Origin of the sequence: Solidesulfovibrio carbinoliphilus subsp. oakridgensis, from assembly GCF_000177215.2 — a bacterium.
GTDB classification, from domain to species: Bacteria; Desulfobacterota; Desulfovibrionia; order Desulfovibrionales; family Desulfovibrionaceae; genus Solidesulfovibrio; species Solidesulfovibrio carbinoliphilus.
This window is the reverse complement of record NZ_CM001368.1, coordinates 1,759,072-1,816,742: the sequence shown is the minus strand read 5'-3', so window position 1 is coordinate 1,816,742 and position 57,671 is coordinate 1,759,072. Positions and strand designations below refer to the sequence as shown.

The 57,671-nt window shown below is 67.6% G+C and carries 42 protein-coding genes and 1 tRNA gene (2 of these 43 only partly in view); 20 read left to right on the top strand and 23 right to left on the bottom strand.

What is annotated here, in order from left to right; translation table 11 throughout:
* From DFW101_RS07905 to DFW101_RS07875, 7 genes are all read right to left on the bottom strand, one after another.
* A protein-coding gene (locus DFW101_RS07905; RefSeq protein WP_009180987.1) for a HEAT repeat domain-containing protein crosses the window boundary here: on the bottom strand, positions 1-425 show its 5' portion. Its footprint begins 103 nt before the window's first position; the window shows 425 of its 528 coding nt (coding positions 1-425); it begins with the start codon at positions 423-425; its stop codon lies off the left edge, out of view.
* Positions 426-647: 222 nt separating this feature from the next.
* Positions 648-1,844: an SGNH/GDSL hydrolase family protein gene (locus DFW101_RS07900; protein ID WP_232286231.1), complete on the bottom strand. Its 1,197-nt coding sequence runs from the start codon at positions 1,842-1,844 to the stop codon at positions 648-650.
* Between the two features lie 187 nt (positions 1,845-2,031).
* Positions 2,032-3,534 (bottom strand): oligosaccharide flippase family protein, encoded by a 1,503-nt coding sequence (locus DFW101_RS07895; protein WP_009180985.1) that lies wholly within the window; start codon positions 3,532-3,534, stop codon positions 2,032-2,034.
* On the bottom strand, positions 3,534-5,219 hold the full coding sequence (locus DFW101_RS07890) for an alkaline phosphatase family protein (RefSeq protein ID WP_009180984.1): 1,686 nt from the start codon (positions 5,217-5,219) through the stop codon (positions 3,534-3,536). The genes DFW101_RS07895 and DFW101_RS07890 overlap by 1 nt, the downstream gene beginning before the upstream one ends.
* Positions 5,220-5,455: 236 nt before the next feature.
* A complete protein-coding gene (locus tag DFW101_RS07885; RefSeq protein WP_009180983.1) occupies positions 5,456-6,415 on the bottom strand; it encodes a lysophospholipid acyltransferase family protein in 960 nt (319 codons plus the stop codon).
* Positions 6,416-6,498: 83 nt separating this feature from the next.
* Positions 6,499-7,857, bottom strand: coding sequence for a B12-binding domain-containing radical SAM protein (locus tag DFW101_RS07880; RefSeq protein ID WP_009180982.1), 1,359 nt, complete (start codon positions 7,855-7,857; stop codon positions 6,499-6,501).
* Positions 7,857-8,669: a polysaccharide biosynthesis/export family protein gene (locus tag DFW101_RS07875; protein WP_009180981.1), complete on the bottom strand. Its 813-nt coding sequence runs from the start codon at positions 8,667-8,669 to the stop codon at positions 7,857-7,859. Before DFW101_RS07875 ends, DFW101_RS07880 begins: the two co-directional genes overlap by 1 nt.
* Positions 8,670-9,656: 987 nt before the next feature.
* Between DFW101_RS07875 and DFW101_RS07865 the strand changes: the two genes are divergently transcribed.
* From DFW101_RS07865 to DFW101_RS19920, 6 genes are all read left to right on the top strand, one after another.
* Entirely contained in the window at positions 9,657-9,965 is a 309-nt protein-coding gene (locus DFW101_RS07865) for a Dabb family protein (RefSeq protein WP_009180979.1), read from the top strand.
* Between the two features lie 162 nt (positions 9,966-10,127).
* Positions 10,128-11,852 carry a DNA polymerase/3'-5' exonuclease PolX gene (polX, locus tag DFW101_RS07860; RefSeq protein ID WP_009180978.1) on the top strand — a complete coding sequence of 575 codons (1,725 nt, stop codon included), beginning with the start codon at positions 10,128-10,130 and terminating at the stop codon, positions 11,850-11,852.
* Positions 11,853-12,048: 196 nt separating this feature from the next.
* Positions 12,049-15,744 carry a response regulator gene (locus tag DFW101_RS07855; protein WP_009180977.1) on the top strand — a complete coding sequence of 1,232 codons (3,696 nt, stop codon included), beginning with the start codon at positions 12,049-12,051 and terminating at the stop codon, positions 15,742-15,744.
* A 130-nt stretch (positions 15,745-15,874) separates the two neighbouring features.
* Complete coding sequence (locus tag DFW101_RS07850; protein WP_009180976.1) at positions 15,875-16,705, top strand: CheR family methyltransferase; 831 nt, start codon at positions 15,875-15,877, stop codon at positions 16,703-16,705.
* A 71-nt stretch (positions 16,706-16,776) separates the two neighbouring features.
* Entirely contained in the window at positions 16,777-18,999 is a 2,223-nt protein-coding gene (locus DFW101_RS07845; protein ID WP_009180975.1) for a response regulator, read from the top strand.
* 176 nt (positions 19,000-19,175) lie between these two features.
* The gene (locus DFW101_RS19920; protein WP_009180974.1) at positions 19,176-19,670 is read left to right on the top strand and encodes a hypothetical protein; all 495 of its coding nucleotides are present in this window, start codon (positions 19,176-19,178) and stop codon (positions 19,668-19,670) included.
* 38 nt (positions 19,671-19,708) lie between these two features.
* Here the strand turns inward: DFW101_RS19920 and cyoE are convergent, their stop codons facing one another.
* The 5 genes from cyoE to cyoA form a co-directional block, all read right to left on the bottom strand.
* On the bottom strand, positions 19,709-20,587 hold the full coding sequence (gene cyoE, locus DFW101_RS07835) for a heme o synthase (RefSeq protein ID WP_009180973.1): 879 nt from the start codon (positions 20,585-20,587) through the stop codon (positions 19,709-19,711).
* A gap of 14 nt (positions 20,588-20,601) precedes the next feature.
* A complete protein-coding gene (cyoD, locus tag DFW101_RS07830; protein WP_009180972.1) occupies positions 20,602-20,925 on the bottom strand; it encodes a cytochrome o ubiquinol oxidase subunit IV in 324 nt (107 codons plus the stop codon).
* Positions 20,922-21,539, bottom strand: coding sequence for a cytochrome o ubiquinol oxidase subunit III (gene cyoC, locus DFW101_RS07825; protein WP_009180971.1), 618 nt, complete (start codon positions 21,537-21,539; stop codon positions 20,922-20,924). Before cyoC ends, cyoD begins: the two co-directional genes overlap by 4 nt.
* A gap of 147 nt (positions 21,540-21,686) precedes the next feature.
* Positions 21,687-23,672, bottom strand: coding sequence for a cytochrome o ubiquinol oxidase subunit I (gene cyoB, locus DFW101_RS07820; protein WP_009180970.1), 1,986 nt, complete (start codon positions 23,670-23,672; stop codon positions 21,687-21,689).
* A gap of 23 nt (positions 23,673-23,695) precedes the next feature.
* The gene (cyoA, locus tag DFW101_RS07815; protein ID WP_043642766.1) at positions 23,696-24,595 is read right to left on the bottom strand and encodes a ubiquinol oxidase subunit II; all 900 of its coding nucleotides are present in this window, start codon (positions 24,593-24,595) and stop codon (positions 23,696-23,698) included.
* Between the two features lie 471 nt (positions 24,596-25,066).
* Between cyoA and DFW101_RS07810 the strand changes: the two genes are divergently transcribed.
* The 8 genes from DFW101_RS07810 to DFW101_RS07775 all read left to right on the top strand — a co-directional run bounded on the left by DFW101_RS07810 (position 25,067) and on the right by DFW101_RS07775 (position 36,458).
* Positions 25,067-25,516: a response regulator gene (locus DFW101_RS07810; protein WP_009180968.1), complete on the top strand. Its 450-nt coding sequence runs from the start codon at positions 25,067-25,069 to the stop codon at positions 25,514-25,516.
* Between the two features lie 62 nt (positions 25,517-25,578).
* Positions 25,579-28,179, top strand: coding sequence for a PAS domain S-box protein (locus DFW101_RS19775; RefSeq protein ID WP_009180967.1), 2,601 nt, complete (start codon positions 25,579-25,581; stop codon positions 28,177-28,179).
* A 12-nt stretch (positions 28,180-28,191) separates the two neighbouring features.
* Positions 28,192-29,964, top strand: coding sequence for an ATP-binding protein (locus tag DFW101_RS07800; protein WP_009180966.1), 1,773 nt, complete (start codon positions 28,192-28,194; stop codon positions 29,962-29,964).
* Position 29,965: 1 nt separating this feature from the next.
* Entirely contained in the window at positions 29,966-31,576 is a 1,611-nt protein-coding gene (locus DFW101_RS07795) for a response regulator (RefSeq protein ID WP_009180965.1), read from the top strand.
* Between the two features lie 107 nt (positions 31,577-31,683).
* On the top strand, positions 31,684-32,781 hold the full coding sequence (locus DFW101_RS07790) for a glycerol dehydrogenase (protein WP_009180964.1): 1,098 nt from the start codon (positions 31,684-31,686) through the stop codon (positions 32,779-32,781).
* Between the two features lie 62 nt (positions 32,782-32,843).
* Positions 32,844-34,157, top strand: a complete 1,314-nt coding sequence (locus DFW101_RS07785; RefSeq protein WP_009180963.1) for a hypothetical protein — start codon at positions 32,844-32,846, stop codon at positions 34,155-34,157.
* Positions 34,141-35,250, top strand: a complete 1,110-nt coding sequence (locus DFW101_RS07780) for a pyridoxal phosphate-dependent aminotransferase (protein ID WP_009180962.1) — start codon at positions 34,141-34,143, stop codon at positions 35,248-35,250. Before DFW101_RS07785 ends, DFW101_RS07780 begins: the two co-directional genes overlap by 17 nt.
* Positions 35,247-36,458 (top strand): MFS transporter, encoded by a 1,212-nt coding sequence (locus DFW101_RS07775; protein WP_009180961.1) that lies wholly within the window; start codon positions 35,247-35,249, stop codon positions 36,456-36,458. The genes DFW101_RS07780 and DFW101_RS07775 overlap by 4 nt, the downstream gene beginning before the upstream one ends.
* A gap of 108 nt (positions 36,459-36,566) precedes the next feature.
* Here the strand turns inward: DFW101_RS07775 and DFW101_RS07770 are convergent, their stop codons facing one another.
* The 6 genes from DFW101_RS07770 to DFW101_RS07745 all read right to left on the bottom strand — a co-directional run bounded on the left by DFW101_RS07770 (position 36,567) and on the right by DFW101_RS07745 (position 44,471).
* Positions 36,567-37,400 (bottom strand): FAD binding domain-containing protein, encoded by an 834-nt coding sequence (locus tag DFW101_RS07770; protein WP_009180960.1) that lies wholly within the window; start codon positions 37,398-37,400, stop codon positions 36,567-36,569.
* On the bottom strand, positions 37,397-37,870 hold the full coding sequence (locus DFW101_RS07765) for a (2Fe-2S)-binding protein (RefSeq protein WP_043642764.1): 474 nt from the start codon (positions 37,868-37,870) through the stop codon (positions 37,397-37,399). Before DFW101_RS07765 ends, DFW101_RS07770 begins: the two co-directional genes overlap by 4 nt.
* Before the next feature lie 8 nt (positions 37,871-37,878).
* Positions 37,879-40,164 (bottom strand): xanthine dehydrogenase family protein molybdopterin-binding subunit, encoded by a 2,286-nt coding sequence (locus DFW101_RS07760; RefSeq protein ID WP_009180958.1) that lies wholly within the window; start codon positions 40,162-40,164, stop codon positions 37,879-37,881.
* Entirely contained in the window at positions 40,154-41,461 is a 1,308-nt protein-coding gene (locus tag DFW101_RS07755) for a GNAT family N-acetyltransferase (protein WP_009180957.1), read from the bottom strand. Before DFW101_RS07755 ends, DFW101_RS07760 begins: the two co-directional genes overlap by 11 nt.
* 1 nt (position 41,462) lies before the next feature.
* Positions 41,463-43,607: a Tex family protein gene (locus DFW101_RS07750; protein ID WP_009180956.1), complete on the bottom strand. Its 2,145-nt coding sequence runs from the start codon at positions 43,605-43,607 to the stop codon at positions 41,463-41,465.
* A 156-nt stretch (positions 43,608-43,763) separates the two neighbouring features.
* Positions 43,764-44,471: an acid phosphatase gene (locus tag DFW101_RS07745; protein WP_009180955.1), complete on the bottom strand. Its 708-nt coding sequence runs from the start codon at positions 44,469-44,471 to the stop codon at positions 43,764-43,766.
* 192 nt (positions 44,472-44,663) lie between these two features.
* On the opposite strand from DFW101_RS07745, the gene DFW101_RS07740 reads away from it, so the two are divergent.
* A complete protein-coding gene (locus DFW101_RS07740) occupies positions 44,664-46,523 on the top strand; it encodes a YgiQ family radical SAM protein (protein ID WP_009180954.1) in 1,860 nt (619 codons plus the stop codon).
* Between the two features lie 58 nt (positions 46,524-46,581).
* On the opposite strand, the gene DFW101_RS07735 is transcribed toward DFW101_RS07740, so the two are convergent.
* A complete protein-coding gene (locus tag DFW101_RS07735; protein WP_009180953.1) occupies positions 46,582-47,379 on the bottom strand; it encodes an SDR family NAD(P)-dependent oxidoreductase in 798 nt (265 codons plus the stop codon).
* A 1,886-nt stretch (positions 47,380-49,265) separates the two neighbouring features.
* On the opposite strand from DFW101_RS07735, the gene DFW101_RS07725 reads away from it, so the two are divergent.
* Genes DFW101_RS07725 through DFW101_RS18655 form a run of 4 tightly spaced genes read left to right on the top strand, consistent with a single transcriptional unit; the run spans position 49,266 to position 53,692 of the window.
* Positions 49,266-49,946 carry a cobalamin B12-binding domain-containing protein gene (locus tag DFW101_RS07725; protein ID WP_009180951.1) on the top strand — a complete coding sequence of 227 codons (681 nt, stop codon included), beginning with the start codon at positions 49,266-49,268 and terminating at the stop codon, positions 49,944-49,946.
* Positions 49,943-50,968, top strand: a complete 1,026-nt coding sequence (locus DFW101_RS07720) for a uroporphyrinogen decarboxylase family protein (RefSeq protein WP_009180950.1) — start codon at positions 49,943-49,945, stop codon at positions 50,966-50,968. The genes DFW101_RS07725 and DFW101_RS07720 overlap by 4 nt, the downstream gene beginning before the upstream one ends.
* Before the next feature lie 29 nt (positions 50,969-50,997).
* Positions 50,998-51,561 carry a DUF1638 domain-containing protein gene (locus DFW101_RS07715; RefSeq protein ID WP_157137628.1) on the top strand — a complete coding sequence of 188 codons (564 nt, stop codon included), beginning with the start codon at positions 50,998-51,000 and terminating at the stop codon, positions 51,559-51,561.
* Positions 51,554-53,692, top strand: coding sequence for a hybrid sensor histidine kinase/response regulator (locus tag DFW101_RS18655; RefSeq protein ID WP_009180948.1), 2,139 nt, complete (start codon positions 51,554-51,556; stop codon positions 53,690-53,692). The genes DFW101_RS07715 and DFW101_RS18655 overlap by 8 nt, the downstream gene beginning before the upstream one ends.
* Before the next feature lie 217 nt (positions 53,693-53,909).
* On the opposite strand, the gene DFW101_RS07705 is transcribed toward DFW101_RS18655, so the two are convergent.
* The 3 genes from DFW101_RS07705 to DFW101_RS07695 form a co-directional block, all read right to left on the bottom strand.
* Positions 53,910-53,986 (bottom strand) — tRNA-Pro (locus tag DFW101_RS07705).
* Between the two features lie 57 nt (positions 53,987-54,043).
* A complete protein-coding gene (amrS, locus tag DFW101_RS07700; RefSeq protein WP_009180947.1) occupies positions 54,044-55,060 on the bottom strand; it encodes an AmmeMemoRadiSam system radical SAM enzyme in 1,017 nt (338 codons plus the stop codon).
* Between the two features lie 60 nt (positions 55,061-55,120).
* Complete coding sequence (locus DFW101_RS07695; protein WP_043642761.1) at positions 55,121-55,861, bottom strand: hypothetical protein; 741 nt, start codon at positions 55,859-55,861, stop codon at positions 55,121-55,123.
* A gap of 26 nt (positions 55,862-55,887) precedes the next feature.
* Between DFW101_RS07695 and purM the strand changes: the two genes are divergently transcribed.
* On the top strand, positions 55,888-56,949 hold the full coding sequence (gene purM, locus DFW101_RS07690) for a phosphoribosylformylglycinamidine cyclo-ligase (protein WP_009180945.1): 1,062 nt from the start codon (positions 55,888-55,890) through the stop codon (positions 56,947-56,949).
* A gap of 365 nt (positions 56,950-57,314) precedes the next feature.
* On the opposite strand, the gene DFW101_RS07685 is transcribed toward purM, so the two are convergent.
* Positions 57,315-57,671 carry the final stretch of a radical SAM family protein gene (locus DFW101_RS07685; RefSeq protein WP_009180944.1) on the bottom strand. Its footprint extends 939 nt past the window's final position, so only the last 357 of its 1,296 coding nucleotides appear in the window; the start codon falls outside the window, past its right edge; the stop codon is at positions 57,315-57,317.

Sequence of the window (57,671 nt, the reverse complement as noted above, 5' to 3'; positions counted from 1 at the left end):
TCTCCGATTTCGCCCAGGGCCCACAGCGCCGTGAGCTGGACCGGCTTGGCCGCAAGGGCCTTGCACAGCGGTTCGGTGGCCACGGCACTGCCGATGCGGCCGAGGGCCACGGCCGCCTGGGACGCCACGTCCCGGTCCGGGTCCTCGAGGACCGGCACCAGGACCGAGGCCGACTCGGTCCGGCCGATGGCCCCCAGGGCCTCGATGGCCGCCAGGCGGACCGCTTTGTCCGTGTCCTTGCCGACCAGCTGCTCGAGCCGGCTGACCGCGCCGCCGTATTTCTTGTAGGCGATGGTGCGCACGGCCTCGGTGGCCACCACCACGTTCTTGCCTTCGGCCTTGGAGAGAAGCGCGCGCTGCTTCCACCAGGAAACGCCCTTCCAGGCGACCAGCAGGCACAGGAAGACCACGCATCCGAGCACCATGGATCGTGTGAAGCCTGATCCTTGCACGTTTAGGGATCGCATCCGCCGCATTGCCGTTGCCTTCATATCCTCACGCTCGTTTCGGGCATCCGTTGGTATCGCCTTGGGTCAGGCCGTTTCGGCGCAAGCCGTCATCCGACAAAAAGGGGTCCGCCGCGCCCGGGCCTTCCGCCGCGGGGCGGGAGAGGGGCGGGAACGCCGCGTCCGGCCCGGCGTCCGGCCTCAAGGGGAAACACCCTGTACCCCAGGTTTCGCCGGTTGCAAAAGGGTTTCGGTCCCGGCTCCGGGGCCCGCCGCCGGCCCCTGGGCCAGTCCTTCCGGCGCCGGGGAAAGGTCCACGGCCATCCGGGCGGCCAGGGCCCGGGCCACGGCCTCCTGGCCGGCGTAGTTCCAGTGCTGCCAGTGGTAGTCCGCGCCACCGGCGGCGTAGAGGTCGCGAAAAAGGCTTTGCAGGCCGAGAAACCCGTAGCCGTCCCGGGCGGCCGCGCGCTGCAGGTCCTTTTCGAACCACAGGGGATCGAAGGAAGGGGCCAGGGCCGTCAGTTTCGCGGCCGCCTCGGGCGAGACGCCGTCGTAGTCCACCAGCACCAGAGTGAAGGGGATGCCCCGGTCCCGGCACAGGGCGGCGGCCTGGCGGAAAAGGGCCTTGGCCGTGGCGTAGTTGGCGAGAAAGGCCGGATCGGGCCGGTCGGTGGCCAGGGTCAGGTAGGGCGGCAGGCCGCCTTCGGGGTGGAACCGCCGCTGGTAGCCCCGGGTCAGGGCCGGGGAGAGGCGTTCGTAGAGGAGATTGGCCAGGGCGCTTTGGCGGCGAAGGGCGGTGACGGCCGCCTTGGCCTGGTAGCGTGAGCCCCTGGCAAAGGAGAAATCGAAGGCCACCGTCCCCTCCGGGCCAAGGGCGGCAAAGGGCTTGTTGCGCGACATGGCCGTGGTTGCGGCCATGTCCTCGATGTCGTTTGTCGGGAAGAAAAAGAGGTAGACCGCGTCGGGCTTGGCGGCCAGGACCTCGTCTTTGAGCAGCAGGAACTCCTGGACCGGCGAATAGCCCGAGACGCCGCAATTGAGGACCTCGACCGGCCGGGAGTGGGCGGCGTTCCACCGGGCCTCGGCCAGGCGGGGAAAGGTCCGGTCCTCCTCCACGGCCTCGGAGGCCACGAAACTGTCGCCGAGGACCGCCACCCGAAGCAGGCCCGGCTGCGGCTGCGGGGCGAAGTCCGGGCCGCGAAAGCCCCGGCTGTTGAAGGTCGAGCGGACCGGGTGGTCGTTTTCCTGGGCATAGGCGAGCGTCATGCCCGGGGCCCGGCGGTAGCCGAGGACCGGGTCCGCGACCACGGGCAGGGGCAGGAAAAAAAGGCGGGTTGCGGCTTCCAGGCCCAAAAGGACCAAAACCAGGGAGGCCGTGAGAAGGAGCAGGTTTTTCATCCGTGGCACGGGCAGTCCTTCCGGGCGGACCTGGGGCCGGGGGCCCGGGATGCGGCAAGCGGCCGGCCCGGGCCGCGCCGCCCGCCCGCGCCACCCCGGCGCGGACGGCCAGGGCCGGACGTTTTTCCGGTTTGCGGCACCCTACAAAACACCGGCCGTGAAAACAAGATTCGTGCCGTGGCCCCGGTCATGGCTTGCCCTCGGCCCGGGTGGCGGGCACGGCCTGTTCCAGGGGCGGCCGGGGGCCCCGTTTGCGGACCAGATCGGCCAGAAACCGCAGCTCCTCCCGGCCGAGGATGCCAAGCCGCCACAGGGCGGCCAGATAGAGGCCCCCGAGCGGCGCGTACCACAACGGGTGGAGGTGCGGGAGGAAGAGGCCCGGCAGGCCAAGCACCACCCCGGCGCACAGGACCGGCCCCAGGGCCGCCCGCAGGGTCCGGGCCGGGGCGAAGGCGGCCCGGGCGAACACGCCGTTGGCCAGGCAGATGCCAAGGCCCGAGGCGAGGTAGGCCAGGGAGGCGCCCACGGCCCCGAGGCGCGGGATGGCGGCCAGACCGACCGCCCCGCCAAGGGCCAGGGCCAGGACGTTGCCGTAGACCAGGGTGCGCTGCCTGCCCATGGAAATGAGCGCCGTCTCCAGGAGGCGGTTCAAAAAGAGCAGCGGCGGCATCCAGGCGATGACCATGAGGGCGGGGGCGCCGTCGCCGTAGAGCGGGCCGTAGAGCAGCGTCAGGACCGGCTCGGCCTTGGCGGCCAGGAAGAAGCCGACGGGCACGGTCAGGACCAGGATGTATTTGATGAAGGTGGCCACCAGCCGGCGAAAGGCGTCCGGGTCGCCGCCCGGTCCGGCCAGCCGGGCCATGGCCGGGGCGGCGGCGGTCATGAACGAGCGGATGGCGGTCATAAGCGAGGTGATAAGCCGCTGGCCGGCCTGAAAGAGGGCCAGCTGCACCATGGAGTGGGCCCAGTTGAGCACGAACACGGCCACGAAGGTGTAGCCGAGGGTGAGGAGCGTGGCCATGCCCACGGAGAAGCTCTCGCGGAACAGGGCCCGGATCCGGCCGATGTCCAGGGTGAGCGGCAGGCGCACGATGCGACGGTGGCAGTAGACCACGGCCAGGACCACGGCCACGGCGCTGGCCGCCACCTGGGCCCAGAAGAGCATGACGTGGGGCAGGCCGGCCAGGGCCACGGCCAGGCACAGGGCGACCTGCAGGATGCGGCCGGCGGCGATGGCCACGGTCTGGGCCAGGACCCGGTTTTCGGCCACGAAGATGGCGGCCAGGGACCCCTCGAAGGCCAGGATGGCCTGGGACCCGAGCCCGACCAGGAAGTCCGGCCGCCACTCCGGGGAGACAAATCCCAGGAGGGACACGCCGGCCAGGCTCGCGGCCATGACCAGGACCGCGCCGATGAGGTTCAGGGTCAGGCTGGCCATGAGCAGGGCCCCGGCCTGGTCCCGGTCCCGGGCCGCGTCGCGGATGAGCACGCTCCAGGTGCCCCAGGCGATGAGCGGACTGGCCATCAGGCCGTAGACCCGGATGAAGGCGAATTCGCCAAAGCCTTCCGGCCCGAGGTAGCGGGCGGCCACCATGGCCACGCCGAGGCTCGAAAGGGCGTCGATGCCGCTCGAGAGCAGCAGAAGGACGGTGTTGCGGGCCACGGCCCGGGTTTCGCGCGGGCCGTGCATCACATGTAGCCGAGGTTTTTGAGGCGCTCGGCGATCTCCTCGGCCTCCTCGTCGGAAAAGGCCTGCTCGCCGCCGGGACCGGGGGCCACGTCGGTCGGAACCGGCCCGTCCGCGGCCAGGCTGGCCGGCCTGAAGACTTCCGTGAGCATCCGGCCGTCCATGGCGTCGGGCGCGGCCAGGCCGAGGAGGCCAAGGATGGTCGGGGCCAGGTCGATGATCCGGGCCCCGGCCACGGCCGTGCCCGGCCGGACAGTGTTGCCGATGGCCCCGAAGATGCCGTAGCGGGAGTGCTCGCCGCTGGCCAGGGGCAGGAGCTTTTGGCGGTCCATGGGAAAGCAGAAGTCCGTGGACCCGGGCGGGGTGCGGCGCGGGTGGGGGGAATAGCCCTCTTTCCACTGGACGATCAGGTCCGGGGCCAGGTTGGCGTACTCGGCCGTGAAAAGCTCCTCGCGGCGGTGGACGGCCTCGGTCATGGGGGCCCCGGTCATGGGGTCGGTCTGGGCCAGGAGCTTCGCGCGCAGGTCCTCGCGCAGGGCGTGGTAGGCCTCGCCTGGTTCGACGATGCCCTCGGGTTCGCGGCCCTTCAAGTTGATCCAGACGCTGCTTAAGGCATCGAGTTCGTCGTCGCTGTAGGCCAGGGTGCCGGCCCAGTCGATGTTGCCGTAGCGCTCGTAGCTGTTCATGTGGCGGATCACGCCCTCGAAGCGAAAGCGCAGGGCCATGAAAAGGTGTTCCGGCAGCATCCGGCGCAGCCGGTGCTTCATGCCCCGCAGCAGTCCGTGGGTCCGGCCGGCCCGGCCGCCGGCAAAGGCGAGGAGCCCCTGGCCGTGGAGCCAGCTCTCCATGCTGATGCCCTTGTCCGCGATGGACCGGAAGCCGTGGTCCGAGACCACGAGGAGCGTGGCCCCGTCGTCGACAAGCGGCAGCATCCGGCCGACGAAGTCGTCGGCCAGGCGGAAGACGTCGATGCATTTGTCCCGGATGCGGTCGAATCCCGGCGCGCCCCGGCCCGGGCTTTTCGGGTCCAGGTACCACATGAACCGGTGCATGAGCCGGTCGGTGGCTGTCGTGACCGCGACCAGCACGTCCACGTCCCGGGTCCGGGCCAGATAGTCGAAGTGGGCGAAACGCTTTTTTTCGATGGCCGCGATGGTGTCGATGAATTCCTCGCGCTCCTTGTCGGTGCGAAGGACCACCCGGGTGGCGATGTCCGGCTCAACCACGTAGGGGCCGACGGCCTGCTCCAGTTCCTGAAAGAGGGACTGGGGGCGCATGCACTTGGGCCCGGCGCTCGGCGGCGCATCCATGCCCGAGATCATATAGCCCTCGATGTCGTCGGGCGGGTAGGTCAGCGGCACGTTGGCCACGCCGCAGGTCAGCCCCTTGGCCGAGGCCAGGCTCCAGAACGGCGGAGCCTTGCGGTAGGAGGCGTTGTGAAAGACCCGGCCCTCCCGGCTGTGGCCCAGGCGGAAAAAGCCGAAGATGCCGTGCTTGTCGGGCCTGACCCCCGTGGCGAACGACGTCCAGGACGGGGCGCTGTTGATGGGGATGGTGGCCTCGAGGGGGCCCTTGGCGCCCTCGGTGAAGACGCGGCAGAGGTTCGGCAAAAGCCCCTGGTCCATCCAGGGGTCGAGCAGATCGAAAGAGGCACCGTCGATGCCGATGACGATTACGCGGGGGGGCATGGTCCTTCTCTCCGGGTCGCAGGGTTTATAATGGTCGCATCGAGCCAGTCCACGTTTCGCATCGCATCACATCGGGCCACGGAAAACACGGGAGGCACGGGGAGGGACGGCGGTCCGGCCGGGGGAGCCATCCGTCGTGTCGCCGGCAAGCGGCGGGCGGATACGCCGGCAGCGGCGCACGGCGCAGGCCGGGAAGCGGTGCTCCGGCCGCAGGCTTGCGCAGCGCGGCGGGCGGGTCACGGTTCCTGGCCGAAAATCGGGGTTTTGACGATGCCGAGCCGGATGTCGCGGTCCATGTTCAAAAGCGTGGTCACGAAGTGGTCGGGCCGGGCGGCCACGCGCTTTTCGAACAGGGTCGCGAAGGCCTGGGTGGCGGCCCGGGCGTCGAGGCCGCCGGCGGCGTCCCGGGGCAGGGGCAGGGCCGGACCGATGACCACCCGGGACCGGCCGCCCGTTTCCCGGTAGGAGAAAAGGGGCAGGACCGGGGCCTGGACCCGGTCGGCCAGCCGGAAGGGGCCGGAGGAGAAGTGGGCCTTGCGTCCGAGAAAGTCCACCGGCTCGAAATCCTTGCTCTCCCGGCCGTCAAAGGCCACGACCACGATGGAATTCTGCTTGAGGAGCCGGAAGATCGTCTTCAAGTGCCCGCCCAGTTCCTGGAAGGACAGGGGCAGGGCGTCGAGCCGGCGGTTTCGGGCCGCGGCCACCCGGGCCTGGATCGGGGTCAGCCGGTCGGCGCGCCTCGGCCCGGTCAGCTGGGTGACGGGAAAGCCGAGCACGCCAAGGGCCATGGGGCCGAGGAGAAAGGGGCCGAAGTGGGCGGTCACGGCCACCACGCCGCGCCCGAGGGCCAGGGCGGCGCGCAGGTGGTCCAGGCCCTCGAAGGTGACGAGGTCGGCCACGTAGGCCGCGTTGAGCCGCTGGCAGCAGAGGATTTCGAGCTGGCGCTTGGAAAAAAGGCGAAGCCCCTGGCGGGCCACGTCCCGGGCCCGCCGGTCGGCCTGCGGTCCCTGGCCGGGCGCCAGGAGCCGGGCGAAGCGGACGAGCGCCTCGCGCTCCCCGGTCTTCAGGCGGAAAAGCGCCTCCCCGCAGACGTCGCCGATGGCGTCGAGCGCCGGCACGGGCAGGCGGCACAAGAGTCCGCGCAGGGGGAACGAGAGGGTCCAGAGGCCAAGGTCGAGCAGGGCGGCTCTAAGCAAGGGGCGTCTCCGGCCGGACCGGCGCCGGCGAACGGCCGGCCCGGTCGTCCGCCCGGACCCGGCCCGGGGCCGGTCCGGCGCGATCAGACACTTTTCCCCCGCCGGAAAAGGAGGACGTGCAAGCGCCTGACCAGGTCCTTGAGCGGCATGTACACGGCGTTGAAGGCGCGCAGATGCCTGTTGATGTAAAAGGTCTTGCGGAAATCGTCCAGGGTCTCCGGCAACATCTCGGTGTCCGGGCCGATGACGCCTTCCTCCCGGGCCACGGCCTCGATGCGGGTGCCGGGCTCGATGCGGATGTAGTTGGCCTTGATGAGCCGCAGCAGGCTGTACTGGCGGCCGAGCCGCAGCTTGGCCCACAGGCCGAAGCGGAGGATGGCGAAGAGGGTGCCGTAGGTGTAGGTCGGCCCGTTGACGAAGAAATTGGCCCCGAATTCGGCCGGCGGATGCCGCCGGATCACTTCCACCGCCCGCTCGATGTCGGCCACGCCCATGTTCTTGCCCATGGCGGCCAGCGCCGCGTCGCCGTAGGTGTCGGGCGAGCAGCCGAAGACGGAGAGGCCCATGGACAGGGCCAGTTCCACGAATTCGTCGGTGATGCCTTCCGGGCTCAGGTAGGCGTTCCACCGCATGCCCGGCACCTCCTCGCGCATCCGGCCCAGGATGGCCATGGCGTGGGGGGTGGGGACGTTGAAGACCGAGTCCGTGAAATGGATGTCCTTGAAGCCGCGTTTGGCCAGTTCCTTGATCTCCGCGACCACCCGGTCCGGGGACTTCAGGCGGTAGCGGCGGCCGTTTAAGATGTAGTAGCAGCAGTAGACGCAGCGGTAGGCGCAGCCGCGCTTGGTTTCGACGCCCATGGAATAGGGGATGCGCTTGTAGGGCTCGAGGTCGAAGATGTCCCAGGCCGGAAACGGCCAGTCGTCGCAAAAGGGATCGTGCCCGGATGCGCCGGAAAAGACCGGCACCCCGTCCCGGCGGTAGTAGATGCCGGGCACGGCGGCCGGGTCGTCGAGGTGGTCCAGGAGCTGTTCCAGGCGGATGTCGCCTTCGAGGTAGAGGCCGAGGTCGATTTCCGGCAGCCGGCGCATGATCTCTTCGGGGAAAAGCGAGTACCCGGACCCGCCGGCCACGAGGGTGGCTCCCGGCGCCTGGCGGCGGACGGTGCGGACGGTTTCGGCAAAAGGCGGAAAGAAGAGATAGGGGTCGAAATAGTTGGTGGAGTCGATGTTGCGCAGCGACAGGCCGACGATGTCCGGCTTGAATTCCGCCACCAGCCGGGCCAGCTCCCCCATGGGATCGGCCGCCACGTTGGGGTCGAAACCCTTGACATCGTGGGCGCCGACCAGCCGGGCGGCCACGGCGGCCAGGCCGATGGGAAAGGGATAAAAGCGTTGCTCACGGCCAAGCCAGGCTTGGACGAAAAGGATTTTCTTCCGCATTATTGGGCCGGTATGATGGCTTGGGCGCTGTTGGCGGTGGAGCTTCGGACCTGGGTCTGGACGGGCTGGAAGGCCGTGCCGTTTAAGACGTTGACCACGTCGGGCGCCATGACCAGGCCACGGGCGACATTGACCAGCGGATTGACCAGGGTGGTGATGTGCTGCATGAACGTTTCGACACTCGCGATGCCGGACCGGGGCACATAGACGATGTCGCCGCCGTGCAGCACCATGGCCGGCTGGCCCTTGGCGCGCAGGCCGAGGGGGGCGGCGATGCCCATGAGGACGTCCTTTTGGGGATCGCGCCGCAGGATGACGGCGAAATCGTTGCGGGCGGACTCGGAGTAGCCGCCGGCCGCAGCAATGGCCTCCTGGGGCGTGATGTAGCGTTGCAGGGAGACCGCGCCGGGCGTGCGCACCTCGCCGAGCACGAAGACGTTCAGGCTCTTGAACTCGGTCAGGCTGATGTCGACCCTGGGTTCGACGATGTATTTGGCGAGCCTGCCTTCGAGCTGGCCCCGCAGCTGGTCCACGGTCAGGCCGAAGGTCTTGACCTGGCCGACCAGGGGATAGTCGATGGCCCCGCTGGGGTCGATCTTGACCTTGCGTTGCAAGTCCGTGTTGGTCCACACCGAAATGGTCATCTCGTCGCCCACTCCGAGCACGTAAGGCCCGTCCATGGGGTGGAAGGTTTCCACCTGGGCGGCCGGCGTGAGGACGGCGGTATTGTGTTCCAGGACTTTGACGTCGGAACAGGCGGTCAGGAAAAGAGCCAGGAGAAGGGCGAGCAGGACAGTTGTCGGGGCTTTCATCCGTGGGGCCGTATTCTTTCCATCATTGCGCAGTATCCGAATCGTTCCGGTTTTCACTCGTTTCCGTAGTTGTCGCTGCTGGTTGTCGTGACAATGAAAGAGACGTTCGGGGCGCCGCAACGATGCCGCTACGCAAAATGGCATGGAAATGGCAAGCAACAAGCCGAGTCGAACGTAGTCGTTAGCCGTGGGTCGTTCGCCTGTCAAGGTCTTTTCCCCAGGCGCTTAAGTTCCCGGGCGGGACGGTTCCTGTCGGAACGGCCGGAGGCGGTGGCTGGTCCCTGGCGGCAACACCGCGTCGCCTTTCGCAAACCTGTTCCGGCCGCGCCGTGGCCGGCCAAGGACGCGGTTTCCGGAAAAATCGTGACAGCCGGGGCGGGGGCGCCGTCGTCCCTGCCGCTCCCGTGGACAGGCGGCCAGGCGCTTCGGACTCCCGGAGCCGAGGGATCGCCGTCCGGGCGCCGGGGCGGCAGGCGGGCCGATCCGCCCCGGCCCCCGGAACGGCCCGGTTTACTGGCCCTGGGTCGTGCCCGGGCCGCTATTGGGTTGGGTCGGCGTGGCCGGCGGAGTCGGCTGTTTTTGCGGCGTGGACTGTGAGGGTTGGGCCGGCTGGGCCGGCTGTGTGGGTTTTTCCTGGTTGTCCTTGCATCCGGCAACCAACGCCACCGCTACCAAGAGGGGAAGAATAAAGGCTTTCATTGCAATATAACCTCCTTTGGATGCTCTACCCTTATTCCTGTCGGCCTGCGGAGGCAAGCACCTTCTGCCAGTCGTGCACGCGCCCGGTCTTCCTTGCCGCTTGGCGGCCATCGGGCCACGACCTGGCGGTTTTGCAGGCAAAAGGCCTGGCTTCCTTAGAATACTTTCATTTTTTGCGGAACAGGCCCGGGCCCGGGCAAGGCGTTTTGGCCGGGCCCGGGCCGGGGACCGGCAGTGGTTTCCCGGCCCGGTTTGAGGTAGAACCCGCCAAACACGAAGGAGCACCCTATGATCAGGCATATCGTCATGTGGACCCTGAAGGAGGAGGCCGGCGGCCGGGACAAGGCCGCCAACGCGGCGGAGATGCAGGCGCGGCTCTTGGCCCTTCGCGGCAAGATCCCCCTGGCCGTGGAACTGGAAGTGGCCATCGGCGACGCGATCTTCGCGTCCGTGCCGCCGACGGACATCGTCCTGGCCACGACCTTTCGCACCAAGGAGGATTTGCAGGCCTACGCCGTGCACCCGCTGCACATGGAAGTGGTGGAATTCATTAAAAGCGTGGTGGCCGAGCGCCGCGTGGTGGATTTCGAAGTCTAGGCCGTCCGGCCGGCAGAGGCGGGAACCGTCCCCTGGGGCCGGTTCCCGCCCCCTCGCCGGGGTTTTCGCCCCGGCGTATCGGTTGCCGCTTTACACCGGCGGCCGGGCTTCCCTACAACGAGGATACGAAGACCGGCCCCGGGCGGCCGGGAGGGGGAAGCCATGGCCGCGAGCAACAGCGACATCGCCAGGATCTTCGACGAGGTCGCGGACCTGCTGGAAATCGAGGGCGCCAATCCGTTTCGCGTCCGGGCCTACCGCAACGCGGCCCAGACCGTGGCCTCCCTGGGGGAGGCCGTGGCCGGCATGGTGGCGGCCGGGCGCGACCTGACGGAGATCCCGGGCGTGGGCCAGGATTTGGCCGGCAAGATGGTTGCGATCGTCGAGACCGGGAAGCTGCCGCTTCTGGCGGAACTGGCCGGCCGCACGCCCCGGACCCTGGAAGGGTTGCTGGCGGTGCCGGGCCTTGGCCCCAAACGGGTGGCCGCCCTGCACAAGGCCCTTGGCATCACCGACCTGGAGGGGCTCCGGCAGGCGGCTGCGGCCGGCAAGCTCCAGACGCTCCCGGGTTTCGGGGCCAAGGCCGAGGCCAACATTCTGGCCGCCCTGGACCGCAAGTCCAAGTCCGGCGATACGGGCCGCTTCACCCTGGCCCAGGCCGAGCCCCAGGCCGAGGCCCTTTGCGCCCATCTGGCCCGGTCGGCCGGCGTGGAGCGGGTCGTGGTGGCCGGCAGCTACCGCCGTCGCCGGGAGACCGTGGGGGATCTCGACCTCCTGGTCACGGGCGCGGCCGATTCGCCGGTGCTTCAGGATTTTACCCGCTTTCCCGACGTGCGCCAGGTGACGGCCAAGGGGCCGACCCGGGCCGCCGTCATCCTGCGCACAGGGCTCCAGGTGGACGCGCGGCTCGTGCCCCGGGAGAGCTGCGGCGCGGCGCTCCACTACTTCACCGGCTCCAAGGCCCACAATCTGGCCGTGCGCAACCTCGGCATCGCCAAGGGGTTCAAGGTCAACGAATACGGGGTGTTTCGGGGCGAGGACCGGATCGCCGGCCGCACCGAGGAGGAGATCTACGCGTGCATGGGCCTTGGCTACGTCGAACCCGAGCTGCGCGAGAACCGGGGCGAGATCGAGGCGGCCCGGGCGGGAACCCTGCCGGCCCTGGTCCGGGTGGCGGACATCCGGGGGGACCTGCACGCCCACACCAACTACACCGACGGCCGGGACTCCCCCCGGGAAATGGGGCTGGCCGCCCGGGCGCGCGGCTACGAATACCTGGCCATAACCGACCACTCCAGGCGCCTGGCCGTGGCCCGGGGCCTGACCGAGGAAAGGCTCCTCGCCCAGCTCGACGACATCGACGCGGCCAATGACGGCCTGGACGGCGTGACGCTTTTAAAGGGCATCGAGTGCGACATCCTGGAGGACGGCTCCCTGGACCTGCCGGACGCGGTGCTCGCCCGCCTGGACATCCGCGTCTGCTCCATCCATTCCCACTTCGGGCTTTCCCGGGACAGGCAGACCGAACGCCTGCTGCGGGCCATGGACAATCCGCTGGTGAACATCCTGGCCCACCCCACCGGCCGGCTGATCGGCAAGCGGGAGCCCTACGACGTGGATCTGGACCGGGTCATGGAAGGAGCCCGGGAACGCGGCTGCTTTCTGGAAATAAACGCCCAGCCCGACCGGCTGGACCTGGACGACGTGCGGGCCAGGCGGGCCAAGGAGCTTGGGCTTCGCCTGGCCATCTCCACCGACGCCCACGCCGCCGGCCAGCTCGGCCTCCTCCGGTTCGGCGTGGACCAGGCCCGGCGCGGCTGGCTCGAGGCGTCCGACGTGGTCAACACCCTGGGGCTCGCCGCCCTGCGCCGGCTGCTGCGCCGGTAGCGGCTCCCCCCTCCCTCGGGCCGGGGAGCTGCCGGAGAGACACTTTCTTTCCTCTTCGTGGTTGTGTGTTTGGGCCTTCGGGTAGTATAGCGCCCCGGTAGGATTTTGGGGCGGGGGCCATGGCATTCCCAAGTGCCCGGCGTTCCTGTACTTTAGTGGAAAACGCGGCATTCTAGTCTTTTCTGGGGACGTAACCATGCGGGATATGAAGACCATCTGGAAACTGTTGCTGACCTTTGCGGTCACGCTGTCGCTTTTCCTGCTCCTGTTGGCCGTGTGCTACCGGGGGCTCGTCGAAATGATCGACATGCGGCAGCGGGTCATCCAAAGCTCCGATGTCATGGAAAAGACGAGCGGCGTCTATGTGGACCTGCTCAACATCGAGGCCGGCCTGATGCGTTTTGCCGCCTCGGGCCGGGAAAGCTCCCTCGAATCGCTGCAACGGGGGCTGGGCGCCCTGGATGTGGACATCGAATCCCTGGCCGCCCTGGTGTCGGACAATCCCCAGCAGCAACGGCATGTGGAGATGCTGCGCCGCCAATCCCGGCAGTGGCTGGAAACGCAGGTCAATCCCCTCCTGGCCCTGCGCCGCCAGGTTGCCGCCGGCCAGGCCGAGGACAAGGCCATCCGGGAGTTCCTCGCATCCGGCCAGGGCATCCAGTTCTTCGATTCCATGCGGGCCACCTTCCTCACGCTGCGCCAGGAAGAGCGCCGGCTCCTGGAGACGCGGACCCAGGAGATGCGCGACCTCCAGTCCTTCACCGAGTACGCCGTGGCCGGAGGAGGCGCGGCGGTGATCCTGGTCGGCTTGCTCCTTTCCGTGCTCATGTCCCTGTCCATCACCCGGCCCCTGGAGCGGATCACGGCCTACGCCCGGCGGATCGCCTCGGGCGAGAGCTCCATGCTCATCGACATCTGGCAGAAGGACGAGGTGGGCAGACTGGCCGAGGCCTTCCGCGACCTGCAACGCAGCCTCCTCGACAAGACCAGCGTGGCCGAGGCCATCGCCGCCGGAGACCTGGACCGGAACGTGCGTCTGGCCGGCGAACACGACACGCTCGGCCGTTCCATCAACCGCATGACCCAGGCCCTGCGGGAGACCCGGCGGCAAAACGAACGGACCGACTGGATCAAGTCCGGGCTCAACGAGCTGTCGCTGCGGATGCGCGACGAAACCGATCCCCGGGGCATGGCCGGCCGGGTGCTCGGGTTCCTGACGCCCTACCTCGGCGTCCAGGCGGCCGCCCTGTACCTTCGTGACGGGGACGGCAACCTGGCCCGCCAGGCCGCGTACGCGGCCGGCAAGGAGGCCACGGCCGGGCTGGCCGCCGCGCCGTGCGACGGCCTGGCCGCCCGGGCCGCGGCCGAGGGGACCCTCGTCGCCGTCTCGGGCATCCCGGAAGGCTGCCTGCGCGTCAATGCCGCTTTTGGCGACATCGAGCCCAGAAACATCCTGGCCCTGCCGTTTTCCTACCAGGAGAACCTTGTCGGCGTGCTGGAACTCGGCGCCTTCGACGCCATCCCGGACCAGACCCTCGAATTTCTGCGCCGGGCCACCACGCCCCTGGCCGTGACCTTCGACGGCCTGGCCCGGCAGGCCCGGGTGCGCGGGCTGCTGGAACAGACCCAGCGGCAGGCCGTAAGCCTCAAGGAGCAGCAGGAGGAGCTGCGGGCCAAAAACGAGGAACTGGAAGAGCACGCCCAGACGCTGCGCCGGTCCGAGGAGGAACTGAGGCTCCAGCAGGAGGAGTTGCAGAGCCTCAACGAGGAGCTCGAGGAAAAAAACGGGGCCCTGGAAAAAGCCCGGCGCGACGTGGAGCGCAAGGCTGCGGACCTGGAAACGGCCAGCCGCTACAAGTCCGAATTTTTGGCCAACATGTCCCACGAGCTGCGCACCCCGCTCAACAGCCTGCTCCTTTTGGCCCGAAACCTTCGCGACAACGGTTCCGGCCGCCTGGACCCGGACGAGGTCGAGGCCGCCGGCATCATCTACAGAAACGGCAACGACCTCCTCATGCTCATAAACGACATCCTGGACCTGTCCAAGGTCGAGGCCGGCAAGCTGTCGCTCCACCTGGAATCCGTGCCCCTGGCCGACGTGGCCGGCAGCATCATGGCCGATTTCGGCCACGTGGCCGAGGGCAAGGGCATTTCCCTCCACCACGAGATCGGGGAGGGGCTTCCCCAGGCCATTCGCACCGACCGCCGCCGGTTGGAGCAGATCCTGCGCAACTTGGTGTCCAACGCCATGAAGTTCACCGAAACCGGCGGCGTGGTCCTGCGCCTGCACCTGGCGGACGCGGCCGACGGGCGGCCGTCTTCCAGGGGTGCGGCCGGGGACATGGTGGCCTTTTCCGTCATCGACACCGGTATCGGCATCGCGGCGGACAAGCATCAGGCCATCTTCGAGGCCTTCCAGCAGGTGGACGGCACCTCGTCGCGCCGCTACGGCGGCACCGGGCTCGGCCTGTCCATCACCCGGGAACTGGCCCGCCTGCTCGGCGGCCGGGTCACCCTGGCCAGCCAGCCCGGCCGTGGCTCGACCTTCACCTTTCTCGTGCCGATCGAGGCGGCGGCCGCCGGAAACGCCGCCTGGACCCTGCCCGCGCCGCAACAGGAGACGCCGTGCACCGTGTCCGAGGGGACGGCGGAGACGCCCCTGCCCGTGCCCTTCATCCCGGACGACCGGGACCTGGTCCGGGACGGCGACAAGGTCATCCTCATCATCGAGGACGACCCGGATTTCGCCGCTATCCTGCGGGACCTCTCGCGCGGCAAGGGGTTTCGGGCCGTGGCCGCGGCCACGGGCGAGGAGGGTCTTTCCCTGGCCGAGCGGCTCTGTCCGCTCGGCGTCATCCTGGACCTGCGCCTCCCCGGCATCAGCGGCTGGACCGTGCTTGGGGCCTTGAAGCGCAACCACGCGACGCGGCACATCCCGGTCCACGTCGTCTCCGTCCACGACGCGCCGCGCGACGCCGTCAATTCCCAGATCATGGGGGCGGTGGGCTTTCTCAACAAGCCCGTGGACGGGGAGGAGCTGGAGCTGGCCTTCGAAAAGATCGCCTCCATGAACGAGAAGACGGTCAAGGACCTGCTCCTGGTCGAGGACGATCCGGACCTGCGCCGGGGCATCCGCCGGCTGGTGGCGGACCTGGACGTGAACGTGACCGAGGCCGGAAGCGGGGCAAAGGCCCTTGAGGCCCTGGCCGGCCGTTCGTTCGACTGCATGATCCTCGACATCGGCCTGTCCGACATGTGCGGCTTCGAACTCTTGCAGCGCCTGGAAAAGGACCGGGAAGTCCCCGTTCCCCCGGTCATCGTCTATACCGGCCGGGACCTGACCCGGGAGGAGGAGATGGAGCTTTACCGGCACGCGGACTCCATCATCATCAAGGGGGCACGGTCCGAGGAGCGGCTTTTGGACGAGGTCACCCTGTTTTTGCACCGGATGGTCGGCACGCTTTCCGAGCCCAAGCAGCGGATGCTCCTCGACCTGCACAACCGGGATGCGGTCCTCGAAGGCAAGAAGGTCCTGGTGGTGGACGACGACATGCGAAACCTGTTCGCCCTGTCCAAGGTCCTGACCGAAAAGGGGCTGCGCGTCCTCAAGGCCGACGACGGGGCCAAGGCCCTCGAAATCCTGCGGGCCGAGCCGGACGTGGACGCCGTCTTGATGGACATCATGATGCCGGGCCTCGACGGCTACGAGGCCATGCGGCGGATCCGGGAGGAGTCGCGGTTCGCCGGCCTGCCGCTGATCGCCCTGACGGCCAAGGCCATGAAGGAGGACCGGGGGAAGTGCCTGGCCGCCGGGGCCAACGACTACCTGGCCAAGCCCGTGGACGTGGACAAATTGCTGTCCATGCTGCGGGTCTGGCTGTATGGCAACTAGTGCCCGGCCGCCGGAACCCGGAGACGGGGCCTTCGGGGGCCGGACGTGGCGGAAGTGTTTTTTCCCTTGCGATAACGCGGGCATGTTTTTACGGACAACGCGGCAGGGATAGCGAACGGTCGGTGCGGGAATGAGCGAACGGGAACTGGAAGAGATCGAGCTCACCTTGCTGCTCGAGGCGATCTTTCTTCGGTATGGACACGACTTCCGGCGTTATGCCCGGTCGTCGGTGCGGCGGCGGGTGCAGCGGATCCGGCAGCTTGGCAACGTCGGCTCCGTGGCCGAGCTCATCCCGCGCGTCCTGCGCGACCCGGTCTTTTTCGACTCCATCCTGGGCGAATTCTCCATCACCGTCACGGACATGTTCCGCGATCCCGGGTTTTTCCTGGCCCTGCGGGAGCGGGTCGTCCCCTATCTCAAGACCTATCCCTCGGCCAAAATCTGGGTCGCGGGCTGCGCCACCGGGGAGCCGGCCTATTCCACGGCCATCATGCTGGAGGAGGAGGGGGGCTACGACCGGTCCACGATCTATGCCACGGACTTCAATGCCGTGGCCCTCGGCCGGGCCAGGGAGGGCATCTATTCCCTGGAGAAGATGCGGGCCTACACCGCCAACTACCAGGCGGCCGGCGGCAAGCGGTCCTTCTCGGACTACTACCACGCCCGCTACGGCTCGGCCATCCTGAACGCTCCGCTTCGGCGAAACATCACGTTCGCCGAGCACAACCTGGCCACGGACGGCGTTTTTGGCGAGATGCACTATATTTCCTGCCGCAATGTGCTCATCTACTTCGACCGGACCCTGCAGGACCGGGTCCTGGCCCTTTTCCACGACAGCCTGGTCCACGGCGGCTTTCTCGCCCTTGGCAGCAAGGAATCCCTGCGCTTCGCCGGAATCGAGGAAAAGTTCGAGGTTGTGGACCGGAAGTGGAAGATCTACCGGAAAAAATTTGTGGGTTGAGGTTGGGGAGCGCCTTGGCCGCCGTCCCGCGCGAAGCGGGCCGGGGGCCGGGCCGTGAAGGGGGGACGCGCATGGAAGACCGCAGTTCGATTCTCATCGTCGACGACAAGCCCGAGAACCTGTTCGCCCTCAAGCAGGCCCTCGCCCCCCTCGATGTCAGGATCGTCGCGGCCACGGGGGGGGAGGAGGCGCTCAAGGCCACGCTTCGCGAGCCGTTCGCCCTGGCCATCGTCGACGTCCTCATGCCGGGCATGGACGGCTATGAGCTGGTCAGGCTCCTGCGCGGCCAGGAGGAAACAAAGCGCCTGCCGGTCATCTTCCTGACCGCGCTCTACCCGGACCCGGGGCACGCCTTCCGGGGCTACGAATCCGGGGCCGTGGACTACCTCGGCAAGCCCTTCTCGCCCGAGATCCTCCTGTACAAGGTCAAGGTCTTCCTCGATCTCGACCGGAGCCGGCGGGAGCTTTTGCAGCAAAGAAACGCCCTGGAGGCCATGGTCATCGAACAGGCCCGGGTGAACGAGCGGCTCCAGCGGGAGGTCCGCGAACGGCAGCTCGTGGAGCGGGAACTGCGCCAGACCAAGGAGGAGGCCGAGCGCCTGGGGGGCAAGCAGGAACGGCTGGCCCAGGCCGCCCAGGCCCTGTCCATGGCCAAGGACCTCGCCTCCATGATGGCCATCGTGGTCAAGGCGGCCCGGGAACTGAGCGGCGCCCAGGGGGCCTCGTTCATCCTGCCCGACGGCGACGACTGCTTCCACGCCGCGGAGGACGCCGTGGAGCCCCTCTGGAAAGGCCGGCGCTTTCCCAAAAAAAACTGCCTGAGCGGCTGGGTCCTGGACAACGGGGAGCCGGCCGTCATCCAGGACGTGGCCGGCGAGCCGGGCGCCCTGCCCGGCGTGTGCCAGGGAACCTTCATCAGGAGCCTGGTCATCGCCCCGGTCGGGCGGGAGGCCCCGGTGGCGGCCCTTGGCATCTACTGGGCCACCGGCCTGGCCCCCGATCCCGAGGCGGTGCGGCTGCTCTATTCCCTGGCCGACCTGGCCTCGGTGGTCATGGAGAACCTGCGCCTCTACGACGAGCTCAAAACCAGGGCCGAGGAGCTCGGGGAGCAAAAGGCCATTGCCGAAAAGGCCAACCGGGCCAAGAGCGAATTTCTGGCCAACATGAGCCACGAGATTCGCACGCCCATGAACGGGATCATGGGCATGACCGAGCTGGCGCTCCTGTCCGAGATCCCGGACCAGACCCGAAGCTACCTGCAGATGGCCAAGAGTTCGGCGCTCCATCTCCTTTCCATCATCAACGACATCCTCGACCTGTCCAAGATCGAGGCCGGCAAGCTCGTCCTCGACTGCCAGGAGTTCGACCTGCTCCACGCCCTGCACGCGGTCTGCGATCCGCTGGCCATGACGGCCCGCAAAAACGGGGTGGCCCTCACCTGCGTCATCGATCCGGCCGTGCCGGCGGCGCTTCTGGGCGACAAGGGCCGGTTCAAGCAGATTCTCACCAACATCGTCGGCAACGCCGTCAAATTCACCCGCAAGGGGCAGGTGGAGGTGGGCGTGCGCCCGGCCGACAGCGCCGGAGGGGACGCGGGCCGCAGCCGGCTGCTGTTCTGGGTCAGGGACAGCGGCATCGGCATCCCGGCCGGCCGGCTGGAGGCCATTTTCGAGAGTTTTGCCCAGGCCACGTCCTCGGCCCACATCGAATTCGGCGGCACAGGCCTCGGGCTGCCCATTTCCAAGAAATTCGTCGAGATGATGGGCGGGAGCATCTGGGTCGAGAGCGAAGAGGGGCGGGGGAGCACCTTTTCCTTCACCGTCGAGTTCGGGCAGCCCGAGCGCTGGCCGGCCAGGCCCGGGGCCGGGGATCGGGCCCCGGCGGCCGGGGACGGCCAGGGGCTGCGCATCCTTCTGGTCGAGGACAACCGGGTCAACCAGCTTTTGGCCGCGGATCTCCTCAAGGCCCGGGGCCACCGGGTCGCCATCGCCGGCGACGGACCGGCTGCCCTCGGCGCCCTGCGGCGGGAACCCTTCGACCTGGTGTTTCTGGACATCCGCCTGCCCGGCATGGACGGCGAGGAGGTGGCGCGCCAGGTCCGGGCGGGCGCGGCCGGGGACCCGGCCGTGCCCATCGTCGCCCTGACGGCCCACGCCCTCAAGGAGGACCGGGAGCGGTTTCTCGGGGCCGGCATGGACGACTACATTTCCAAGCCCATCGAGATCGAGGTGCTCGATCTCGTCCTCGAAAAGATGGCCCGGAAGCTCCGGGAAGACAAAAGTCCCCTCCCGTAGGCGGGCCGGCCCCCGGCCCGCGGGCGAAATCCCCGGCCCCGCCGGAAGAAGCGCGCCGCCAGGGCCGGACTTTCCGCCCGCGGCGTCCGGCGCGCCCCTTGCCAAAGCCCCGACAGTCCGGTAGCGGCGAAAATAAGAAAAAAGGCCGGGGCCTTGCCGCCGGCCGGGAGGAAACCATGCGCAGCCGTTTTTCGCCGACCGTTTCCGCCGTGATCGTAGGGCTGTCCCTCGCCCTCGCCCTTGCCGGGCCGACGCCCGCCCCGGCCGCGCCCCCCGCGCCGGCCGCCACCCCCGCCCCGGCTCCGGCGGCAAAGCGGCCGGCCAAGGCCCAGGCCCAGCCCGCCCCCGAACCGGACAAGGGCACGTTTCTCCTGACCGTGTTTTTGCGCCACGACCAATCGAAGACCCTGTCCGAGATCGAGCAGCACCTGGACAAGACCGGCTATTACCGGAAGTTTCCGCCAGACGGGGTGGAGGTGGTGTCCTGGTACGTCATGATGGGCCTCGGCCAGGTGGTCACCCTGCGGGTGCCGGCCGAGCGGTTGCGCGAGGTCAACAGGGTGCTGGAGGAAAGCGCCTGGGGCGGGTACGCCACCGAGTTCTATCCCACCTACGACTACAAGGCCCTCGGCGAGACCAAGCACGAGGAGGCGCTCGGCAACGCTCCCTGAGTCCCTGCCAGGGCCGGGAAAGCGTCCGGTGTCGGCGATCAGAGGGAAAAAGGCGGGCCCCAAGGGCCGGGGCCGGCGTCAAGCGACATCATGGCGCAAAGGACCACGATGGCGACCATGGAGTAGACGTAGAGCCTTCTCGCCCACTGCCGGTCCCCGGACGCCTTGCGGCCGCAAAGGGCCAGGGCCAGCCAGGTGAGGCCGACCGCCGTGGCCGCAAGCAGGTAGGCGAAGCCGGCGTAGCCGCAAAAGGCCAGGGCCTGGGCGGCCAGGGTGAAGGCCAGGATGTGGCCGGCAATCTGCCGCCTGGTGGCCGGAATGCCGGCAACGACGGGCAGGACCGGAAGCCCGGCGGCTGCGTAATCGTCGTAGCGGAAGAGGGTGATGGCGTAGGAGTGGGGGATCTGCCACAGGCTGAAGATGGCCGCGACCAGGGCCGCGCCGAGGTCCAGACGGCCGGTCACGGCGCAGTAGGCGGCCAAGGGCGGGGCCGCGCCGGCCAGACTGCCGATGACCGTGCTGTGGACGGAGTGGCGCTTCAGATACAGGCTGTAGACCCCGACATAGACGGCGAAGCCGGCCGAAACCACGGCCAGGCACAGGCCGTTGGTCCCGAGCCACAGGAGGACCGTTCCCGCAAGGCCGAGGAGCGCGGCCCACAGCAGGCCGGCGGGCAGGGACAGGGCCCGGGTGGGCAGGGCCCGGCCCCTGGTCCGGGCCATCTTCCGGTCGAGGTCGCGGTCGATGCAGTTGTTAAACACGCAGCCCGAGGCGACGATCAAGGCGATGCCGGCCAGGGCCGGCGGGAAAAGGGCCATGTCCGGCCGGCCCCGGGCGGCCAGGAGAAAACCCGCCGTGGCCGCGAGCAGGTTGGCGAAGACGATCCATGGCTTGGTCACCAGGAAATACTGCTTCATCACTGCCGCGAGGCTCACATCCGGTAATGCAGGCTGTACATGACCCAGATCGAGCCGCCGATGAAAAGAGTCATGATGAGAACGGTGAAGACCAGGGACAGGAGGTTCCAGTGCATGCCGGACGAGGTGTCGAGGTGCAGGAAGTAGTGGAGCTGCACCACGATCTGGACGATGGCGGCGGCAAAGACGCAAAAGACGGTGGCCGAGGGGGAGAGGGCCCCGGACATGACCAGGGCGAAGGGAATGACGGTCAGAACGACCGAAAGGACAAACCCGACGGTGTAGGATCTGACCGAACCGGTCCCCGCCGCGACGCTCTTTTCCCGTGCCTGGCTCATTGCATGACCCCCATCAGGTAGACGACGCTGAAAAGGCCGATCCAGACGATATCGAGGAAGTGCCAGAACATCCCAAGCCGCATGAGCCGCCCCTGGACCGGCGTGGTCAGCCCCTTGGCCGCGACCTGCCCCATCATGACCACAAGCCAGACCAGGCCGCAGGCCACGTGGGCGCCGTGGGTGCCGACCAGGGTGAAAAAGGCCGAGAGAAAGCCGCTGCGCTGCGGGCCGGCACCGTCCAGGATCATCTGGCGGAACTCGGCCGCCTCCATGGCGAGAAAGCCGAGGCCGAGAAGAAAGGTGGCCCCGAGCCCGGCCAGGAGCAGGTCCTTGCGGCCCTTGTGCATGGCCACCGTGGCCAGGCCGTAGGCCGCGCTGCTGCACAGAAGGAGAATGGTTTCGAGCAGCGCGCCCGGCAGGTGGAAGAGCTCCTTGCCGGTCGGGCCGCCGGCGTAGTTGTGGGACAGGACCACATACGTCGCGAAAAGGCCGGAAAAAAGGATCAGGTCGCTCATGAGATAGAGCCAGAAACCGAAGGCCCGTAGCTCACTGGCGTGGTGCTTTTCCGATTCGATCAGCGGGCTTTTTACCCGGAGCGAAGGACTCATTGCCATGGTTGGCTCTCCTGTGAAGGCTCTGGTCGTGGACCGTTTTGCCTAGTGCTGCGACCCTTAAAAAATACGCCAGTATTTTTTAAGATAAATAATCATCTTCGATGGTTATTTATCTTAAAAGTATGTACTTTTTTCATGGACGCGACTCTAGGAGACCCGGGCCGGCTGCGGCATGGCCCGCAGGCGCAGGGTCTCGATCCGTTCGACCTCGGCCGCCGGAATGATCGCATAGGCGTCGTCGTCGAAGGACTTGGCGATGAGGGTGGCGGCAAGGGCCAGGAAGCTCGCCAGGGCCAGCCACCAGATGTGCCAGATCATGGCAAAGCCGAAGACAAAGGCCAGGACGCCGATGACGAAGCCGTGGCCGGTGTTTTTGGGCATGACGATGTCTTCGTAGCGGTCGGGCCGCTGGTAGGCCAGGCCGCGTTCCTTCATGTCCCAGAAGGCGTCGCGGTCCTCGACCACCGGGATGGTGGCGAAGTTGTAGACGGCCGGCGGCGAGGACGTGGCCCATTCGAGGGTCCGCCCGTCCCAGGGGTCGCCGGTCAGGTCGCGGTTGGCGTGGCGGTCCCGGAAGCTCACGTAGAGCTGGACGAGGGTGCAGGCGATGCCGGCGAGGATGAGCGCCGTGCCAAAGGCGGCCACGATCAGGAGCGGCTGCCAGTCCGGGTTGTCGTAGTGCTGCATCCGGCGGGGCATGCCCATGAAGCCGAGGATGTAAAGCGGCATGAAGGCCAGGTAGAAGCCGGTCAGCCAGAACCAGAAGGAGCGCTTGCCCCAGGTTTCATTCAGGCGAAAGCCCACGGCCTTGGGAAACCAGTAGGAGTAGCCGGCAAAGAAACCGAAGAGCGTGCCCGGGATCAGCGTGTTGTGGAAGTGGGCGATGAGAAAAAGGCTGTTGTGGATCACGTAGTTGGCCGGCGGCACGGACAAGAGGACGCCGGTCAGGCCGCCGAGGACGAAGGTGGTCAGGAAGCCGATGGTCCACAGCATGGGCGTGGTGAGGCGGACGCGGCCGCGGTACATGGTGAAAAGCCAGTTGAAGACCTTCACGCCGGTGGGGATGCCGATGATCATGGTCGAGATGCCGAAGAAGATGTTGACGTTGGCTCCGGCGCCCATGGTGAAAAAGTGGTGCACCCAGACGGAGAAGGACAGGAGCATGATGGCGGCCGTGGCCCAGACCAGCGAGGTGTAGCCGAAGAGCTTTTTGCTGGAAAAGGTGGCCACGACTTCCGAATAGATGCCGAAGGCCGGCAGGACGACGATGTAGACCTCGGGATGGCCCCAGGTCCAAAAGAGGTTCACGTACATCATCGAGTTGCCGCCAAGCTCGTTGGTGAAAAAGTGCATGCCGCAGTACCGGTCGAGGGCCAGGAGGGCCAGGGCCACGGTCAGGATCGGAAAGGAGAAGACGATCAGGACGTTGGTCAAAAGCAGGTTCCAGGTGAAAAGCGGCATGCGCATGAGCGTCATGCCCGGGGCGCGCATCTTGAGGATGGTGACGAGAAAGTTCACGCCGGTGAGGAGTGTGCCGAGGCCCGAGATCTGCAGCGACCACAGCCAGTAATCGACGCCGGTGTCCGGACTGTAGGCGAGCTCCGTCAAGGGCGTGTAGCCCGACCAGCCGGCCTTGGAAAATTCGCCCACCCCGAGCGACACCATGACGAGGAGGGCCCCGGCCACGGCCAGCCAGAGGCTGACGGCGTTTAAAAACGGAAAGGCCACGTCCCGGGCCCCGATCTGCTGGGGCACGATGAGGTTCATGAGCCCGGACAGGAACGGCATGGCCATGAAAAGGATCATGATCGTGCCGTGGGCGCTAAAGACCTGGTTGAAGTGGTCCGGCGGCAGGAACCCCTGGGACGCGCCCAGGGCCATGGCCTGCTGCCCGCGCATCATGATGGCGTCGGAAAAGCCGCGCAGCAGCATGATGAGCGCCAGGATGATGTACATGATGCCGATCTTCTTGTGATCGGAACTGGTCAGCCACTCCTGCCAGAGAGAGGGCCATTTCTTGAAGTAGGTGATGAGCGCCAGAACGCCGAGGGCGGCCAGGATGGAGCCGACGACCGCGCCCATGACGATGGGATCGTGGTACGGTATGGCCGAAAGGCTGAGTTTCCCGAACATTGGCATGGTCCTCCGTGGTCGCCTTACTGTCCGTGCCCGGCATGGGCGGGTGCAGCCGTGCCCTCGGGAGGCATCGGCATGGAGACGGATTTTTTCATGATCCCATCGAACAAGCCGGGTTCGATCGAGGAAAAATAGAGGGGCCCGGCCGGAACGCCGGGTTGGCGCAGTTCCTCGAGGCGGGCCGCGTCGAGTCTGTCCGGGGACTGCCGGACCCGGCGCACCCAGGCGTCGAACGCTTCCGGCGTGGTGGCCGTGGCGTCGAAGTTCATGCGCGGATAGCCTTCACCGCTGAACTGCTGGTTCTGGCCGGCAAAGACGCCGGTGGCATCGGCCAGGAGATGCAGCCGGGTCTGCATGCCGGCCATGGCATAGATCTGGCTGCCGAGTTGGGGAATGAAAAACGACGTCATGACCGTGTCCGAGGTGAGCCGGAAACTCAGGGGCACCTTGGCGGGAAAGACGAATTCATTGACCACGGCGATATGCTCTTTCGGATAAATGAAAAGCCATTTCCAGTCGAGGCTCACCACTTCGACGTCAAGGGGCGCGGCTTCCGAGGCGATGGGCCGGTAGGGGTCCAGCCGGTGGGTCTCCCGCCAGGTGATCGTGGCCAGGATGAGAACAATGACCAGCGGCACGCACCACATGACCAGTTCTATCTTGCCGGAATGGCTCCATTTGGGATCGTAGGGGGCTTTGGTGTTCGAGGCTCTGTATTTGAGGGGAAACCAGATGGACATGACAATAACGGGAATGACCACGATCAGCATCAAGCCGAAGGCCACGAAGATGATGGAGCGCTCGGACTCGCCGATGGGGCCTTTGGGGTTGAAGATGAGCATCTTGCTGCAGCCTTCGAGAAACGCCGCCAGGCATGGCAAAGTCAACATGGCGCAAAGAAAAGGAATTTTTCTTTTCATGTGGTCACCCCAATGAACGCGAAGGCGCATGGCACTTTGTCGTTCGAGTATTTATCAATCTACGTTTTTTCGCGACGGGTTGTCAACGCGAAACAGGTGGCCGCGCTTCCCGGCCGGCCGGCGCTCGGGCCGCCGCAGCGCCAGCATGGCGTCCTGCCCGTCCCGTCGATCCTCCCGGACCCCGGCCGGGGTGCCCCGGGCGCAAATACGCCTTGACAAGATCGGCCAGCCGATATCTTGGAACAAGGATGCTGCGGGCTCCCCGATAGCGGCGGCAACCAGCCGTCCGCTCCTGCTTCCCCCGGCCCGGCGGTGGCCAGCCGTCCGGGCCGGGCCGGCGCGGGAAGGGCCGCGCGCGGCTCCGGCACGCCCCTGGGCGCGGACCGGACGAGGAGAGGCGGACAGGCAGGGATTTGCTGGCTGTTTCGGATGCTTCTTGGTAACGGGATGGGAAAATGCCGAGGTGATGCCATGTGCAGCGCTGCCAAGCCCGCAGTGATCCTGCTGGCCGACGACGACGAGGACGACGTGATCCTCATCCGGGATTCCTTTAAAAAATCAAAGCTTTCCAATGATCTCCGCGTGGTGGAAGACGGGGTGGAGCTCGTGGATTACCTGAGGCGCCGGGGGGCGTTTGCCGATCCCGCCCTGTCCCCCCGGCCCGACATCATTCTCCTTGACCTCAACATGCCCCGCATGGACGGCCGCGAGGCCCTCAGGGAGATAAAAAACGATCCCAACCTCAAGGATATCCCCGTCATTGTCCTCACCACCTCCCAGACGCACGCGGATATCTACCGCAGTTACAAGGACGGCGCCAACTGCTTCATCACCAAGCCGGTCACGTTTCAGAGCATGTGTGAAATCGTCAGCAAGCTCGGCGAATACTGGTTCCAGATCGTCAAGTTGCCCGAGGACTGATCGGCCGCGGCCCGGCAAAACCCGTTGGGATGGCAACGGAACGCAGCGGACACGGGTACCCCATGCATGATGGCGGAAAAAGCCGGGACGAGCTGCTGCGGGAGGTGCGGCGGCTGCGTCTGGAACTGGCGGGGCGCGCGGCCCTCGATTCCCTGCTCGCCGGGACGCTTGGCCTGATCAAGTCGGAGGATTCCACCCCCGACCTGTTGCGCGCGGTCGTGAGCCTCGTCGCCCGGGAAACGGGCTTTGCGGCCGTGGGCCTGCGGCTGCGCGAGGGCGAGGATTTTCCCTACTTCCTGACCACCGGGCTTTCCGAGGAATTCGTCCGGCTGGAGAACAGCCTTTGCCCCAGGGGCGGGCACGGGCGACCCGCCCGGGGCGAGGACGGCGGGCCGCTGCTCGAATGCGCCTGCGGCATGGTCATCCAGGGCCGGCTCGACCACAGCGAGCCCTTTGTCACCGATTACGGCAGCCTGTGGGTCAACAGCAACACCGCTCTGATCGCCGAGCGGCCCGAGCTCCTCGATCAATTGCGGGGCAATTGCATCGGCTCGGGCTACGAGTCCTCGGCCCTCATCCCCATCCGGTTCGGGGCGACGACCCACGGCCTGCTCCAGCTCGAGGACAGGCGCCGGGGGCTTTTCACGCGCCAGCTCATCGCCGGCCTGGAGCTGGTCGCCCGCCATCTCGCCCTGGCCCTTTCGCAACGCCAGGCGGTCGAGGAACTGCGCCTGGCCGGCGCGGACCTGGAGCGGCGCGTCTCGGAGCGCACCAAGGCGCTCGCCGAGAGCGAGGTGAAGTTCCGGATCATGGCCAACGCCATCCCGCAGCTGGCCTGGATCGCCCAGGCCGACGGGCACATCTTCTGGTACAACGACCGCTGGTACGAATACACCGGCACGACCCCGGAACAGATGGAAGGCTGGGGCTGGCAGCGCGTGCACGACCCGGCCACGCTCCCGGACGTGGTCGAGCAGTGGAAGGCGTCCATCGCCACGGGCAAACCCTTTGACATGGTCTTCCCCCTGCGTGGGGCCGACGGCCGGTTCCGTCCCTTCCTGACCCGGATAAACCCCTTGCTCGATTCCGCGGGCCGGGTGGTCCAGTGGTTCGGCACCAATACCGACATCTCGGAACAGAAACGCATGGAGGAGGAACTGCGCGAGCGCGAGGAACAGCTCCGGCTTTTCATCGAGCACGCGCCGGCGGCCATCGCCATGTTCGACCGGGAGATGCGCTACATGGCGGTCAGCCAGCGCTGGCTGACCGACTACGGCATGGGTGGGCACAATCTGCTTGGCCGCAGCCACTACGACATTTTTCCCGAGATTCCGGAGCGGTGGAAAAAGATCCACCAGCGGGGCCTGGCCGGCAGCGTGGAGCGGGCCGAGGACGATCCCTTCCTGCGGGCGGACGGCGCCACCCAGTGGCTCCGCTGGGAAGTCCGTCCCTGGTACACGGCCCAGGGCGCCATCGGCGGAATCGTCGTTTTCAGCGAGGACATCACCGCGCGCAAAATGGCCGAGCAGGTGCTCAGGGAACGCGACAAGCAATTCAAGATGGTCTTTCAGGCCAGCCCCGCGCCCATGGCCATCGTGTCCTTTGGCGAGTCCCGCTACGTCTACGCCAACGACGCCTATCTGCGGCTCACAGGCTACGGTGCCGGCGAACTCATCGGCAGGACCACGCGCGAGGTCGGCATATGGGACGCCAAGGATGCGCGCGGCCCGCTTGGCGGCTTCTTTGCGGCCGGGGAAAAGGTCGTTGATTCCGAAATGCGGATCACGACTAGGTCCGGGGCGGTCAAAAGCGTGCTGCTCTCCATCGAATTCATGGAGATCGACGGCCGGCCGCATGTGCTGGCCGTGGCCAAGGACATCACCGAGCGCAAGCTGGTCGAGGAGGAGCTGCGGCATTCCCGGGACGCCCTGGAGGACCGGGTCCGGGAACGCACCCGCGAACTCGAGTCCAGGAACGCGGAACTGGAGAATTTCTTCTACATCACGTCCCACGATCTCCAGGAGCCCTTGCGCAAGGTCCAGGTCTTCGGGGAGCGGCTTCGCCTGGAGTACGCCGAGGCCCTCGGCGCGGCGGGAAAGGACTACCTCAAACGCATGGAGGGCGCGGCGGCCCGGATGCAGTCCCTGATCAACGATCTGCTCGACTACTCGCAGGTGGCCACCGGCGCCCACGTGTTCGTGTACGCCGATCTCGGGGAGATCGTCCGCCAGTCGGCCGAGGACCTCGACCGCCTGGTCGAGATGACCGGCGCCACCGTCACCGTCGAGGACCTGCCGGGCGCGGAGGTCGATGTCGTGCAGATGCGCCAGGTTTTCCAAAACCTCCTTTCCAACGCGCTTAAATACCACGGCCGGAACCCGCCGGAAGTGCGCGTCAGCGGCGAGGTCTTCTCCGACCAGGGCCGGGAGATGGTCCGGATCTCGGTGGCCGACAACGGCATCGGCTTCGACCCCCAGTACAAGGACAAGGTCTTTCAGCCGTTCCAGCGCCTCCACGGGAGAAACGCCTACCAGGGGACGGGCATCGGCCTGGCCATTGTCCGCAAGGTCGTCGAACGGCACAAGGGAACCGTCACGGCCGAAAGCGAGCCGGGCAAGGGCGCGCGCTTCCTCGTGACCCTGCCCGTCAACCGCCACGCATGAGGATGGGATAACATGGGCCTGGCTTCCCTTTGGAACTGGCGTTCCATCCGCTTCAGGCTGGCCTGCCTGGTCACCGCCTGCGTGTTGCCCGTGTGGCTGGCCGCGGGCTCCCTGGTCTATTTCGCCTACCAGGACAAAAAGCGGACCATCGAAACGGAGCTGCTGCAGACGGCGCGAAACCTCCGTCTCGTCCTGGACCAGGAAATCGAGGTCATCCAGTCGGTCCTTCATGCGCTCTCCACCTCCCCGGCGCTTGGCACCGGGGATTTCGGCGCGTTCCACCACCAGGCCAAAAGGCTGCTGCAGTCCTACGAGGGGGCGGACATCATCCTGGCCGACGCCACGGGCCAGCAGCTGGTCAACTCCTACCGCCCCCTGGGCGCCAGCCTGCCCAAGCGCAACATCGGCACCGTGGTGGCCCGGGTGTTCGAGCAGGGGAAGGCCGGCGTCAGCGGCCTGTTCAAGGGAGCCGTCACCGGGCGCAACATGATCAGCGTGGACGTGCCCGTCTTTCGCGACGGGAAGGTCGCCTACGACCTGGCCATGACCCTGCCCACGGACCGGATCGTGGCCATCATGTCCCGGTATCCCCTGCCGCCGGGGTGGGTGGGGCTGGTCATGGACAGCGACCGGGTGGTCGTCAACCGCACCCTGGCCCCGGAGCAATACGTGGGCAAGCGGATACCGCCCCTGCTCGGCGGGCCGGGTCCAGGGGACTTCGTCCGGGAGTTCAGGAATCTGGAGGATATTCCCTCCCTGGCCAGCATGAGCAAGTCAGCCGCCACCGGCTGGGCAGTGGTCCTCCACGTGCCAAAGCCCCTGGTCTGGGTGAAGCTGCGCAGCTGGCTCTTGTGGGCCGTGGCGGGCACGTCCCTGCTGTCCGTCGCGGGCGTGGGGCTGGCCGGGCTGATCGGCCGCAGCATCTCCCGGTCCATCTGGGGCCTCATTCCTCCGGCCCGGGACCTGGCCGCCGGGAAGCGGGCGTATCCCGGCAACCTCGGCCTGGAGGAGACGGACGCGGTGGGCAGGGCCCTGGAGGAGGCCTCGGGCCTGCTCATGGAGCGCACCGCCAACCTGGAGCGCAGCAACCGGGAGCTCGAGGACTTCGCCGCCATGGCCTCCCACGATCTCCAGGAACCGCTGCGCAAGATCAAGGCCTTCGGGGAAAGGCTTCGCGAGAATAACGCGCAAAACCTCGACGAAACGGGCCTCGACTATCTGCGCCGGATGGAAGGCGCCGGCGACCGGATGGAGTCGCTCATCCTGGACCTGCTCGAATACTCCCGCATCACCACCCGGCCCAACCCCTTCGTTCCCACCGACCTGGAGGCCCTGGCCCGCGAGGCCGTGGTCGACATCGAGGCGGCCGTGGCCGAGACGGGCGGCCGGATCGTCATCGGGCCGATGCCCACGGCCTCGGTCGATGTGCCGCAGTTGCGCCGGGCCTTCCAGAACCTTTTCTCCAACGCCCTCAAATTCCACGGCCAGGACGCTCCGGAAATAACGGTGAGCGGCACGGTCGTGACCGAGGACGGCCGCCCCTACGCCCGGATAGAAGTGGCGGACAACGGCATCGGCTTCGAAGAGAAGTACCGGGACAAAATCTTCCAACCCTTCCAGCGGCTGCACGGCCGCAGCAAGTTCCCGGGCACGGGCATCGGGCTGGCCATCGTCAGGAAAAGCGTGGAACGCCACGGCGGGACGGTGACGGCCGAGAGCCAGCCGGGCCAGGGGGCGACCTTCATCATGCGCATCCCCCTTAACCAGCAAACGCCAGAGAACTAACATGCCAACGGCCTCCCCGATCAGCGTCCTGATCATCGACGACGACGAGGATGACTTCATCATCGCCGCCGGGCACTTCGCCAGGATCCTGGGCCAGGAGTACGCCCTCAGCTGGGCCGCCGGTTACGACGAAGCGCTGGCCGCCCTGGAATCCGGGCGCTTCGACGTCTGCCTCCTCGATTACCAGCTCGGCGAGCGCTCGGGCCTGGAACTCCTGGAAGAGTTCGGCCGGCGAGGCCTTGCCGTGCCGTCCATCTTCCTGACCGGCCAGGGAGACCGGGAAGTGGATCTCAAGGCCATGGAAGCCGGGGCCACGGACTATCTATCCAAGTCCATGCTCAATGCCCATCTGCTGGAACGGTCCGTACGCTACGCCATCCGCAACAAGCGGGCGGAATTGGAACTGGAGGAACGCGTCCGGGATCGCACGGCGCAACTGCAAAAGGCCGTGGAGGAGGCCGAGGCCGCCAACCGGGCCAAGAGCGATTTCCTGGCCAACATGAGCCACGAGATACGCACGCCCTTAAACGGCATCCTCGGCATGCTCCAGTTGCTCCAGACCACGGACGCCGACCCGGAACAACGCGAATACATCACCAACGCCATCAAGTCCTCCCAGCGCCTGACCCGGCTGCTCGCCGACATCCTCGACCTGTCGCGGATCGAAGCGGGCCGGCTGCCCATCGTGGAGACCGCCTTCGAGTTCAAAAGCCAGCAGGAAGCCGTGATCGAGACATTCGACCAGGCCGCCCGCGGCAAGGGCCTGGCCCTGGACTTTCTCGTCGACGACCGGATGCCGGCGGCCTTGATCGGCGACGAGACCCGGCTGCGCCAGATCCTTTTCAACCTGGTCGGCAATGCCGTGAAATTTTCCGCATACGGCCGGGTGGCCGTGACGGCCACGCCCATGCACCTGCGGGACGACGGCAGCCTCCGGGTGCTTTTCACGGTCACGGATACCGGAATCGGCATCCCGGACCATCTCCTCGCCGATATCTTCGAACCCTTCAGCCAGGTCGAGGGCGCCTATTCCCGCCGCTTCCAGGGGGCGGGCCTGGGCCTCGCCATCGTCCGCCGGCTGGTGTCCCTTCTCGGCGGGGAACTCGACATCGACAGCACCGAGGGCCGGGGCACCGCCATCTACCTGACGTTGCCCTTCCGGCGGCCGAGGGACGCGCCGGCCCGTTCCGAAGGGCCGGCGACCGGCAACGACGTGCTTAAGCCGCGGCTCCGGGTGCTGCTCGCGGAAGATGACGAGGAAAATCTCCTGTACGGCCGGCGCGTGCTGGAAAAATCGGGTTGCCTGCTCACCTGCGCCCAAAACGGCCAGGAAGTGTTGCGTCTCCTGCGGCTGTATGATTTCGACGTGGTGCTCATGGATATCCAGATGCCGGTCATGGACGGGGTCGAGGCGACCCGGGCCATTCGGGCCGGCCTGACCGACGCCGCCAAAGACATCCCGATCATCGCCATGACGGCCTATGCCATGGCCGGGGACAGGGAAAAATTCATCGACGCCGGCATGGATGCCTACATCGCCAAGCCGCTCGACATGGATGCGCTCAAAAGCGTCATCAACAAGGTGCTCATGGACAGGCGGGACGCGGCGTAGGGGGGGCTTGGCCGGAGGGCCGGCGTGAAGTAAGGGGAGCCGCAAGGACGCCCGGAAAGGGCGGAGCGGCCCGGCCCGGTCCGGAGCCCGCGGCAAAGGAGCGCGGCATGATACGCACGACACTTTTTCCGGGACGCTATGTCCAGGGGCCCGGGGCCCTTTCCCGCCTGGGCCATGAGCTGGCCCGGCTGGGGAAACGCCATTTTTTCCTGTGTTCCCCGCACCCGCTGGAGCATCTGCTGCCGCCCGTGCTGCCGGCAGTGGAGCAGGCCGGGGAGGTGCTGGTCGAGCGCTTCGGCCGGGAGTGCACGGACCGGGAAATCGAGCGGCTGGTGGTCGCGGCCAAGGCCTTCGGGGCCGAGACCGTGGCGGCCCTTGGCGGGGGCAAGACGCTTGACACGGCCAAGGCCGTGGCCGCCCGGACCGGGCTGCCCGTGGCCGTGGTCCCGACCATCGCCTCCACGGACGCGCCGTGCAGCTCGGTCTGCATCGTCTACTCCCCGGAAGGCGTGTTTACGCGGGTGGACATCCTGCCGCGCAATCCCGATCTGGTGCTGGTGGATACCGAGGTCATGGCCCAGGCCCCGGCCCGTTTTCTGGTCGCCGGCATGGGCGACGCCCTGGCCACCTGGTTCGAGGCCGATTCCTGCCGCGTGAGCCGCGGGCCGAACATCGCCGGGGACCTGGGGTCCATGACCGCCTACGCCCTGGCCCGACTTTGCTACGAGACGATCCGCGACTACGGGCTTTCGGCCCGCACCGCCTGCGAGGCCGGGGTGGTCACGCCGGCCCTGGAACGGGTGGTGGAAGCCAACACGCTGTTAAGCGGCCTTGGCTTCGAGAGCGGCGGCCTGGGGGCGGCCCATTCCATCCACAACGGCCTGACCGCCCTGCCGGGCGTCCGGGGCCGCAGCCACGGCGAAAAGGTGGCCTTTGGCGTCCTGGCCTCGCTTTTCCTGACGGACAAGCCCGTTTCCGTCATGGACGAAGTCTACGGCCTGTGCGCCGCCCTCGGCCTGCCGACCACCCTGGCCGATCTGGGGTTGCCTGGCGTTGGCGACGAGGACCTGCGCCGGGTGGCCGAAAAAACATGCGCCCCCGGGGAGTCCATCTTCAACGAGCCCGCGGAGATCGCTCCGGCCACCGTCTTTGCCGCCCTCAAGGCCGCTGACGCCGAAGGGCGCCGCCGCCGGCCGGCCCTCTAAGTTGATTGGAAACGATACTTGCCGCCTTTCGGCCGTTGCCGGAATTTGCGCCCGGAGTGCCCATGGCAGACGACCTGCTGGTTTCGATGGAAATACCGCCGGATATCGCCTTCGCCCGTCTCCTGACGGCGGCGGCCGAAACGCTGGCCTTGCGCAAGGGGTTCGACCAGCGGGCAAGCCTCCGCCTGCAGCTGACCGCGGAGGAATTTTTCCTCTGCCTGGTCGGGCTGGCCGAAGACACCGAGCCCCTGCGCGTGGTCTTGACCGGCAAACGGCATACGCTGCGCCTGGCGTTCGCCTTTACCGCCACGAGCCTGTCCCTGGGGGCCTTGAACGTCACGGCCGGCATCAAGGCCTGCCCGGCGGAGGAACCGTCCCACGACCTGGGCCTGCTCCTGGCCGGCAAGGCGGCGGACCGGTTTCATCTGGACCACAAGGGCGACAAGCGCTTTCTCCTCGAAGCCGAGGTGGACCGGGCCTACCCGCCGGCGCCACAGGTCCGGCCTCCGGCCGGCCTCCGGCCGCCGTACACGGTCCGGGCCTGCACCGATCCGGCCCAGCTGGCCCAGGGCGCCGCCCTGGCCCTGGCCGTTTCTCCGGCCTGGCATTGTCCCCAGAGTTTCCGCACGCCCGGCAAGTTCGCCGACCGGGTCGAGGACGGGCAGATCGCCTGCGTGGCGGCCTTTGACGCCGCCGGCCAGCTGGCGGGCCTGCTCAGCTGGAGCCCGTGCAGCGACCGGGCCCTCTTTTTCTCCGGGCCCTTTGTCTTTGCCCCCGAAGGCGATGCCGGGGAGGTGGCCAGGCTTCTGGTCGACGGCTTCCTCGCGGCCGTGGCCCGGGAAAAATACGAAATCGTGCTGAGCTTTCGGGCCACAGCCGACGCGCCTCCGGACGCCTTCGAGTCCCTGGGCTGCCTGGAACTCCACCGCGACGGGAACTGCCGCCCCGAACCGGTCCTCTTTCGCCATCTGCGGGAAGACGCCGGCACGGCGGTCTGGAGCCGGCCGGCCTTGCTGGACTTTTTGCGCGAAACCTACGACCGGCTGGCCATGCCCCGGGACATCCTGCCGGTCGCAGCGCCCCAGGGGCGCGAGCGCCGCGAATCGCTCCTTGGCTGCACGCTCGATCGCAACCGGGACCTGGGCGAGCTGCGGCCGTTTCTGGACGGCGAGGACATGGCCGGCAACCTGGCCGCCCATGTGTGCGCCCTGCGGGACAAGGGGATTTGCAACATTCTCTATTACATGGACCTTTCCAGGCCCTGGGAGGCGGCCCTGGCCGACGACCTGATCCAGGCGGGATTCGCGCCGAAAGTCGTGCTGCCCCACGGCGGACACGGCGACCTGGTCGTGTGGCAGCATGTCCGGCCTCATTGACCTGGTCCCGGCCCACGTCCGGGAATTCGAGAGCTATACGCCAAGCCGGCCCGATCCGGTGCTCATGCGCCAGTACGGCGTGTCGCATCTGTATCGGCTCAACAACAACGAGAACGCCCTTGGCCCTCCGCCCCTGGCCCGGGAGGCCATCGCCGCCTATGCCCCGGACCGGGCCGCCATCTATCCCAACGGCGACGCCTATGACCTGCGGCTGGCCCTGGCGGCCAAGTTCGGCAAAAGCCCGGACCAGTTTCTGGTCGGCAACGGCTCGTGCGAGGGCATCGGTTCGGTGGTGCGGGCCTTTTGCGCCCTGGGCGACGCCATCGTCACGGTGGACAGGACCTTTGCCGTCTACGAATGGGTGGCCCGCTTCACCGGCATCGAGGCCAGGCTGGTGCCGCTTCGCGACCAGGCCCTGGACCCCGGGGCCATGCTGGCGGCCGCAACCGGGCGGACCAAGATCGTCTTCGTGTGCAATCCCAACAATCCCACCGGATCGTGGTGGAACCGGCGGACCCTGGACCGGTTTCTAACGGCCCTTGGCGGCCGGGCCGTGGTGGTCCTCGACGAAGCCTACCGCGAATTCATCGACGACCCGGATTTCCCGGACGGCATGGAGGTCATCGACCGCCATGCCAACGTGCTGGTCTTTCGCACGTTTTCCAAGATGTACGGCCTGGCCGGGCTGCGGGTCGGCTATCTGTGCGGTTCGCTCGCGGCCGTGGACATCGTGCGGCGCACCCAGATCGCCTATTCGGTCAACGCCCTGGGCCAGATCGCCGCCACGGCCGCCCTGGCCGACGACGCCGGGCACATTGCCGCCACCCGGCGCATGGTGGGTGAGGCCAGGGACTTCCTGGGCGGCCTGTTTGCCGCAATGGGCCTTGAGCAGGTCAGCGGCGCGGGCAACTACATCATGGTCCGCACGCCGGTTTCCGACACGCTTCTCTACCGCCGGCTCATGCGCGAGGGGGTGATGGTGCGCACCATGACGAGCTTTCGCTTTCCCGGCTGGATCCGGATCACCCTGGCCCGGGAGCCGGCCATGGAGGCCTTTGCCCGGGCCTTTCGCAAGGTGCTGGACAAGTCATGAGCGATACCGGGAAAGAACCGGCCGAACGGCTTTTCGGCTACGACTTCACCGTGCTGACCCTGGCCGCGACCTTCGGCTTTTGCAACATCGCCATTTTCTACGGCTTCGCCAGCTACCTGGAGCGGCTCGGCATCGATCCGGCCTGGCGCGGGGTGCTGCTCGGGGCCGAGCCCCTGGCCGCCTTCTGCCTGCGGCCGTTTCTCTCTGTCCTGGTCACGCCGCGAAACGCCTTGGCCGTGGCCCGGATCGCCCTGGCTGCCATGGGCGTGGCCCTTTGTTGCTACCAGTTCGCCCGGGGCGTCGGGCCGATTCTTGGCGTGCGGCTTTTCCACGGCCTGGCCTTCGTGTGTCTGGTCAGCGCCGTGATCGTGCTCCTGTCGCGCGTCATCCCGCCGAGGTTGGCCGGCCGGGCTTTCGGCTATTTCTCCCTGTCGGCCCTGGTGCCCTATGCCGTCATGCCGCCCCTGACCGAGTGGCTGCTGCCGCGCCTGGGGAGCGAGGATGCGGCCTATGCCGCCTGCTCGCTTTTGGTCTTGCCCGGCCTGGCCCTGCTCGCGCCCCTGGGCCGGCGCCTGGGCCGCCGGGCCATGGCCGGGGTCCAGGGCACGGGCCGGCCGCGCCTGGCCGACCTGCGCCAGGATCTGGCCCTGCCGCCGGTGCGGCTGATCCTCCTGGCCAATCTGTGCGTCTTTTTGAGCACCACGCTGATATTCTTTTTCATGAAGCCCTTTGCGCTGGGCCTCGGGCTGGCCGATCCGGGCCTTTTTTTCACCGTCTCGACGGCTGCGTCCATACTGGTGCGGGTGGCGGGCGGGTCGCTTTACGACCGGCTGCCCAAGGAAATTCCGCTCCTGGCCGCCCTGGCCGGCCTTGCCGGCGTGATGGCCGGGTTTGCCGCGACAACGGGCGTCATCCGGTTTTTGATCCTGGCCGGCGGCTACGGCCTGAGCCTCGGCGTGGCCCTGCCGCTTCTAAACGCCGTCATGTTCGGCCATTCGCCGGCTCATTTGCGCGGGGTCAACATGAACCTGATGCTCTTCATGATGGATGCGGGCTATGTGGCCGGTCCGATGGCGGGCGGGATGTTGCTTGCGGCCGGAGCCGGGTATCCGAAGCTCTTTTGGCTGTGTGCCGTCTGCGCGGCGGCTTCGGGGCTGTGCATCCTGCCCCTGGCCGCCGGCCGTTGGCAGGGCCGGCGGCAGGTCTAGGCGTGCCGCCGGCAGATGGTGCGCAAGGGCAACCAACCCGTTTTCCCATTTGGAGTCCGGGGGGCCGAGGCCCCCGGCCGCCGGAGGTGCTCCCCCGCTTCTTTCCCTTTACGCTTCCCTGGCGGCCAGCCGCAGCAGCAGGTTGCCGGCCACCTGCCGGCGGTAGGCGGCCGTGGCCCGGAGGTCGTCGATGGGCAAGACGGCGGCGCGGATGCGCCCGGCCGCTTCCTGCAAAACATCCTGGGTGAGAAGCTGGCCCGTCAGCGCGGCCTCGGCGGCCGGGCAGCGCAGGACCGTCGGCCCGACGCTGCCCACGGCCAGCCGGGCTTCTCGCACCCGGCCATCGGCGTCACGCGAGATGACGGCGGCCAGGCTGGCCACGGCAATGGCCAGGGCGCCGCGGCGGCCGACCTTTTCAAAATGCTGCCGGGCGTCTGCCGCTGGCGGGCGGACAAGGACGGCGGCGACGATCTCGCCGGGGGAGAGGGCCGTGCGTCCCGGACCGAGGATCATATCGCCAAGCGGCATACGCCGTCGGCCGTCCTGGGAGGCCAGTTCCACCAGGGCGTCCAGGGCATAGAGCGGCGGCAGGGTGTCGCCGGCCGGGGAGGCGGTCGCGATATTGCCGCCGAGGGTGCCCATGTTGCGGACAAGCGGCGAGCCAAGGGTCGAAAGGGCCTGGGCCAGCACCGGCAGGCGTTCGCGCACCAGCCCGTGGGCGGCCAGGCTGCTGTGGCTGGCCAGGGCTCCCAGGCGCACCAGCCCCTGCTCTTCGGCAATTCCGGCGAGTTCCGCGATGCCTTCCAGCAGGGCCACGTCCATCGGGGCCTGCCCCTCGCGCCGCACCAGCAGATCCGTGCCCCCGGCCATGGCCCGGGCGCCGTCGGCCAGAAGCGGCCACAACCGCTCCAGGCTTTCGGGACGAAACACCCGGCGGATCACTCTTTTTCCCCACGCAGGGCCGCCCCGGCCGCCAGGACCGCGTCCACGATTTTGACGTACCCGGTGCAGCGGCACAGGTTGCCGGAGATGGCCCGGCGCGCCTCTTCGCGGTCGGGATCGGGATTTTGGGCCAGAAGCGCGGCCGTGGCAATGGTCATGCCCGGCGTGCAGTAGCCGCACTGGACCGCGCCGCAGCCGGCAAAGGCCTCCTGGATGGAATGGGGGGCGAGGACGGTGCCGAGGCCCTCGGCCGTGACCACGCTGCGGCCGGGCAGTTGGGCCGCGAGCATGAGGCACGACAGCTTGGCCTCCCCGTCCACCAGCACGGCGCAGGCCCCGCATTCGCCCGAGCCGCAGCCTTCCTTGGCGGCGGTCAGCCCCAAATCCTCGCGCAAAAGATCGAGGACCCGCCGGCCGGGTTCGACGGCCATGCGCACCGGGGCGCCGTTTAGCGTAAAGGACAGTTCCATATGTTCGCTCACGAGGGCAGGCCTCCCATGGCTTCAAGCACCGCCTGCGGGGTGACGGGCAACCGTCGCAGCCAGATGCCGGTGGCGTCGTAAAGGGCCTGGGCCACGGCCGGGCCCGGGCCGTGGATGCCGACTTCGCCCATGCCCTTGAGGCCCATGGGGCCGGTCGGCTCGTCGTCGTCGAGGGCCAGGCATCGGGTATCGGGCAGGTCCAGGGCCGTCGGGATCAGATAGGTGCCGAGATCCTTGGCCCGCATCCGGCCCCGGTCGAGGACCGTATCCTCGAACAGGGCCAGCCCGGCCCCCTGGGCCGCGGCCCCCTGGAGCTGCTGCTCGACGCCGGCCAGGGAAAACACCCGGCCGCAGGCCACCGACACGAGGCACCGGGCCAGACGCACCGTGCCCGTCAGCGTGTCCGCCTCCACGGCGCAAAGACACGCCCCATAGGAATAGAAGCGGTGGGGAAACCCGAGCTTGAACTCCCGGCCCGTGTCCGGCGGATTATCCACCACCGGCATGACGAACTGGTCGATGCAGATGCGGTCGTCGCGGCACAGCATCAGGCCGATGCGGGCCAGGGGCACGGCCCGTCCGGTGGCCGGATCGGACACGGCCCCGGGCAGCAGTTCGAGCCGCTCGGGGGCGTCGCACAAAAGGGCCAGGGCCGCCCGGGCGAGGAGCTTTTCCCGCATGGCCCGGCAGGCTCGCAACAGGGCGTTGCCAAAGGTGTAGGTGGTGCGGCTGGCCGACGAGGAGCCGGCCGGGGGACAGGTGCGGGTGTCCGGCTGGACGCAGGTTACGGCGTGCGCCGGCTGACCGAGGGCCCTGGCGGCCATGGCCACGAAGGCCGAGGCGTTGCCCTGCCCCATGTCCGGCACGGAGTTGTGGATGCGAAAGGTTCCCTGGCGGGTCAGCTCCAGCTTGGCGGCCGCGGCGTCGGGCAGGCCCCGGCCGTAGCCCATGGCGTTCTGGATGGCGACCAGGCCCGTGCCGCGCCGGGTGAAGGCCGGGGCCGCCTTTTTCCAGGCTTCGCGCCCGGTCCAGAAGGGGTGGGCCATGACGGCGTCCAGGCAGGCGGCCGTATCGGTGCCGGCCTCGACGGTGACGCCGGCGCAGTTTCGCTCTCCCGGGCAGAGGGCGTTTTGCCGGCGCAGGCCGGCCGGGTCCCGGCCAAGCTTCACGGCCAGGGCGTCCATCAGGCGCTCGGTGGCAAAGCCGGCCTGGACCACGCCGAATCCCCGGAAGGCGCCGCCCACGGGGTTGTTGGTGTAGGCGCAGAATCCCTCGATGCGGGTGTGGGGAATGCGGTACGGGCCGCCGGCATGTTCCATCCCCAGGGCCATGATCTCGCCGCTCAGGTGGGCGTAGGGGCCGGCGTCGAAATTAAGGACCCCGGACAGGGCGCGCAGGGTGCCGTCGCGCCCGGCCAGGAGGCGCAGGCGCACCGTGGCGGCATGGCGCTTGTAGCCGGCCAGAAACGTCTCCTCGCGGCTCCAGGCCATCTTGACCCACCGCCCCGGCGCGTGGAGGGCGGCCAGGGCCAGCAGGCACTGGACCGTGGCCCCGTCCTTGCCGCCGAAACCGCCGCCGAGATAGGGCGCGCGGATGCGGATTTTCATGGGGTCAAGGCCCAGGGCATGGGCGATCTCGAAGCGGTCGCGAAACGGGGCCTGGGTGGAGACGACCATGTCGAGGAGGCCGGCCGGGGTCAGCCGGGCCAGGCCGTTTGGCGGCTCCAGAAAGACGTGGTCCTGCAAGGGCGTGTGAAACTCGTCAAAAACCACCACGTCGTCGGCCGACGCCCCGGCCAGGGCGGCCGGGGCGTCGCCTTTCTCCACCAGGCCGTGGGCCAGGCGGTTGCCGTCCTCGCGGCCGGGATGGACGAGGGGCGCGTCCGGCAGCAAGGCGGCCACCGGATCGAACACCCCGGGCAGCGGGGAGAAGTCCACGGCGATGCGGGAGAGGCCCTCGGCCAGGGCGGCCCGGCTTTCGGCCACCACCAGGGCGACGGCGTCGCCGCAGTGGCGCACGCGCTGGCCGCACAGGACCGGCTGGTCCTTGTGGACAATGCCCTGGCGGTTGGTGCCGGGCACGTCGGCCCGGGTCAGGACCGCCGCCACGCCGGGCGTGTCCCGGGCGGCGGCCACGTCCAAGGCGGTGATCAGGCCGTGGGGAATGCCCGCCCGCCGGACACCGGCCCACAGGCAGCCCGGCGGCGTCTCGTCGGCGCTGTAGCGTTCCTGTCCGGTGGCCTTGGCCAGGGCGTCGGCCCGGGGCGTGGCGTCATCCCTCATGGCGGTGCCGGCCTTGTTGCCGCTGCCAATCGGCCTCGATATGGCCGAGGAGGGTCTTGGCCCGGTCGGTCAGGAGGTTTATGGCCGCGAAAGCGGGCGGCTCGGCCAGCCATTGGAACAGGAGGGCGTCGTGGCCGAACCACAGGGGGGCCAGTCCCCCGAAGATGAAGCCATGCCGGTTCAGGATTTCGGCGGCAAAGGCCACGCCCGGTTCCCCGGCCCCGAGGTACGCCTGGATGACGGCCAGCCCCCGGCGGCGGCCCCGCTCGGCCAGGGCCTCGACCTGCTGCGCGAAATCCTGGCCGATGGCGGGCACCTGGACGCGCTCCACCTGGGCGAAATCAAAGACCCGCGAGGCCAGCTCGGTGTGGGGCGCGGCCGGCTGGTCGTGCGCGGCATACCGGATGTCGCGGTCGAGACCGAGGCCGGACAGGATGTGCTCCAGGACCGGACGATACGACTCGGGAAGAAAAAGCGGCTGGGCCCGGTCGCGGTCCACCCGGAAGTGGAGCAGGCAGCTCATCCGGCCCGAAGCCCCTTCCTTCTCGTAGGCGCCGGTCGGCATGAGCGAGAGTTCCAGGCCGCACACCGCGTAGTTCTGCCGCACCGCGGTCTTTTGCGTGACCAGGTGGCTGCACACCGCCTCGCCGAAAAAAGCCTCGGCAAAGGACATGGACCGGGAGACCTCGTCGAGTTCCTTGAGGATGCGAAAGGCGATGGAGCTTTGCCGGTACTCCGGAGCGACCAGAAGCTGGCCCTGCTCGTAGACGGCCGGGTTTGGCGGCGAACTGCGGTAAAACGCGCCGGTGCCGGCGATTTCGCCCGAGGCCAGCCGGGCCACCAGGGTCAGGACCGCGTCGCGGCGGTTGAGCGCCACCAGCTGCTCCGGGACGAAGTAGTCCACCACCGGATACTTGTCGCCGTAGATGTCGTGAAAGAGCCGGGACACCCCGGGGGCGTCCCCGGGCCGCATCCGGTCGATCACATGGGCCTGGCCGGGGGGCAGCGGTTTTTTCCCGGCCACGATCCTGGCGACGGCGGCGCGCTTGACCGCCGCGTCATCCAGGGCGTCGCGGAGAAAGGCGGACCAGCCGTCAAGCGACCCCCGCTCCAAAAGGAGGGGAGGGGCGGGAGGCGCGCCCAGGGCCTCGGACAGGCAGGCGGCCAGGGCCGCCCGAATCTCCGGGGAAACGCCCTGATCCCCCAGGGCCACGCCCGGTTCGAGGCCGGCGACCGCGTCGGGGGGGCTCCCCGCGGCCAGCAGGAATTCCTTCAGGAGGTCCGCGTCGTAGTCCATGCTATCGCTCCGTTTCCTTGGCCTTGAGGCCGCGCAGGCTGAGGCCGATGCGGCCGCGCTCCAAATCGATCTCCACCACCCGCACCCACACCTCGCGGCTGACGGACACGACCTCCGCCGGATCGGACACGAAGCGGTCGGCCAGCTGGCTTACGTGCACCATGCCGTCCCGGTGGACGCCGATATCCACGAAAGCCCCGAACCTGGTCACATTGGTGACCAGGCCGGGCAGTTCCATGCCGGCGGCCAGATCCTCGATCCGGTTGACGCCCTCGGCAAAGGCGAAGGCGCTGAAGCCCGCCCTGGGGTCCCGGCCCGGCTTTTCCAGTTCGGCCAGGATGTCGGTGAGCGTCGGCAGGCCGATGTCGCCGGAGACGTAGGCCTCCGGGCGGATCCTGGCCCGGGCGGCGGCGTCGGCCAGGAGCTGGCCCACCGTGCAGTGGGCGTCCCGGGCCATGCGCCGCACCAGGGCGTAGCGCTCGGGGTGCACGGCGCTGGCGTCGAGCGGCTCCTCCCCGCGCACGCGCAAAAATCCGGCCGCCTGCTCGAAGGCCTTGGGTCCGAGCCGCCGCACTTGGCGCAGGGCGTCTCGGCTGGGGAAGGGGCCGTTGGCCTCCCGGTGGGCCACCACGGCCTTGGCCAGGGCCGGGCCGAGGCCCGACACGAAGGTCAGCAGCTCCTGGCTGGCGGTGTTCACGTCCACGCCCACGGCGTTGACGCAACTCGCGACCACGTCGTCCAGGGCCCGGCGCAGGCCGGCCTGGTCCACGTCGTGCTGGTACTGGCCGACCCCGATGGATTTGGGGTCCAGCTTGACCAGCTCGGCCAGCGGATCCATGAGCCGGCGGCCGATGCTGATCGAGCCGCGCACGGTCAGGTCCAGGTCCGGGAACTCCCGCCGGGCCGTCTCCGAGGCGGAATAGATCGAGGCGCCGGCCTCGTTGACCAGGGTCACGGGAAGGTCCAGGCCAAGCTCGCGCACGAAGGCCTCTGTCTCGCGGCCGGCCGTGCCGTTGCCGATGGCGATGGCCTGGACCTGGAACCGGTCGCACAAGGCCTTGACCGCGGCGGCCGCGGCCTCCCGCTGGCCGGCGGAGGCGGTGGGGTGGATCGTGGCGTGGTGGAGCAGGCCGCCCTGGGCGTCCAGCACGGTCAGCTTGGCCCCGGTGCGAAAGCCGGGATCAAGGGCCAGCACCCGCTTCTGGCCAAGCGGCGGGGCCAGGAGCAGGCCGCGCAGATTGGCGGAAAAGACCCGGATGGCCTCGGCGTCGGCCCGGGCCTTCACTTCCGCCCGGGTCTCGGTCTCCAGGGACGGCGCCAGCAGGCGTTTGCACCCGTCGGCCAGGGCGGCCGCCACTTCTGCCGCGTCCGGTCCCTGGCCGCGCAGCAGGAACCGCCGGGCGAGGGCGACGATCTCCTCCTCCGGCGGCCGCAGGCTAAGGGACAGAAACCCCTCGGCCTCCCCCCGGAACATGGCCAGGGCCCGGTGGCCAGGGATGGTCCGCAAGGGTTCGTCCCAGGCAAACCAGTCGCGGAAGGTGGCCCCGGCCGCCTCCTTGCCCTTGACGACCTTGGACCGGAACCGGCCACGGCGAAGAAAGAGGTCCCGCACGGCCGCGCGCAGGCGGGGATGTTCGGCCGTCTCCTCGGCCAGGATGTCCCGGGCCCCGGCCAGGGCGCTTTCCACGTCCGGCACACCCTTGTCCGCCTGCACGAAGGGTCTGGCCAGGGCAAGGGGATCGCGGCCCTGCTGGGCCATGAGCGCCTGGGCCAGGGGATCAAGCCCCCGTTCCCGGGCCATGGCGGCCCGGGTGCGGCGTTTGGGCCGGTAGGGCAGGTAGATGTCCTCCAACCGGGCCTTGTCCTCGGCCTTTTCCACGGCGGCCTTGAGTTCGGGGCCGAGCAGCCCGCGCTCTTCCAGAGAGGACAGGATGGCCTCGCGGCGCTTGTCCAGTTCGGCCAGTTCCGCCAGACGGTCGCGGATGGCGGCCACGGCCACCTCGTCCAGGGAGCCGGTGGCCTCCTTGCGGTAGCGGGCCACAAAGGGGACCGTGGCCCCTTCCTCCAGCAGCCTGGCCACCGCCGCCACCTGGGGCACGGACAGGGACAGTTCCTTGGCGATGCGGGGACAATGGTTTTCGTTCACGCGGGTGCTTCCTCGATCTGGCGGCTGCCGGACCCGGCCGGAGGCCGCCGGGCCGCCGGCGACGCTTTCGCGCCTCGTCCGGTGGGGAGTGGGGCCGTCTGCCTGTCCGCCCTGCGGCCGGGGACGGAGCGTTGGCCGCCGCCCCAGGCGGCGGCTTCAGGGGGCGATTGGGTCCAAGGCCAGGGCCTGGCGCACCTCGGCCCTGGCCTTGGCGAAATCGGCCTGAAAGGCCTGATCCTCCAGCAGGAAGGCGGCAATGACCGTGCCCGCCAGCCGCCCCGCCGCAACGTCGCTCGGATAGTGGACCCCGCCGATCTCCCGGTTGAACCTGTAGCGCTCGGCGCGTTCGTAGATCTGGTCCTGTTTTTCGGGAAGCATGTTGGCGAGAAGGATGGAGGTCACGGTGGCGAAGGTGGAGTGTCCGCTCGGGTAGGAGGCGTTGTTGGGTTTGGGCACGCAGGGATGGATGTCGGGATTGGACGCGTAGGGCCGGGGACGATTCCAGTGTTCCTTGGCGGAGCCAAGGAGTGCGGACGCGTTTTTGGTGACAGCCCTGAAAAAAGCCTCGGCCAGGGGCAATTTCCCGGGCGTGAAATCCGGTCCCAAGACGTCCGCGAACCGGAAGACGGAGCGGTCCGCGTCCGCCAGGGCAAAGGCTTCCTGGGCCGGGGTGCGTTCTTTTTGCAGGGCCAGCAGCTGGGCCATTTCCTCTTGCTGCCGGGGCGAGCCCACGGCTGGCGGCGGAGCCAGAAGCCTGGAAAAATCAATCTGCCCGCGCGGGAGGTAAGCGGTTTCCCCGGCCAGTCCATAGTGCGGCAGGAGCAGGAGAAAGACGAGCAGGAAGACGCGACTCAGGTGGCGCATGGTGGATTCCCCCGGTATTTTCTTAACGCAGTACCAAAGGCCGGGGGAAATTGTAAGCCCTCGAAATTCTCGTCCTAATTTTCGTGCGGCCCGGGCGCGGGCGGACGGGGCCGCCGTCGGGAGCAGGCGTGCCCGGTCGCGGCCCCAGCCTGCCCCCTGGACGAAATTCCGGCCACCGGACATACTTCCCCAATGTCGCGAACCCCGATCAAGCAACCGGACTTTCTGCCCATGACCCGGTCCGAGATGGACCGTCTCGGCTGGAAAGAACTCGATATCCTCCTCGTTACCGGCGACGCCTACGTGGATCACCCCTCGTTTGGCGCGCCGCTTCTCGGGCGCTGGCTGGTCAGCCGGGGCTACCGGACGGGCCTCGTGGCCCAGCCGCGCTGGAATCTGGAAGCGGGCGATCCGGGCGAGGTGGCGGCCATGGGCCGTCCCCGCCTGTTCGCCGGCGTCACGGCCGGGTCTTTGGACTCCATGCTGGCGCACTACACGGCCTTTCGCAAAAAACGTTCCGACGACGCCTACACCCCCGGCGGGCAGGCGGGCAGCCGCCCGAACCGGGCGGCCATCGCCTACGCCAATCTGGTCCGCCGCGCCTTTCCGGGCATTCCGGTGGCCCTTGGCGGCATCGAGGCCTCGCTGCGGCGCGTGAGCCATTACGATTTCTGGTCCCAGTCCCTGCGCCGGTCCATCCTGTTCGATGCCAAGGCCACCGTGGTCCTCTACGGCATGGCCGAACATTCCATCCTGGCCCTGGCCGAGGCGCTGGACCGCCTGAGCGGGGAGGGTGGCGACCTCGCCGACGCCCTGGCCCGCATTCCCGGCGCGGTCCACGCGCGCAAGGCCGGCGATCTGCCCGAGGGCCTTTCGCCGCAAGCGGTGCTGGAACTCCCTTCCCACGAGGCCATGCTGGCGGACCCGGGGCTCTTGCTCAAGGCCTCGCTCCTGTCCGAACGCCACGTGCACCAGAACCGGCAGGTGGCCGTGCAGGTCTCGGGAGACAGGATGGCCGTCCTCACCCCTCCCGGCCAGGGCCTGGACGGCGCCGCGCTTGACGCCCTCTACGCCCTGCCTTTCAGCAAGGAGCCGCATCCGTCCTACCGGCAGCCCATACCGGCCGCGGACATGATCCGGGGGAGCCTCAACATCCATCGCGGCTGCGCCGGCGGGTGTTCCTTTTGCACCCTGGCCCTGCACCAGGGCCGCGCGATCCGCTCGCGCAGCCGGGCCTCCGTCCTGGCCGAGGCGGTCCGGCTGGTGGACGTGCAGGGTTTTACGGGCAGCATCAGCGATGTGGGCGGCCCGAGCGCCAACATGTGGGGCGCGCGCTGCACGGGGGACATGGAGGCCTGCCTGCGGGCCAGCTGCCTGACGCCGAAGATATGCAGGCATTTCAAGGCGGACCAGGGCGGTTTCGTGGACCTGCTGGCCGAGATCGCCCGCCTGCCCGGGGTGCGCCACGTGCGCGTCGCCAGCGGCTGGCGCATGGATCTGGGCCTGGCGGACAAGGAGGCCCTCGCCCGCATGATCCGCGACTTCACCGGCGGACAGGCCAAGGTGGCCCCGGAGCATACGGACGCCCGGGTTTTACGGCTCATGCGCAAGCCGCCGTTTGCGGTGTTCGAGGAATTCGTGGCCTTGTTCCAGCGCGAATCCGGGCGGGCGGGCAAGGAACAATACGTGGTGCCCTACCTGATGAGCGCCTTTCCCGGCTGCACCGTGGAAAGCATGCGGCAGATGGCCGCCTGGTTTGCCGGCCGGGGGTGGAAGCCCAACCAGATCCAGTGTTTCATCCCCCTGCCGGGTACGGCGGCGGCGGCCATGTTTTTCGCCGGCACGGACTTGGAGGGCAACCCGTTGCCTGTGGCGACGTCGGACGCCGAACGTCTTTGCCAGCACGCGGTGCTCGGCGCCGAGCCCAAAAGGCCCCATGCCCGCAAGGATTCCCCGGAGCGAAAGCCGGCGGGCCGGCCCGCCGGGGTGCGAGGTCGCGGAAAAGACGCCACGGCCCGGCCGGCGGCCGGCCGCCCAAGAAAACGTCAGTAAGGCCAGCCGTTCCGTCCGACCTGTCGGCAGGTTGGCTGTCGGGCGAGGCCGGTGCCGCCTATTCCGGGATCATGCCCGCCGTCAGATTGACATAGGCGGCCGTTATGGACCGGGCCTTGTCCGAGACGAGGAAGGCGGCGGTTTCGGCGACATCCTCCAACGTGGGCAGGCGATTGAGCCTCGTGCTTTGTGCTCCCGCAGCAAGCCATTCGCCCACCGACAGGCCCGATGCCTCGGCTTTGCGCGCGAAAAGCTGTGCGGTGTAGGAGCCGGCCTGCGGCGCATCGGAAATGGCGTGCGGGGCCAGGCATACCGCCCGGATGTTGCGGGGACCGAGTTCGGCGGCGAGCACGCGCGTGAATGCTTCCACACCGGCGCACGTGACGCTGTAGCCCAGATGTCCGGCAGTCGCCGTCCGGCCTGCCGGCGTGGTCAGCGTCAGGATCACGCCCTGGCGCGACTTGCCCATGTGCGGCACGACAGCCTTGGTGGTGTTGAACAAGGCCGGCAGAAAGGTGTCCACCGGCTCCATGAACGTCGCAAGATCAAGGTCGTCGATGAACGAGCCCTGATCGTGCAGAAAGCTGGTAGCGTTCAACGCGACATGAAACTCGCCGATCCGGCCGGCCAGGGCTGCGATCTGGTCCGCGGTCGCCGCGGCATCGAGCGCATCCACGACAAAGGCTTCTGCAGAGCCGCCGGCAGCCTGGATGGCCTTGGCCACGGACTCGAGCCTGTCCTGGTGCCGGGCTCCCAAGAACAGGCGGGCTCCTTCCCTGGCGAACGCCCTTGCCGTCGCCGTGCCGATGGCGCCGCTCCCGCCAACGATCAAGATATTCTTGTCTTTTAATAACATCCCGCTCTCCGAGAGGGGGCTACGCGCCGCCTGGCTGCGTGGCCCGGGAGAAAGTGCAGCATCCCGAATATTGCCCACCTGGGCGGCCTGTCTCCATGGCGATGGGCCGTTTTGCGTTGCCGCGCCTATCCGCCGACTGGGTCTGGCCGTAAACGCCGCGACGGGTCAGTTCGCTTTCCTCGTGGCCCTTAGCCGTGGCGCGCCCGGGGACAGTCCGGCCTTCCGGGTGCTTGCCGGGTCAGCGAAGCCATAGCCGCATACGCCGCCACACCGGGTTACGTCGTTGATGTCCTTCTGGTCGATCGGAAAGACCCGGCACGCCTTGGGCCGGCATTTGCCGTACACGCGGCACAAGTGGTCTTTGGTCAGCATCGGGCAAGCGATCGTGAAATGGCAGCACGTCCCGCACTGGTGGCAGCCCCCCTGGCGGTTGCGCAGTTGCCGGGCAACATATCCTTTGCGGAAATGGACCGCGAAAAGCCGCCTGACCTTGCCGACGAAAATCCGTGTTTTGCGACCGATCTTTACCATTGTCGTTCCTTGAGGGTCCAATCCTGCAAACCATACCATACGCCGGTGGCGCGAGGCCCTCCCGTTGCCGGACCTGTCCCGTCTCAGCCTCCCGGCCGATCCGGCGGGTGCAGGATTTTATACCGGGCCGGGCTCGCGGGCGGCGCGCTTGGAGATAACACGGGAGCCGCCGATGGGGTAGCCGGATCAGGCGAACATCCGAGGAAAGGTCGGAAACGCTCGGCTGGCGGCGGCGCGGCCAAGGCCAAAAGGAAAAAGGCCTTCCGGGAGCCACCCGGAAAGCCTTTTTCAAAAATGTTCATTCAGAGGAAGGTATTTTCTATAAAGCAGGAGGCGTGCCAAAGGGGGGAGTGGTCGTTGGCGAGAGTATTTTTAACGGAAATCCAGATTGTTACGTCTGCCACCCAAGCCCATCCGCACAAGCCTGTCGCCTTGGGATCGTACAGAATCCTGTACCCATCCGGGAAAGAGCGCCAAAGCGGGGCAAGAATTTGTACCCGGCCCTGCCCTGCATCCTCGACGCCCCCCGCTGCAGGTCATGGCCACTGCGAACAGATCGCGGACAGGGAGCGGAGCGGGGCCTGGCATTCCTGCCGGGAACACCAGCCCTCAACCGACGCGGGGCAGGCATGCCGGCCGGGGTACGGCTTCCGACAACGTCCAGCCTTGAAGGCGGCCATTCCCGGCGGCAGTCTCCCCGGCGGCGCCGAGGCCCGGCGTCCCTGCCAAGCGAATTGCATCATTTGTGGTTGCAGACAAAAACGAGCGACGCCCAATACAGGGTGCCCAGAGGATTGTTCCAAACGGGAAAAGTCTGCGTTTTTACGCGCAAAAAATTGAAGTATATAGATTGATAAGGCCGATGGAGCACTTGCCATCCTGCGACCAAAGCCGCACTCGCAGTCGCTCTTCAGTCGATCCATGCGATATCGCATCTGGTGGAGAGGCCATGCTGGATAAAATCGAGCTTCCCTGGAACCTTTTTGTCCCAAGCATATTCTCAAACGTCTTTAGTTTTCTAAGGATATTGACGTTGCCTGCTGCGGCATCCCTGGGAAAATTGGATGAAATGACAGGGTATTGGCCTATTGTTCAGAATGTGTGCCTCTATTGGAAAATAATGAGCAGTCGATATTGATTTCTTGCGGTCGCCTGTCAGCCTGGAAGGCTTGTTCTGGCACAATTTTGATTCCACATGTGGCATTGTTATGGACATGACCTGTCGTAACACTGTCGAGCACCAAGGGACTGGCCTTCGACACTCTTTGAAGTCCGGTCTTGGTTTCTCGCTTGTGAAATAGTATTGTCCGGGCACAAGTCCGACTGGCCAGAACGCCGCTTCCGGGAGGTTGACCTTGTCCGAGGAAATCCAGGCTCTGCGCGCGAATTTGTTTGACCACATCATCGAGGCCCGACGCGACAAGGCGGTGGAGCTTCTGACCGGGGAGGGCGCGGCCAAAGGCTTCGGCCATGCCGTGCATGCGATTCTGGAACCCGTGCTGGCGGAGATTGGCGAACGCTGGGCCAGGGACAGGCTGTCCCTGGCCCAGGGCTATGTGGCCGGAAAGGTTGCCGAGGATATCCTGCGCAAAATGGCGGAGTCGACGCCTTTCCCCGCGGGCGAACGCAAGGGCCCGGTGGTCATCGGCAACATCGAGGACGATCACCATGCCCTGGGCCGGAAAATGGTGGCGATCTTCCTCGCCTCGGCCGGCTGGGAGGTGGTGGACCTCGGCAACGACGTTTTGCCGACCCGGTTCGTGGACACGGCCGAGGAATCGGGCGCCCGCATCATCGGCGTCTCGGCCATGATGCTGACCACGGCGGAAAACATCCTTCTCGTGCGCCGGGAATTGGACCGGCGCGGCCTTGGCGGACGGGTGCAACTGGCCGTGGGCGGGGCGGTCATCAACCTGCGGCCCGAGTTGGTGCCACGGGTCGGCGGCGACGGCACGTGCGCGAACGCCATCCAGGCGCCGGCCCTGTTCGATCGCCTCTGGGCCAGAGCGCTCGAGACGGAAAGGGGAGCTTCATGAATTCCCTCGACCGGGTCTTTGCGGCGGTCCGGGGCGAACCCGCGGATCGCCGGGCCTTCTCCCTGGTCCTCAGTCTCTACGGAGCCAAACTCACGGGTTGCAGCCTGTCGGAGTATTACGCCAAGCCGGAGAAATACCTGGCCGGGCAGCAAGCCGTGGTGGACCTCGTGGACCCGGACATCCTCTTTACGCCCTTTGCCCTTCCCCTTGAGGCGAGGGCCTTCGGCTGCGGGCTGCAATACTTCGACACCGCACCGCCAAACGTCATCCGCCCGGCCTGCAAGGGCCTGACAGACCTGGCAGGCCTGCTCGCGCCGGACCCGGCAACAGATCCCGGCCTGCGGTACCTGGTCGAATCCACCCGGCTTTTGTCGCGGGAGTTCGGAGGCAAAAAGCCCATTGCCGCCTTGCTCACCGCGCCCATGGACCTGCCCGCGCTGCTGGTGACCATCGGCGAATGGATCGAGGCCCTCCTTTTCGACCCCGAGGCCAGGGACGGGTTGCTTCGCCGGAGCAGCGACCACTTCGTGGGCCTGGCCACGGCCCTGTTTGAGGCCGGGGCCGATTTCGTGGTCATTCCGGCCATGTTCACCAACCCGCGCTTGTTGACTCCCCAAATGGTACTCGATCAGATCGTGCCTCCCCTTGCCGAGGCCTTCTCGCGCGTCCCCGGCCCCATTGTGTTTCACCACGGAGGCAACCCCTTGGCTTCGCATCTTGGCCTGTTCAGGAAATTGCCGCACGTGGTGGGCTTCGCCCTGGACCACCGGGACAGCTTTGCCGAAGCCCGCGACCTCGTCGGCGAAATCCCGGTGCTCCTGGGGAACCTGAGCGGCCCGCATCTTCCCGGGCTGTCCCCGGAGGAAGCCTACGCGCGGACGTGCGCCATCCTCTCCACCATGGCCGCCGACCCCCGATGCATCTTCTGCACCAGCAGCGCCGACGTGCCCTGGAGCACCCCTCTGGAGACCATCGAAGCCGTGGCCCGGGCCGTGCGGGACACGGGCAAGGCAAAGGCCTGATGCGTATGCCGGCAAAAGAGACCCTGGTCGTGAGTTGCAGTATTTTTCGCAAGGAGATCGCCGGGCTCGGTCCGGCCGTGATGGGGGGCGTCCGGCCGGTATTCCTGGATTCCATGCTGCACATGCGCCCGGCCCTGCTCGACGAGGCGCTCCTCGGGCTGGCCCGGGCCGAGGACCGGCGCCTCTTGCTGGTGTACGGCGACTGCTGCCCGCATATGGGGGAGCTGGCCCGGCGGCCGCACATCAGGAAGGTTCGCGGCGTCAACTGCTGCGACATCCTCCTCGGCCATGACGCCTACCACCGGCTGCGGCGCGAGGGGGTGTTCTTCTTCCTGCCGGAGTGGACCGCGCGCTGGGAACAGGTTTTCCGGGGGGAGCTCGGCCTCAAGGACCAGCCGCTGGCCAGGGAATTCATGCACGAGATGCACACGCGGCTCATGTACCTGGACACGGGCCTGGCCGAGGCGCCACACCGGACCTTGGCGGATATCGAGGCGTTTTTCGACATGCCCGTGGAGATCCGGCCCACGGGCCTCGAGCGGCTCAAGGCGGAAATAGCCGCAGGATTGCAAAGAGCGCACGGGCATGTCTGAGCAAACCCCTGACCACAACGCGTTCGCGCTGCTCTTCGCGGACTTGGTGACGAACATCATGGCCCTGGCCGACTCGCCCGGCCGTTGCTGTCAGTACATTGCCAGCCAGATCCGGGAACTCCTGGCCATTCGCACCGTGGTCGTCATGGAGTGCGCGCATTTCACCGGCGAGGCGACGCACAAGATCCTGGCCGTCCTTCCCGAGCGCCGTCGCGACAGGGCCCTCCTGGCGGCAATGGACCCGCTCGCCGCGCTGAGCCACCAGATGGAAAAGGTCACCTACATCGGTCCGGACAGCCCGCCCGCGTTGCGTGGCGACCTGCTGCCCGCACTGGGGGTGGGGGACTCGGTGGTGGTGCCGCTCCAGCACGGCGGGGCCCGCATTGGCGTCCTGTTCCTGCTCGGCATCATGGACACCCACGGCATAAGCTCCATCATCAGCACCCTGGACCGGCTGGCGCCGATTCTGGCGTTGATCCTGCGCAATGCGCACCTGTATCGGAACCTGGAGCGGGAGGTGGCCAGCCGGACCGAGGAGCTGCGGGCGAGCGAGGAACGTTATCGCGCTCTTTTCTCCTCCGTAAGCGATCCGGTTCTCGTGGCGGACAGAAACACCGGCATCCTGGTCGAATGCAACGAGGCGGCGGAACGGTTTTTCGGACGCGCCCGGGAGGAGCTTGTCGGCAGGCCGCAACGGGAACTGCATCCGATGGAGAGTCCCGGGAGCAACGGCCTGGCCGAGAACTTTCGAAGTTCGGCAACCCCGTCGGGCCCGCAAACCGACGTTCTTCTTCGGGCCGCGGGGGGGAACATACGGATAGCGGAGGTCATGACGAACGCCTTCGACATGCAGGGCCAGGAATTGATGCTGGGGGTGTTTCGCGACGTCACCGAGCGCAAGCAGGCCGAAGAGGCGTTGCAGGCGGCCAAGGAGCAGGCGGAAGCGGCCACGCGCGTCAAGTCCGAATTCCTTGCCAACATGAGCCATGAGATCCGTACCCCGTTAAACGGCATCCTCGGCATCCTGCAACTCCTCGGACACACCCGGCTCGATGCCGAGCAGCGGGAGTATCTGCTCGCGGCCATCCAGTCCTCCCATCGCCTGACGCGCCTGCTCTCCGATATCCTCGACCTGTCCAGGATCGAGGCGGGAAAGCTGGCCCTCCGCGAGGATGCCTTCGAGATCGCGGACCAGCGGGAGGCAACCCTGGGGCTTTTCGGCATGACGGCAAGGGAGAAGGGCCTGGAACTGGATTTTCGCATCGACGGCCGTATGCCGCCACGGCTTGTCGGGGACAAGTCCCGCCTGCAGCAAGTCCTGTTCAATCTGGTCGGCAATGCCATCAAATTTACCGAAAAAGGCCGTGTCCGTGTCGAGGTGGAGCCCATCGGCTGGTGCAAGGGCGTCTTGCGCGTCCTGTTCGTCATTTCCGACACGGGGATCGGCATCGATGACGCCATGCTCCAGGCTGTTTTCGAGCCCTTCACCCAGGCCGAGGTTTCCTACACCCGCAGCTTCCAGGGGGCGGGCCTGGGGCTTTCCATCGTCCGCAAGCTCGTGGGCATCATGGGGGGCGAGCTGACCATCGACAGCACCACCGGAGCAGGAACGACGGTGTATTGCTCCCTTCCCTTCCGTCTGCCCGACGAGCTCCCAAGGCTGGCGAAACAGGCCGCAGAGACGGGTTGCCCCGCTCCTGTCCGGGGGTGGCGCATCCTTTTCGCCGAAGACGACGCGGTGAGCTTGATGGCGGTCAGACGCATGCTCGAAAAGCAGGGATGCCTCGTGGTCACGGCCGCAGACGGGCAGGAGGTCCTCGCCCGCCTGACCGGCCAGGACTTCGACCTGATCCTCATGGATGTGCAGATGCCCGTCCTGGACGGCGTCCTGGCGACCAGGGCGATTCGCCAGGGGCTGGCCGGCGGTGAGAAGCGGGATATTCCGATCATCGCCATGACCGGCTACGCGATGACCGGGGACAGGGAAAAGCTTTTGGCCGCGGGAATGCACGACTATGTTTCAAAGCCGATCGACATGGCCGAGTTGCAGGCGGTCATCGACAGGGTGATGGCTGGAAAGAAACCGGCAACCGGCAGCGAGACCCCAGGATGTGCCCGGCCTTCCTGCTGACCGGCCAAAACCTGGTTCGGGGGCGCCCCGCAGCCGCCCTGGAACACCGGCCGTCAAGCCCACGTGGAACAGCCCGCAGGCCTGTTCCCGGGCCGCATTCCGACCGATATTTCCGATAGTTCGTTCGTTATCCTGCAGGGTTGGCCAAGATGTCGTCCAATCTTCTTCTCCAAAAGATAAAGGGGACAGGCCGAACGCGGCCTGTCCCCTCGAAAATTGGTCGGGGCGAGGTGATTTGAACACCCGGCATCCTGCTCCCAAAGCAGGCGCGCTACCAGTCTGCGCCACGCCCCGACATGAGGCGAAGGTGGTTACTGCAACTTGGCCGCCATGGCAAGCCGGTCCGGACGCTCAGGGCAGGCCGCGCCCGGGAATCGTCCTGCCGCAGGACGGGCAGTGGCCGCCTCTGGTCCGGGCCGCGCGCAGGCCCATGCCCTCCCGCTCGATGACCGTCTCCCCGCAGCCGGGACAGACCGTGGCGTTTCGGTCCCGGCCCGGGACGTTGCCGACGTAGACGAAATGGAGGCCCGCCTCGCGGCCGATGGCGTAGGCCCGGTCCAGCCGGTCGAGCGGGGTTGCCGGCGTGTCCTGCATGGTGAAATCGGGGTGGAAGCGCGAGATGTGCCAGGGGGTGTCCGGCCCAAGCTCCCGGGACACGAAGGCCGCCAGCTCCGCCAGCTCGGCATCCGTGTCGTTGACGCCCGGGATCAGCAGCGTGGTCACCTCGATCCACCAACCGAGCTTTCGCATGTGGACCAGGTTTTTGAGGACCGGCGGCAGCCGGGCCCCGCAGACCCGCTCGTAGAAATCCCGGTTCATGGCCTTGAGGTCGATGTTGGCCGCGTCGATGAGCCCGGAGAGGGCGTCCAGGCACTGGGGGGACTGGAAGCCGTTTGAGACCAGGATGTTTTTAAGGCCCGCCTCCCTGGCCAGCACGGCCGTGTCGCGCATGAGCTCGAAAAAGATCGTGGGCTCGGAATAGGTGTAGGAGATGGAGGCCGCGTGGGACCGCTTGGCCGCCTGGACCAGATCGGCAGGGGTGATCCGCTCGCCCTTGACCTCCCGGCCCTGGCGCGGCGGCTGGGACAGGGAATAGTTCTGGCAGAACGAACAGGACATGTTGCAGCCCATGGTGCCAAAGGAAAAGGTGAGGGTGCCGGGTTCGAAGTGGTAGAGCGGCTTTTTCTCCACCGGATCCAGGTTGGCCGCGGCCACCCGGTCGTAGGCCAGGGTGAAAAGCGAGCCGCCCTGGTTCACGCGCACGCCGCAAAGGCCTCGCGCGCCGTCCTCGATGCGGCAGAAGTGGGCACACAGACGGCACGAGACCCGGCCGTCGGGCAAGGGTTTCCATAACGCAGCCGGATGCATGGCATCCTCCTTGGCGGCGTGCCGCCGCCCGTGCCGGCGGGCGTCGGAAAGACCGCCGCCTTATTGCGGAAGGCCGCGTCCGACCGGGCCTTCCTGGAAATTCGCTCCGGGCCGACCGTCCAAGGACTGATCGGGTGCGGTCAGGCCCTGGCCCGGCGGCCCCTCCCGGGGCGGGAGCTGGCCCGGCGGGCCTGGCTGGACCGGCTGCAACACCTGGCCGGGCTGCTCGCCCACAGGGCGGGGCCGGTCCGGGCGGTTTGCCGGTCCGGCCAGGGGCGGCCTTGGGGGCGCCGGCGGGACTTGTCCGGGCGGTCCCGGTTGACGGCCCGGTTGCTCCGGTTGCCCGGCCGGCTGTCCCGGCCGGCCGGAGCCGCCGCCCATGGGCGTGGCCGGGATGCCGGACACGCCCGGCAGGTTCACCTGGGGATAGACGTAAATGGGGCCGGTCTGGGGCTGCTGTTCGACGCCTTTGGGGCGGGGCCGGATCTCCATGACCGTGTTGCCGTCCTCATCGCGGCCCATGCGCATGTGGTCGACATTGCCCATGTGGATGTCGCGGCGGGGCGGTTCGTCGGCGTCCTCGTCGAAGCTGCCCGGGGGCAGGGTCGGCGGCGGACCGTAGGTGTCCGGCATCGGCCCCGAGCCGCCATCGGCCCGGGCGGGCGGGGCGGCCGGGGACAGGCAGCCCAGGGCCAGGGCCAGGACGGCCGCGGCCAGACGCCCGGCCTTGGACGGGCGCAACGGCGTGGCCGGGTTCCCTTGAACTTGGGGCGTAAAAAAACTAGGATGCACTGTTTTCATGTCGCAGACCCCGCAAGGAGCTTCCCATGGCCGACAGATCGGCAGCCTACAAGGCCGCCGGCGTTGACATAGACGCCGGCAATTCCCTGGTTTCGCGCATCAAGTCCATCGTGGCCGGCACCTACGGCAAGGGTGTCGTTTCCGATATCGGCGGCTTTGGCGGGCTTTTCAAGCTCGACTCCGGCGCCTACACGGAACCGGTCCTGGTCTCCTCCACCGATGGCGTGGGCACCAAACTCAAGCTCGCCCATGACTTCGCCCGGCACGATACCATCGGTATTGACCTTGTGGCCATGTGTGTCAACGATATTCTGGTCCAGGGCGCCAAGCCGCTTTTCTTCCTCGACTATTTCGCCACGGGCAAGCTTTCGGTCGATCTGGCCGCCACGGTCGTCTCGGGCATCGCCGACGGCTGCAAGGAGGCCGGCTGTGCGCTTTTAGGCGGGGAAACCGCCGAGATGCCGGGCTTTTATCCCGATGGCATGTACGATCTGGCCGGGTTTAGCGTCGGCATCGTGGACAACGCCAAGATCATCGACGGGTCGAGCATCGGCGTCGGCGACGCGGTGATCGGCATCGAGGCCTCGGGACCGCACTCCAACGGCTATTCGCTCATCCGCAAGATCCTGGCCGAATCCGGCCTCGGACCCGACGACCCCATTCCCCATGCCGACAAGACCGTGGCCGAGGCCCTCCTGGCCCCCACCCGCATCTACGTCAAGACCGTGCTGAACCTGCTGCGCGACTTCGACATCAAGGGCATGGTCCACATCACCGGCGGCGGATTCTACGACAACGTCAACCGCATCCTGCCCAAGGGCGTGGCCGCCCACATCCGGTTCGGCTCCTGGGAAGTGCCACAGGTTTTCGAGTGGCTGAAAACGGAAGGCCGGCTGACTTGGCCGGAGATGCTGCAGATTTTCAACTGCGGCATCGGCTTCATGCTGGTGGTGGCCCCGGAGATCGCCGGGGACGTGGTCCAGCGCCTGAAAGCCCTGCACGAATACGCCCGCGTCATCGGCCAGATCGAGATCCGCAAGGACGGAGCCGAGCAGGTGGAAGTGACCTTTCCGGCCGAGCGGCCGTAGAAGAACCGGAGCTCTGCCCCGGCCCCCCGCCGGGACGCCGTCCCGGACCCTGCCGGGGCGCCGCCCCGGACCCTGCCAGGGCGCTGCCCTGGACCCGCCGGGGGGAATGATTCCCCCCGGTCCCCCCCGTCCGCTGGGTTTGGAAAAATGAAAGCGGGTTGGCGATCGTGTCGCCAGCCCGCTTTCTTGTCGTGAAATGGCTTGAAGGGTTGCCGGTTCGGCTTGCCGGCGCAGGATGTCCCGGCCCGTCGGTCGTCTGGTCAGTGGGGCATCCGACAGACGGGCCCGCCTTTGTGGGGATTCCAAAGGGCCAAGTCCTTTGGCCGCCGGAGGCTTTCCCCCGCCTTCCCCTGGTCGTCGCTTCCCTAAGCGTCACCGGCCTCTGTTTCCAGATACGGGTTGAAGTAGCCGAAGCGGAGCCAGGGGCAGGCTTTCTTGAGGCGCTTGCGGAAGTTTTTGAACCCCATGGAGGCCAGCCGGGCCGGGTCGGCCAGGGCGCCGCTTTTCCTGGCCACGGACAGGTAGAGCTCGGGGTCGAGGTTCAGGTTGCGTAGTTGGACGAAATCGACCTTGTGCTCGGTTACGAGGTCGGTCAGCGCCGCAAGCTCGGCCTCGGTGTCGGACACGCCCGGGAAAAAAAGGAAGTTGAGCGAGATGAAAAGCCCGGCGGACCGCGCCCGCCCGATGCTTTGGCTCACGTCGGCGAAGCCGTAGCCCTTGGG

Excerpts from the sequence above, each read along its gene's own strand:
- DFW101_RS07900 (WP_232286231.1), bottom strand. The coding sequence starts at position 1,844 with ATGAAAAACCTGCTCCTTCTCACGGCCTCCCTGGTTTTGGTCCTTTTG.
- DFW101_RS07895 (WP_009180985.1), bottom strand. The coding sequence starts at position 3,534 with ATGCACGGCCCGCGCGAAACCCGGGCCGTGGCCCGCAACACCGTCCTT.
- DFW101_RS07890 (WP_009180984.1), bottom strand. The coding sequence starts at position 5,219 with ATGCCCCCCCGCGTAATCGTCATCGGCATCGACGGTGCCTCTTTCGAT.
- DFW101_RS07880 (WP_009180982.1), bottom strand. The coding sequence starts at position 7,857 with ATGCGGAAGAAAATCCTTTTCGTCCAAGCCTGGCTTGGCCGTGAGCAA.
- DFW101_RS07875 (WP_009180981.1), bottom strand. The coding sequence starts at position 8,669 with ATGAAAGCCCCGACAACTGTCCTGCTCGCCCTTCTCCTGGCTCTTTTC.
- DFW101_RS07865 (WP_009180979.1), top strand. The coding sequence starts at position 9,657 with ATGATCAGGCATATCGTCATGTGGACCCTGAAGGAGGAGGCCGGCGGC.
- polX (WP_009180978.1), top strand. The coding sequence starts at position 10,128 with ATGGCCGCGAGCAACAGCGACATCGCCAGGATCTTCGACGAGGTCGCG.
- DFW101_RS07855 (WP_009180977.1), top strand. The coding sequence starts at position 12,049 with ATGCGGGATATGAAGACCATCTGGAAACTGTTGCTGACCTTTGCGGTC.
- DFW101_RS07850 (WP_009180976.1), top strand. The coding sequence starts at position 15,875 with ATGAGCGAACGGGAACTGGAAGAGATCGAGCTCACCTTGCTGCTCGAG.
- DFW101_RS07845 (WP_009180975.1), top strand. The coding sequence starts at position 16,777 with ATGGAAGACCGCAGTTCGATTCTCATCGTCGACGACAAGCCCGAGAAC.
- DFW101_RS19920 (WP_009180974.1), top strand. The coding sequence starts at position 19,176 with ATGCGCAGCCGTTTTTCGCCGACCGTTTCCGCCGTGATCGTAGGGCTG.
- cyoE (WP_009180973.1), bottom strand. The coding sequence starts at position 20,587 with ATGAAGCAGTATTTCCTGGTGACCAAGCCATGGATCGTCTTCGCCAAC.
- cyoD (WP_009180972.1), bottom strand. The coding sequence starts at position 20,925 with ATGAGCCAGGCACGGGAAAAGAGCGTCGCGGCGGGGACCGGTTCGGTC.
- cyoC (WP_009180971.1), bottom strand. The coding sequence starts at position 21,539 with ATGGCAATGAGTCCTTCGCTCCGGGTAAAAAGCCCGCTGATCGAATCG.
- cyoB (WP_009180970.1), bottom strand. The coding sequence starts at position 23,672 with ATGTTCGGGAAACTCAGCCTTTCGGCCATACCGTACCACGATCCCATC.
- cyoA (WP_043642766.1), bottom strand. The coding sequence starts at position 24,595 with ATGAAAAGAAAAATTCCTTTTCTTTGCGCCATGTTGACTTTGCCATGC.
- DFW101_RS07810 (WP_009180968.1), top strand. The coding sequence starts at position 25,067 with ATGTGCAGCGCTGCCAAGCCCGCAGTGATCCTGCTGGCCGACGACGAC.
- DFW101_RS19775 (WP_009180967.1), top strand. The coding sequence starts at position 25,579 with ATGCATGATGGCGGAAAAAGCCGGGACGAGCTGCTGCGGGAGGTGCGG.
- DFW101_RS07800 (WP_009180966.1), top strand. The coding sequence starts at position 28,192 with ATGGGCCTGGCTTCCCTTTGGAACTGGCGTTCCATCCGCTTCAGGCTG.
- DFW101_RS07795 (WP_009180965.1), top strand. The coding sequence starts at position 29,966 with ATGCCAACGGCCTCCCCGATCAGCGTCCTGATCATCGACGACGACGAG.
- DFW101_RS07790 (WP_009180964.1), top strand. The coding sequence starts at position 31,684 with ATGATACGCACGACACTTTTTCCGGGACGCTATGTCCAGGGGCCCGGG.
- DFW101_RS07785 (WP_009180963.1), top strand. The coding sequence starts at position 32,844 with ATGGCAGACGACCTGCTGGTTTCGATGGAAATACCGCCGGATATCGCC.
- DFW101_RS07780 (WP_009180962.1), top strand. The coding sequence starts at position 34,141 with ATGTCCGGCCTCATTGACCTGGTCCCGGCCCACGTCCGGGAATTCGAG.
- DFW101_RS07775 (WP_009180961.1), top strand. The coding sequence starts at position 35,247 with ATGAGCGATACCGGGAAAGAACCGGCCGAACGGCTTTTCGGCTACGAC.
- DFW101_RS07765 (WP_043642764.1), bottom strand. The coding sequence starts at position 37,870 with ATGGAACTGTCCTTTACGCTAAACGGCGCCCCGGTGCGCATGGCCGTC.
- DFW101_RS07760 (WP_009180958.1), bottom strand. The coding sequence starts at position 40,164 with ATGAGGGATGACGCCACGCCCCGGGCCGACGCCCTGGCCAAGGCCACC.
- DFW101_RS07755 (WP_009180957.1), bottom strand. The coding sequence starts at position 41,461 with ATGGACTACGACGCGGACCTCCTGAAGGAATTCCTGCTGGCCGCGGGG.
- DFW101_RS07745 (WP_009180955.1), bottom strand. The coding sequence starts at position 44,471 with ATGCGCCACCTGAGTCGCGTCTTCCTGCTCGTCTTTCTCCTGCTCCTG.
- DFW101_RS07740 (WP_009180954.1), top strand. The coding sequence starts at position 44,664 with ATGTCGCGAACCCCGATCAAGCAACCGGACTTTCTGCCCATGACCCGG.
- DFW101_RS07735 (WP_009180953.1), bottom strand. The coding sequence starts at position 47,379 with ATGTTATTAAAAGACAAGAATATCTTGATCGTTGGCGGGAGCGGCGCC.
- DFW101_RS07720 (WP_009180950.1), top strand. The coding sequence starts at position 49,943 with ATGAATTCCCTCGACCGGGTCTTTGCGGCGGTCCGGGGCGAACCCGCG.
- DFW101_RS18655 (WP_009180948.1), top strand. The coding sequence starts at position 51,554 with ATGTCTGAGCAAACCCCTGACCACAACGCGTTCGCGCTGCTCTTCGCG.
- amrS (WP_009180947.1), bottom strand. The coding sequence starts at position 55,060 with ATGCATCCGGCTGCGTTATGGAAACCCTTGCCCGACGGCCGGGTCTCG.
- DFW101_RS07695 (WP_043642761.1), bottom strand. The coding sequence starts at position 55,861 with ATGAAAACAGTGCATCCTAGTTTTTTTACGCCCCAAGTTCAAGGGAAC.
- purM (WP_009180945.1), top strand. The coding sequence starts at position 55,888 with ATGGCCGACAGATCGGCAGCCTACAAGGCCGCCGGCGTTGACATAGAC.